The organism is Salinarimonas chemoclinalis (assembly GCF_041514305.1).
Classification (GTDB): Bacteria; Pseudomonadota; Alphaproteobacteria; order Rhizobiales; family Beijerinckiaceae; genus Salinarimonas; species Salinarimonas chemoclinalis.
The window spans coordinates 1-55,942 of sequence record NZ_JBGMWH010000002.1 but is presented as its reverse complement, the minus strand read 5'-3'; the positions used below and the strand labels follow the sequence as shown (position 1 = coordinate 55,942).

The following is a 55,942-nucleotide window of genomic DNA, read 5'->3' as shown; positions in this document are numbered from 1 at the left end:
CTCGCTCGGCTCCTCGCGGGTCCGTGCCATCCCGACCCTGCTCTGGGATGCGCGCTTCTCGCTCACGACCGCGGTCCTCGCCGGCTTCGGGCGGGCGAGCGCCGAGGTCGGCGCGGTGCTGATCGTCGGCGGTAACATCGCCGGGTACACGCGCACGATGACCACCGCGATCGCGCTGGAGACGAGCCGTGGCGACCTGGCGCTGGCGCTGGGGCTCGGGATCATCCTGCTCGCGATCACGCTCGCGCTCAATGCGGGCGCGTACGGAAGCGCCCGTCTCGGCGCCCGGCTGGCGGGGGGCGGCATCCATGCGTGAGACGCCCTCGATCCTGCCCCTGCGCCTGGAGGGCATCGGCTTCGAGGCCGGTGGGCGCCGCCTCCTCGACGGCGTCGATCTCGCCGTGCCGCGCGGCGCACGCATCGCGATCGTCGGCCCCAACGGCGCGGGCAAGAGCCTGACCCTGCGCATCGCCCACGGGCTTCTCGCGCCGACGAGCGGGCGGGTGGCCTGGTCCGGACCGGCGGCGGGCGCGGCGCGGGCGGGACGTGGGCACGCGATGCTGTTCCAGCGCCCCGTCCTGCTGCGCCGCTCGGCGCGCGCCAACCTCACCCACGCGCTGGCGCTCCACGGTTTCGCGCGCGCGGAGCGCCGGCGGCGCGCCGACGACGCCCTCGCCCGCTTCGGCCTCGCCGCGCTCGGCGATTCGCCCGCGCGGGTCCTGTCGGGCGGCGAGCAGCAGCGCCTCGCCATGGCGCGCGCCTGGGCGCTCGGCCCCGAGTTGATCTTCCTCGACGAGCCGACGGCCGCCCTCGACCCCGCCGCGACCCGCGGCGTGGAGGACGTGATCCGCGCCTTCCAGGCGGAAGGCGTCGCCATCGTCATGACCACCCACGATCTCGCACAGGCGAGGCGCCTGGCGGACGAGATCGTGCTGATGCACCGCGGGCGGATCGTCGAGCGCGCCCCCGCGGAGGGCTTCTTCACCCGGCCGCAGACCCCCGAGGGCCGCGCCTTCGTCGCGGGCGAGCTGCTGTGGTGAGGGGAGATCGGTGACGAGCGTCCCACAGAGCGGGCCTGGAGCCCGCCGCCCGAGAGGAGACACCCCATGTATCGTCGTACCCTGCTGAAGGCCGTCGTCGCGTCCGCGGCCCTGCTGCCGCTCGCCGGCGCGAGCGTGGCGCAGGAGCGCTTCATCACCGTGGCATCCACCACGTCGACGGTGAATTCCGCCCTGTTCGAGGCCATCCTCCCGGCCTTCACCGAGGCGAGCGGCATCGAGGTTCGCGTGCTCTCGCAGGGCACCGGCCAGGCGCTCGAGACCGGCCGGCGCGGCGACGCCGACGTCGTCTTCGTCCATTCGCGTCCCGCCGAGGAGCGCTTCGTGGCGGACGGGCACGGCGTCGCGCGCATCCCCGTGATGTACAACGACTTCGTCGTCGTCGGCCCGCAGGCGGACCCGGCCGGGATCGCCGGCGGGAGCGACGCGGTAGCGGCCTTCGCGGCGATCGCGCAGGCGCAGGCCGCCTTCGCCTCGCGCGGCGACGATTCGGGCACGCATCAGGCCGAGACGCGCCTGTGGGAGGCCGCCGGCGTCGCGCCGGAGGGCTCCTGGTACCGCGAGACCGGCTCGGGCATGGGCGCCACGCTCAACATCGCCGCGCAGATGCCGGCCTACGCGCTGACCGACCGCGGCACCTGGCTCGCCTTCGAGAACAAGGCTGATCTCGAGATCGTCGTCGAGGGCGACCGACGGCTGTTCAACCAGTACGGCGTGATCCTCGTCTCGCCGGAGCGTCATGCGCACGTGAAGACGGAGGACGCGCAGACCTTCATCGACTGGCTCGTCTCCCCCGAAGGCCAGGGCGCCATCGCCGACCACACGATCGACGGCGAGCCGCTGTTCTTCCCCAACGCCGACGAGCCGGGCGCCTGATCGTCAGCCGAGCGAGACAGGTATCGGTGTAAGCGCGAATGGCGCGCCCGCGCGCGCGCCGCTAGCCTCGACCTGAACGGACCACCGAAGGTCCGGATCGAGGAGAGGACATGCGTCAGGTCTACCCGTTCTCGGCGATCGTCGGCCAGGACGAGATGAAGCTCGCGCTGGAGATCGCCGCCGTCGACCAGTCGGTCGGCGGCGTGCTCGTCTTCGGCGACCGCGGCACCGGCAAGTCCACCGCCGTTCGTGCGCTCGCGGGCCTGCTCCCGCCGATGAAGGTCGTGGAGCATTGCCCCTACAATTGCGATCCGGCCAAGCCGCGGGGCGAATGCCCGTCCTGCGCGGCGCGGCAGGCGGCGGGCGCCTCCTTCACCGCCGTCGAGGTGCCGGTCCCCGTGGTCGACCTGCCGCTCGGCGCGACCGAGGACCGAGTCGTCGGCGCGCTCGACCTCGAGCGCGCGATCACCAAGGGCGAGAAGGCCTTCGAGGCCGGGTTGCTCGCCCGCGCGCATCGCGGCTTCCTCTACATCGACGAGGTCAACCTGCTCGAGGACCACCTCGTCGACCTCCTCCTCGACGTGGCGGCCTCGGGCGAGAACGTGGTCGAGCGCGAGGGGCTCTCCGTGCGCCATCCGGCGCGCTTCGTGCTCGTCGGCTCGGGCAACCCCGAGGAGGGCGAGCTGCGCCCGCAGCTGCTCGACCGCTTCGGCCTCTCCGTCGACGTGAAGACGCCCGTCGACATCCCGACACGCGTGTCGATCGTGCGCCGCCGCGACGCCTTCGAGCGCGATCCGGCGGGCTTCATCGCGCACTACGCCGACGCCGACACGCGGCTGCGCCAGCGGATCGCCGCCGCCCGCGGCCGGCTGCCGGAGACGATCGTCTCCGAGGCCGCGCTCGAGGCGGCCGCGCGGCTGTGCGTCGCGCTCGGCACGGACGGGCTGCGCGGCGAGATCACGCTGATCCGCGCCGCCCGCGCGCTCGCGGCGCTGGAGGGCGTCGAGGAGGTCGGCCTCGCCACGCTGCGCGCGGTCGCGCCGCTGGCGCTGCGCCACCGCCTGCGCCGCAACCCGCTCGACGACGCGGGGTCGGGGGTGCGGGTGGAGCGGGCGCTCGCCGAGGTGATCCCCGCGGAGGTTCTCGCGTCGTGAACGCGGAAGCGCCGCGGACGCTCTCGGAGACCTGGCGCGCCGCCGCCCGGGCCGCGGCGCTCGTGGCGATCGACCCCGTCGGCCTCGGCGGAGCGTCGCTGCGCGCGGCCGCCGGGCCCGTGCGCGACCGCTGGCTCGCCTGGCTTCGCCATCTCCTGCCCGAGGGCACGCCCTTCCGGCGCGCGCCGGCGGGCATCGACGACGACCGCCTCCTGGGCGGCCTCGACCTCGTCGCCACGCTGCAGGCCGGACGCCCGGTGATCGGGCGCGGCATCCTCGCCGAGGCGGACGGCGGCATCGTCGTCATCGCCATGGCCGAACGCCTGCCCGGCGCCGTCGCCGGCCGGCTCGCCTCCGTGCTCGACGGGCGCGCCGTGCGGCTCGAGCGCGAGGGCCTCGCCGCCACGCTGGAGACGCATCTGGGGATCGTCGCCCTCGACGAGGGCCGCGAGGCCGACGAGCGGCCGCCCGACGCCCTGCTCGACCGGCTCGCCTTCCTGATCGACCTCACCGCGGTCTCCCACCGCGAGACCGGGGACCCCGGCATCGACCCGGCCGCGATCGCGGCGGCGCGGGCGCGGCTGTCGTCGGTGGCGGTCTCGGACGCTCGGCTCGAGGCCCTGTGCGGCTCCGCCGCCGCGGTCGCGATCGCCTCCCTGCGCGCGCCGATCCTCGCCCTGCGCGCCGCGCGCGCGCTCGCGGCGCTCGACGGGCGCGGCGAGGTGACGGACGAGGACGTGGCGGAAGCGTTCCGACTGGTGCTCGCCCCGCGCGCCCGCGCTTTTCCGCCGCCCCCCCCGCAGGAGGGCGAGGACGAGACCGAGGCGCCGCCCGACGAGGCCGACCGCGGGGACCAAACGCCGCCCCCGGACGACCCTCCCGGCGCGGACGAGATGCCGCAGGATCAGGGGCCGGAGGAGACCGAGGAGCGTCCGCTCACGGCCGAGGAACTGCAGAATCTGGTGCTCGAGGCCGCCGAGGCGATCCTTCCGGAGGACCTGCTCGCACAGCTGCGCGCCGGCATGTCCGGCCTGAAGACGACGCGCACGCGCGGCGAGACCGGCGCACGCGCCCGCCCAGGCGTCGGCGGCCGCCCGGCCGGCTCCCGTCCGGGCGAGCCACGGCGCGGCGCGCGGCTCGACCTCGTCTCGACCCTGCGGGCGGCGGCGCCCTGGCAGCCGCTGCGCACCCGCGGTCGCGACCCCGGCGCCGGCGGTCCCCGCGTCGCGGTGCGCCGCGAGGATTTCCGCGTCGGCGTGCGCAAGCCCACGATCCGCCGCACCACGATCTTCGCGGTCGACGCGTCTGGCTCCTCCGCGCTCAATCGGCTCGCGGAGGCGAAGGGCGCCGTCGAGCTGCTGCTGGCGGAATGCTACGTGCGGCGCGACCGCGTCGCCCTCGTCGCCTTCCGCAACCGCGACGCCGAACTCGTGCTCGAGCCGACGCGCTCCCTCGCCCGCGCCAAGAAGGCGCTCGCGGGCCTCGCCGGCGGCGGCGCGACGCCGCTCGCCCGGGGCATCGACGCGGCGCTCGCCTGCGCCGACGGCGTGCGCCGCAAGGGCGAGGATCCCGCGATCGTGCTCCTCACCGACGGCAAGACCAACATCGGCCGCTCCGGCGAGCCCGGCCGCGAGGCGGCCCGTGAGGACGCGCTCGCCGCCGCCGGCGAGGCGCGGGCGGGCGGGATCGTCGCCCTCGTCGTCGACATCTCCCGCGCCGGCCAGCCGCTGGCGCGGGAGATCGCGGCGGCGATGGGCGCGCGCTATCTCGCCCTGCCCTACGCCGACGCCGCGACGCTCTCCTCCGCGGTGGCCGCGGCGCTGCCCGCGCAGCGCGGGTGATCGCGGTGGGCGGGCGGCTCGACTGGGCGCGCGACGGGGCGGACTGGCCCAACCGCGAGGCCTCGCGCTTCGTGCGCGCCGCGGGCGCGACCTGGCACGTCCAGCGCATGGGCCCGCCCGATGCACCGACCCTCCTCCTCGCCCACGGCACCGCCGCCTCCAGCCATTCCTGGCGCGACCCGATGCCGCTCCTCGCGACCGACTTCGACGTGATCGCCTGCGACCTCCCCGGCCACGGGTTCAGCGAGCCCATGGCCCACGGCCGCCCGAGCCTTTCCGGCATGGCGCGCGCGCTCGCCGATCTGCTCGCGGCGCTCGAGGCCCGCCCCGCGCTCCTCGTCGGGCATTCGGCGGGCGCCGCGCTGATGGTCCGCATGGTGCTCGACCGGCTAGCCGCGCCCGCCGGGATCGTCGCGATCAACGGCGCGCTGATGCCGTTCGACGGCATGGCCGGGCGGATCTTCTCGCCGCTCGCGAAGCTGATGGCGCTCAACCCGCTCGTGCCGCGCTTCGTCTCGGCGAGCGCGGCGGAACGCAGCGGCGTCGAGCGGCTGATCCGCAACACCGGCTCGACCCTCGACGCGCGCGGCGTCGAGCTCTACCGGCGGCTCGTCGCCGACCCCGGCCACGTTCACGGCGCGCTCGCGATGATGGCGCACTGGGACCTCGACGCGCTCGTCTCCGACCTGCCGAGGCTCGCGACGCCGCTCCTGCTCGTGGTCGGCGACCGCGACGAGGCCGTTCCGCCCGAGCACGCGCGGCGCGTGCGCCGGCTCGTGCGCCACGCGACGCTCGCCACGATGAAGGGAGCCGGTCACCTCGCCCACGAGGAGCGGCCGGCGGAGGCGACGGCCCTGATCCGGGCGCAGGCGGGCGAGTTCGGCCTCGTCGACCCGCCCCCGGCGTGATCGACCGGACTCGTGGTCGGAGAGAGTACCGCCGGCCGACGACCCTCCCGGCCGGGCCGAGACGTTTCCGACCTCGGATCGCGGTCCCCGCGGCGAGGTCCCCGGGCGTGCGGAACGGTCGCGCGCCGCGGGGCGTTGCCGTCACGCTCGCGTCCCGAGGACCCCGACGGACCGCGGGAGCCGCAATCGAGGAGACGCGCGATGCCAGACGAGACGAAGACCGAGTTCACCCGCCCGATACCCCTGACGTTGGCCATCGTCGCGGCGATCGGCTGGGTCGTCGCGATCTGGGCGCTCGTCTCCGCCGGCTCCACCGAGCAGGACTACGCCACGCGCCTCGCCACCCTCCAGGAGGAGCGCACCGCCGCCGTCGGCGCGCTGGAGGAGCAACGCTCCGCCGCCGGCGACCTCGACGCCATCCTCGTGCGGATCGAGGAGGGCGAGGCCCGGCTCGAGGAAGCGCAGGCCGCCGAGTCCGAGGCGACGTCCCGCGCCGAGACCCTCGCCGCCGACATCGCACAGCGCGAGGAGCGTCTGGCCGGGCTCGAGCAGGAGCTCGCCGCGCAGGAGGAGACCTACGCCACCCGCGAGGAGGAGATAGGCGGCTGGCGCGAGGAGATCGAGGCGGCCCGCGCCGAACTCGCCCAGCTCGAGAACGATCTCGCCGCCCGCTCGCAGGAGGTCGCCGACGTCGGCGCGCGCCTGGAATCGCTGCGTGGAGAGGAGGCACAGGCCCGCGAGAGCCTCTCCGCCCTGACCGAGGAGGCCGCGACGCGCAGCGAGGCGGCCGCGCAGGCGGAGTCGCGCATCCAGGCCGCCCGCGAGGCGGAGGCCTCCGCACGCGAGCAGATCGCCGCCCTCGAGGAGCAGCTCCAGGCGCTGGAGGCCCAGGTCGAGGCCGCGCGCCGCGGCATCACCCCGAGCCTCGGCGGCCAGCGCTCCGGCGACGATGCGGCCGCCGGCGGGACCGATGCGGCCGCCGGCGGGACGCCCACGACCGAAGGCGCGGACACGGACAGCACGCAGTCGATCCCGGCGGTGCGCGACGGCGATCGTCCCGCGGCGGCGAACGGCGGCCCCGAGTGCCGCTTCACCGACGGCGACTGGGTCTGCGCCCCCGCCGAATGACGCCGTCGGGCCGGGCGCGCGCCTGCTTTCCTCGCGCGCCCGGCTCGTCTATCGTCTCGCGACCAGACACGCACCTCGCCGCGAGAGATCATGCACCGCGCCACCTCCGTCGTCCGCCGCGCCGCCGTCAAGCCCGAGAAGGTCGTCGACACCGTCACCCTCGACCACGAGGGTCGCAACCGCCGGCGCATCGCGCTCACCGGCGACGGCGGGCTCGCCTTCCTGCTCGACCTCGACAAGGCCACCGCCCTCAACGACGGAGACGCCGTCAAGCTCGAGGACGGCGGGCTCGTGCGGGTGAATGCGGCCGCGCAGCCGCTCCTCGAGATCACCGCCGAGAACCCGCTCCGCCTCCTGCGGCTCGCCTGGCACATCGGAAACCGGCACACGCCCGCCGAAATCGCGCCCGACGCGATCTACATCGAGCGCGACCACGTGCTCGCCGAGATGGTCCGCGGCCAGGGCGGCCTCGCCCGCGAGGTGGAGCGCCCGTTCCAGCCCGAGCGCGGGGCGTACGATCACGATTGCGGGCACGATCACGGGCATTCGCACGGGCATGCGCATGATCATGGGCATCACCACCACGGCCACGATCATGCGCACGACCATGGCCATGGGCACGGCCACGGCCATCATCATCACGACCATTGATCGGCCGGGGGAAGACGGTGGCAGCCGGTCTCGACGCCCATCGTAGAGCCCGCGGGAACTCCCCTCTCCCGAGAAGAGCCTCTCTCGGAGAGGGGTGGGGGGTGTGGGGCGCCGGGCGATACGCGCCGCGTGACGGACACGCACCTCGCCCGCGCCGGCCTGCATCGCCTGGTCGCGCGATCCTGAACGCCCCACACGCCCGCCCCCTCTCCCTCGGGGCAATCCAGTGCACTGTTCTCGCAGGAGCAGACAACGGCAGCAGTCGTCATGCACGCCTTGGATGCAGCTCGCCGACATCCTCCCCTCCCCCTTGTGGGGAGGGGCCGGGGGTGGGGGTCGTCCAGGACGATCTCGACGCGGATGCAGCGGCGAGCACGGTCGCGACAGCTCGGACGTGGCTCGCGCTGCATCACGACCCCCATCCGCCCCCTTCGGGGGCACCTTCCCCACAAGGGGGAAGGAAAGGACTGCGCCGACGTCGCGCCTGGAACAGGAACCGGCAGCGATGCGTGAAACTCGTAGCCACGGTTGAGAGGGGAGAGCCGGCACCGGCCGTGCGGCGCCCCGTCGACGGGAGAGCGGGCGAATGACTCTCTCGCTCCCCCTCCTGATCTGGACCTCCCCCGCCTTCCCCATCGGCGCGTTCGCCTACTCGCACGGGCTCGAGTGGGCGCAGGAGGCCGGCGACGTGACGGATGCCGAGAGCCTCGAGGCGTGGCTGCGCGACCTCTACGCGCACGGCGCCCCACGAAACGACGCGATCCTGTGCGCCGAGGCCTGGCGCGCCGCGGGCGACCCGCCGCGGCTCGCCGAGCTGGCGGAGCTCGCGGTGGCGCTCTCCCCCTCCGCCGAGCGGCGGCTCGAGACGATCACGCAGGGCAACGCCTTCCTCGCGGTCTGCGCCGCGTCCTGGCCCTGCGCCGCGCTCGCTGCCCACCGCGCGCACATCGGCGAGGCCGACACGCCGCTGCCGATCGCCTTCGGCCTCGTCGCAGGCGGCCACGCGATCCCCCTGCGCGAGACCCTGGAAGCCCTCGGGCTGGGCTTCGCGCAGAACCTCGTCTCGGCGGCGGTGCGGCTCGGCATCGTCGGGCAGACGCGCGCGCAGGCCGTGGTGGCCTCGCTCTTGCCTGCGATCCGCGCGCGAGCCGAGGCCGCCGAGGGCGAGAGCCTCGAGGATCTCGGCGCCGCGGTTTTCCGCGCCGACCTCGGCGCCCTGCTCCACGAGACGCAGTACACCCGCCTGTTCCGCTCCTGAGGAGACCCTCGCGATGGCCCCGATGTCCCCCTCCCCCCACGGCCCGCTGCGCGTCGGGATCGGCGGCCCGGTCGGCACCGGCAAGACGGCGCTGATGGAGGCGCTGTGCAAGCGCTTCGCCGGGCGCTGGGACCTGTGCGCGATCACGAACGACATCTACACAAAGGAGGACGCCCGCCTCCTCACGGTCGCCGGCGCGCTGCCGGAGGAGCGGATCATGGGCGTCGAGACCGGCGGCTGCCCGCACACGGCGATCCGAGAGGACTGCTCGATCAACCTCGCCGCCATCGACACGATGACGAAGCGCTTCCCGAGCCTCGACCTGATCCTGCTCGAATCCGGCGGCGACAACCTCGCCGCCACGTTCTCGCCGGAGCTCGCGGACATCACGGTCTACGTGATCGACGTCTCCGGCGGCGAGAAGATTCCCCGGAAGGGAGGACCGGGCATCACACGCTCCGACCTCCTCGTCATCAACAAGATCGACCTCGCCCCGCACGTCGGCGCGAGCCTCGCGGTGATGGAGGCGGATTCCGCCCGCATGCGCGGCAAGCGGCCCTTCGTCTTCGCCAACATGCGCACGGGCGAGGGGGTGGACGCGATCGCGCGCTTCATCGAGGAGGCGGGCGGGCTCTCGGCGAAGGCGGCGTGACCGGTCCGGTTCTTGCGGGCGACCGCCCGGGGGGCGACTCCAGGACGAAGGAAGTTGGGGCGATGATGAAGATTTCCGCGAAGAGTGGCGCCAAGATCGGCGCTTTCGGCGCCGCGGCGCTGCTCGTTCTGGCGGCGACGCCGGCGCTGGCGCATGTCGGCCACCACCCGACGAACGGCTTCCTCGCCGGCCTGACGCACCCGCCGACGGGGCTCGACCACCTGCTCGCGATGCTGGCGGTCGGCCTCTGGGCCGGCATCGTCGGTGGGCGCGCCGCCTGGGGCTGGCCGGCCGCCTTCGTCGCGGCGATGACGGCGGCGGCGCTCTACGGCATGGTCGGGCCATGGCTGCCCGGCGTCGAGCTCGCCATCGCCGGCTCGGTGCTCGCGCTCGGCCTCGCCGTGGCGCTGCGCCTCTCGGCGCCGCTCGTGGTGGGCGCCGCCGCCTGCGGCGCCTTCGCGCTGGCGCACGGATACGCCCACGGCGCGGAGCTGCCGCTCGGCGCGGGCGCGGCGGGGTACGTCGCGGGCTTCGTGCTGGCGACGGCGGCGCTGCACGCGGTCGGCGTCCTGGCGGGCCGGCTGATGGCGCGGGACCTGCCGCTCTGGGCGACGCGGGGCGCTGGTGGGGTGGTGGCGGCGATGGGGGTGCTGCTGCTGGTGGGGTGAGAAGAGTAAACAGAATGCCAACTCCAGCTCGCTAGGATCGTCTCGAATTCGAACGATCGGGAGCGTCGGTGGAGAAGAGGTGGTGACGCAGGTCGCAGACTTCCTGCGGCACCCCTACGACTGGAGAGCGCCAGCCGCCCCGGCATTCAGCCTCTGACCCCCTACTCCGCCGCCGCCTTCTCCCGCACGTCCGCCGGCTCGTAGAGCCCGCCTTCGCCCAGCACCATGTCGATGCGCCGCTGGTGGAACGCGTTGAGCGTCGAGCGGTGGCCGATGGAGACCACGGTCGTGGCGGGCAGGCGCTCCATCAGGACGGCGTAGATCGCCTCCTCGGTCGGTTCGTCCATCGCCGCCGTCGCCTCGTCGAGCAGGAGCCAGTCGGGCTTGGCCAGCAGCGCGCGTGCCACCGCGAGGCGCTGCTGCTCGCCGAGCGAGAGCGTCTGCGCCCAGATCCGGTCCTCGGAGAGGAGCGGCGCGAGGTGGGCGAGGCGCACCGCCTCGAGCGCCGTGATCATCGCCGCGTCGTCGTAGACGTCCTCCGCCGCCGGGTATGCGACCGCGGCACGCAGCGTGCCGCCGGGAAGGTAGGGGCGCTGCGGCAGGAGCATGATCGCGGCCCCCCGCGGGCGCTTCACCGCGCCCTCGCCGAAGGGCCAGATGCCGGAGATCGCGCGAAACAGCGTCGATTTGCCGGTGCCCGACGGACCCGCGACGAGCACGGACGTCCCCGGCACGAGGGAGACCCCGTCGGCCCGCACGATCGCCTGCCCGTCCGGCAGGCGCACGACGACGCCGTCGAGAGCCAAGTCCGCGCCGTCGTGGTCCAGCAGCGCGATCTCGCCCGTCTTCTTCGCGGCGGTCCGCGCGCGGTCGATCGAGGTCGCGAAGGAGGTGAGGCGGTCGACCACGGCCTTGTACGCCGCGAGGGTCTGGTAGGCGTTGATGAAGAACGACAAGGCGTTCTCCACACGCGAGAAGGCGCCGGCGGTCTGGGTCATGACGCCGAGCTGGATCGTGCCGGCGAAATAGAAGGGCGCGGCGATCACGTAGGGCACGACCGAGTTCGAGTAGTCGTAGAACGAGGTGAAGGCGATGAGCCGTTTCGAGATCGACACCTGACGGAAGAAGTTCTGCATGATGAGGCCGAACTGGCGCCCGAGCGAGGCCCGCTCCGCGGGCTCGCCCCGCAGGAGCGAGACCTGTTCCGCGTACTCGCGCATGCGCGCCAGCGAGAAGCGGAAGTCGGCCTCGTACTTCTCCTGCAGGAAGTTGAGCCGGATCAGCGGCCGGCCGATCAGGTGCGTCACCCAGGTGGCGACGACGGCGTAGACGAGCGCGATCCAGAACAGGAGGCCCGGCACCTCGACGTCGGTGCCCGGGAAGGTGAAGTCCGCCGAGATCGTCCAGAGGATCACGGAGAAGGAGACCAGCGTCGAGACCTGAGCGAGCACGCCCAGCGTCAGCGACAGCGTCATCGAGGTGAACTTGTTGAGATCCTCCTGGATGCGCTGGTCCGGGTTGTCGGTCTGGTTCCCGAAGACCTGCATCCGGTACTGCGTCGCCTCGGAGAGCCAGCGCGCCGTGTAGTGCTCCGTGAGCCAGGCGCGCCAGCGCATGTCCAGCGTCATGCGGATCGCATACTGGTAGATCGCCATCGTCACGGCGACGACGACCCAGAACACCCACACGGTGAGCAGCAGGCGCCAGAAGGTCTCCGCGTCGCGCTCCTGGATGGCGTTGAACCAGTCGCGGTTCCAGTAGGAGAGCCGCACCGAGATCGCGACGAGCGCGAACTGCATGATCACCACGATCGCGAGGAACGTCGTGCCGATGGTGCGTTCCTGCGCCCGCACCATGGGGAACGGCCAGATCCGCACCTCGCCGACATCGCGGGACGTGAAGTAGGGGTCCGTCAGGATCGTGATCTGGCGGATGACGGGCAGCCGCCCCACGCCCGCGACGACCGCCGCGAAGATGCCCGCGGCCGCGGGCATCGAGACCGGGGGCGTGAAGTCCGCCATGAAGGCCGGCATCGCGCCGAGCGCATCGACGAGGTAGAGCGCGGCGAGCAGCGCGTGCGCCCCGGCGATGAGCGCGATCAGGATGCGGATGAAGGCCGAGACCTCGCGGGCGAGGTAGAGCACCGCCGCGAGCGTCAGCGTCGCGATCGGCACCAGCGGCGAGACCGGCAGGTCCGTGAGGAGCGAGAGCCCCATGAGGGCGAGGCCCGCCAGGGCGAAGAGAGCGCTTGTCTTGACCATGCGTTCCTGATCCGCAGCCGCGGTGAGCGATAGACGACGCGGGGGCGTCGCCGGGGGACGCGAACGCGCGGCAAATACGTGCGGAACAAAGGTTAATCCATGACCGCCCATCGCGGAAGCGCGGATCGCCCCCCGCGCGAATCGCCGCAGGGCGCACCCTCGCCGTCAGTGCCCCCGCGCACCGCGGACGTAGTCGGAGTTGGCGCAGAACAGCGGCGGCTCGACGAGCGGCTCCGAGCCGTCGAGGAAGGCGGAGCAGGCGGCCTTCTTCGCGCAGGCCTCGCAGACGGCCTGCGCCTCCCCGTGCGCGGCGCGCGCCGCCTCGTCCCTCGCGTGTGCGGGCGGTACGCCCAGGCGGCGCATCATCTCCATGAGGAGGACGGTCTGCGCCTCCACCCGGGCCCGGAGGGCGCCGGTGCCCTCGCGCTCGCTCTTCGTCATGTCTCGCTCCTCGTCCAGGCCCCGCTGGACCCTGATACGCGCGGGCGGCGGCACACCGCCTTGATCCAGGGCAAGCCCCCTCGTGCGATTTCTGCCGGAGCACGCCGCTCGCGCTGTGGAGAACGGGGATTGCGCGGGGGTGCGGGCGGGATGTGCGCCACGCCGTTCCCCGGCCACGATCGCCGGTCTAGGGTGACCCCGGACAGGAAAACGATTCGGGAACACGGACAGCACCATGGCCCAAGGCGCCCTCCTCGGCTCCGCACTCGTCGCGCGGCTCGACGAGCCCGACCGCGAGTATCGCCTCGCGCCGTCGAACGTCGAGGCGGAGCAGGCGCTCATCGGCGCGATCCTCGTCAACAACGAGGCCTACTACCGCGTCTCGGACTTCCTCGCGCCGGAGCATTTCCACGAGGAGCTGCACCGGCGCATCTACGAGGTGACCGCGAGCCTGATCAAGGCGGGCAAGGTCGCGACCCCGATCACGCTCAAGACCTATCTCGGCGACGCCGACCTCGGCGGGCTCACCGTCTCGCAGTACCTCGCGCGGCTCGCCGCGGAGGCGACGACGATCATCAACGCGCTCGACTACGGCCGCACGATCTACGACCTCGCCACCCGCCGGCAGCTGATCGGCATCGGCGAGGACATGGTCAACACCGCCTTCGACGCGCCGGTGGAATCCTCGCCGCGCGAGCAGATCGAGGAGGCCGAGCGCAAGCTCTTCGCGCTCGCCGAGACCGGGCGCTACGACGGCGGCTTCCAGCGCTTCACGGACGCGCTGACCGCGGCCATCGACATGGCGGCCAAGGCCTACCAGCGCGAGGGCAAGCTGTCGGGCATCTCGACGGGCCTCGTCGACCTCGACCGGATGATGGGCGGGCTCCAGCCCTCAGACCTCGTCATCCTCGCGGGGCGCCCGGCCATGGGTAAGACCTCGCTCGTGACGAACATCGGCTTCAACATCGCCAAGACGTACCGAGGCGAGAAACGCCAGGACGGCACGCTCGAGACCGTCAACGGCGGCATCGTCGGCTTCTTCTCGCTCGAGATGTCGGCCGAGCAGCTCGCCACCCGCATCATCGCCGAGCAGTCGGGCGTGCCCTCCTACAAGATCCGCCGCGGCGACATCGGCGAGGACGAGTTCTACCGGATCACCGACGCCGCCCGAGAGATGCAGCAGATGCCCTTCTACATCGACCAGACGGGCGGCATCTCGATCGCTCAGCTCACCGCGCGGGCGCGCCGGCTCAAGCGCCAGCGCGGGCTCGACATCCTCATCGTCGACTATCTCCAGCTGCTCTCGGGCTCCGGCAAGAAGGGCGAGAACCGCGTTCAGGAGCTCACCGAGATCACGACCGGGCTCAAGGCGCTCGCCAAGGAGCTCGCGGTGCCGATCGTCGCGCTCTCCCAGCTCTCGCGCCAGGTCGAGTCGCGCGACGACAAGCGCCCGCAGCTCTCGGACCTGCGCGAATCCGGCTCGATCGAGCAGGACGCGGACGTCGTCATGTTCGTCTACCGCGACGAGTACTATCTCAAGAACAAGGAGCCGAAGCCCGGCACGGAGGAGCACTTCAAGTGGCAGGCGGAGATGGACGCCGCCCACGGCAAGGCCGAGGTGATCATCGGCAAGCAGCGCCACGGCCCAACCGGTACGGTCCAGCTCTCCTTCCAGGCCGACATCACCCGCTTCGGCAACCTCGCCGACGAGGACAAGCTGCCCGAGCGGATGGGCGATTGAGGACGCGATGACCCTGCCGCACGACGAAGCCGCCGCGCCTTCGAACGACCTTCCAGGCGCAGATGCCGCCACGCTCACGATCGACCTCGACGCGCTCGGCGCGAACTGGCGCCTCCTGCGCGACCGCTCGCGCGACGGCGCCTGCGCCGCCGTGGTCAAGGCGAACGCGTACGGCACCGGGATCGAGCGGGCGGTGCCGGCGCTGGCGAAAGCGGGCTGCCGGACGTTCTTCGTCGCCCAGGTGTCCGAGGGCCGGCGCGTGCGCCGCGTCGATCCCGCGGCCGAGATCTACCTCCTGGACGGCCTCCCGCCCGGCGGCGCCGGGGAGCTCGTCGCGGCGAACCTGCGCCCCGTCCTCGGCTCGGCGGAGGAGGTGCGCGAGTGGATCGCGGCCTGCGGCGGCAGCGCACTGCCGGCGGCGCTGCACGTCGACACCGGCATGAACCGGCTCGGGCTCCCCGTCGAGGAGGCGCTCGCCCTCGCCGGCGAGGGTGCCTTCGCAGGGCTCGGCGACACGCTGCTGATGACGCACCTCGTCGTGGCGGAGGACCCCGGCCACCCGATCAACGCCCGGCAGGCCGAGGCCTTCCGCGCTCTGATGCGGGCCTTCCCCGGGGCGCGGACCTCGTTCGCGAACTCCTCGGGCGGGTTCCTGCCCGACGCGCCGGCCTGCGACCTCGCCCGGCCGGGCTACAGCCTCTACGGCGGCAATCCCACCCCGCATCACGAGAACCCGATGCGGCCGGTGATCCGGCTCGAGGCGACGATCCTGCAGGTGCGCGAGATCCCCGCCGGAGCCGGCGCCGGCTACGGCACGCACTGGACGGCGCCCGGCCCGCGCCGCCTCGCCACGATCGCGCTCGGCTACGCCGACGGCTACCCCCGCGCGGCGGGCGGGACGGACGCCAAGATCGCCGCCGGCACGCCCTATGGTCAGGCGCTCGTCGGCGGCGTGCGCTGCCCCTTCGCCGGCGTGCTCTCGATGGACCTCACCATCCTCGACGTCGGCGACGCGCCGGAGGCTTCCGCCCGGCGGGGGGAGACGGCGGTGCTGATCGGCGACGGGCTCGAGATCGACGAGGTCGGGATGCGCGCGGGCACGATCGGCTACGAGATCCTCACCGGGCTCGGCGATCGCTACCGCCGCGTCTACGTGGGCGACGGAAGCGGGGCGGGCGGCTGACATGGCCAAGCGCAGCGCCGTCTTCATCTGCCAGAACTGCGGGGCGGTCTACAATCGCTGGAAGGGCAAGTGCGAGGCCTGCGGCGAGTGGAACTCCGTCGTCGAGGAGACGACCGAGGCCGCGCCGATGGCGGGCCCCGCCGCGACGCGCCTTTCGCGCAAGGGCCGCGTCTTCCCGCTCGAGGGCCTCGCCGGCTCCTCCAAGGAGCCCCCGCGCACGCCCTCGGGCATGTCCGAGCTCGACCGGGTCACCGGCGGCGGCTTCGTGCGCGGCTCGGTGATCCTCATCGGCGGCGATCCGGGCATCGGCAAGTCGACGGTGCTGATGCAGGCCTCCGCGGCGCTCGCCCGCGCGGGCGAGCGGGTCGCCTACATCTCGGGCGAGGAGGCTGTCGGCCAGGTGCGGCTTCGCGCCGAGCGGCTCGGCCTCGCCGACGCGCCCGTCGAGCTCGCGGCGCAGACCAACGTCGAGGACATCGTCGCCACCCTCTCGCAGGGCCGCACGCCGGCACTCGCCGTGATCGACTCGATCCAGACGATGTGGACGGAGACCGTCGAGTCCGCGCCCGGCACGGTGACGCAGGTGCGCGCCTCGGCCCAGGCGCTGATCCGCTTCGCGAAGACCACCGGCGCGGCGGTGATCCTGGTGGGCCACGTCACCAAGGACGGGCAGATCGCCGGCCCGCGGGTGGTCGAGCACATGGTCGACGCGGTCGTTTCCTTCGAGGGCGATTCGGCGCACCATTTCCGCATCCTGCGCGCGGTCAAGAACCGCTTCGGCCCCACCGACGAGATCGGCGTCTTCGAGATGACCGGCAAGGGCCTCGCCGAGGTCGGCAATCCCTCCGCCCTGTTCCTGGAAGGGCGCGACGTCGCGGCGCCGGGCACCGCCGTCTTCGCCGGGATGGAGGGCACGCGCCCGCTCCTCGTCGAGGTCCAGGCGCTGGTCGCGCCCTCCTCGCTGGGCACCCCGCGGCGCGCCGTCGTCGGCTGGGATCCGGCGCGGCTGTCGATGGTGGTGGCGGTGCTCGAGGCGCACGCGGGCCTCAAGCTCGGCATGCACGACATCTACCTCAACATCGCCGGCGGGCTGAAGATCACCGAGCCGGCGGCGGACCTCGCGGCGGCGGCGGCGCTCGTGTCCTCTCTGTCGGGGGCGGCGCTGCCGGCGGACGCGGTCTTCTTCGGCGAGATCGGCCTCTCCGGCGCCGTGCGCCCGGTGTCGCAGGCGGCGACGCGGATGAAGGAGGCGGCGAAGCTCGGCTTCTCGTCGGCGGTGACCCCGGCCGCCCGCGGCGAGCGCGGCGAGACCGGCGGCCTCGAGGCACGCGAGATGGCGCATATCGGCGACCTCGTCGGCACCGTCGCGGCGCGCGGCGCGCGTTCGCGCGCGCGCTCGGTCGAGCGAGGATGACGGGCATGAAATCGTCGGCTATACGCTTTGCCCGAACGCGAGACGGCGGCGCCGTCGAAACGACTCTCTTCGCCCTCAGGCCCGCGAGATCATGTCCGTACCCATCCTCGACCTGGTCGTCATCGGCGTCGTCCTGATCTCGGCCCTCCTCGCCATGGTGCGCGGCTTCACCCGCGAGGTGCTCGCGATCGTCGCCTGGGTGAGCGCGGCCGCCGCCGCGTGGTTCCTGCACCCGCTCGCGCTGCCGCTCGCGCAGGACTACATCGCCAACGCCACGATCGCGCTCGTCGCGGCCATCGCGGGCATCTTCATCCTCACCCTGATCATCGTCTCGCTGATCACGGTGAAGCTGTCCGACTTCATCCTCGATTCGCGCATCGGGCCGCTCGATCGCACGCTCGGCTTCGTCTTCGGCGCAGCGCGTGGCTTCCTGATCTGCGTCATCGGCTGGGTGTTCTTCGCCTGGCTGGTGCAGGGCCAGATGCCCGAATGGGCGGAGACCGCCCGCACCCGCGCGCTGCTCCAGTCCACCGGCGATTCGCTCATCGCGATGATGCCCGAGGACCCCGAGGGCGTGCTCCAGCAGTTCCGCACGCCGCGGGTCGAGGGCGACCCGAGCGAGCCGGACGACCCGGCCCTGCCCGACCGCAGCTGAGGCCGGGCCTACCCGAAACGCTCCCGCGCTCCCATCTCGGGTCGGCGCGGGCGCTCCCGTTTCCGCTCCGCCGTCCCGCGCCGCGCACCCGACGCCCCCGCACGATCGCCCGAGGATCCGCCATGCTCAGCGAATCTCATCCCGTTTCCCGCGCCGTTCCCCGCGACGACGATCTCGACGGCGACACGCTGCGCGAGGAATGCGGCGTCTTCGGCATCTTCGGCCATCCGGACGCCGCCGCGATCACGGCGCTCGGCCTGCACGCGCTCCAGCATCGCGGCCAGGAGGCGGCGGGCATCGTCACCTTCGACGGCGCGCGCTTCCACGCCGAGCGCAAGCTCGGCCTCGTGGGCGACTCCTTCTCGCAGCGCGACGTCATCGAGCGGCTGACCGGGGGCAACGCCATCGGCCACGTACGCTACTCCACCACCGGCGAGACGGTGATGCGCAACGTCCAGCCGCTCTTCGCCGAGCTCGACGCCGGCGGCTTCGCGGTGGCCCACAACGGCAACCTCACGAACGGCCTGACGCTGCGGCGCGCGCTGATCCGCGAGGGCGCCATCTGCCAGTCGACCACCGACACCGAGGTGATCCTCCAGCTGCTCGCCCGCTCGCGCAAGCCGCGCATCGTCGAGCGCTTCCTCGATGCGCTCCGCGCGCTCGAGGGCGCCTACGCGCTGGTGTGCCTGTCGAACAAGAAGCTCATCGGCGCGCGCGACCCGTTCGGCATCCGCCCGCTCGTCATCGGCGAGCTCGACGGGCGGTTCATCCTCGCCTCCGAAACCTGCGCGCTCGACATCATCGGCGCGCGCTTCGTGCGCGACGTCGAGGCCGGCGAGGTCGTGGTGGTGACCGAGGACGGCATCGAGAGCCTGCGGCCCTTCCCCACCGTGCCCGAGCGCCCCTGCGTGTTCGAGTACATCTATTTCGCGCGCCCCGATTCGATCGTGAACGGCAAGAGCGTCTACGAGGCGCGCAAGAACCTCGGCGCGCAGCTCGCCGCCGAGGCGCCCGCCGACGTCGACGTCGTCGTGCCGGTGCCCGATTCCGGCGTGCCGGCGGCGATCGGCTACGCGCAGGCGTCGGGCGTGCCCTTCGAGATGGGCATCATCCGCAACCACTACGTCGGGCGCACCTTCATCCAGCCGACGCAGTCGGTGCGCGAGCTCGGCGTGCGCATGAAGCACTCCGCCAATCGCGGCGTCATCGCGGGCAAGCGCATCATCCTCGTCGACGACTCGCTCGTGCGCGGCACGACCTCGGTGAAGATCGTGCGGATGATGCGCGAGGCCGGCGCCAGGGAGGTGCATTTCCGCATCGCGAGCCCGCCGATCGAGCACCCCGATTTCTACGGCATCGACACGCCCGAGCGCGACAAGCTGCTCGCGGCGACGCACGATCTCGAGGCGATGCGCGCGTACATCGGCGCCGACAGCCTCGCCTTCCTGTCGATCGACGGGCTCTACCGCGCGCTCGGGTTCGAGGGCCGCGACCCCGACCGGCCGCAATTCACCGACCATTGCTTCACCGGCGAGTACCCGACGGGGCTGACCGATCTCGGCATCGAGTCGCCCAAGCGCCTGGCGCTGCTCGCCGAAGCCGATTGACCGAGACGGGGGAGACATCGATGGACAAGCCGCTCGAGGGCCGCATCGCCGTCGTCACGGGTGCATCGCGCGGCATCGGCCGCGCAGCGGCGCTGGAATTCGCCCGCGCCGGCGCGCACGTCGTGGCGATCGCCCGCACGCAGGGCGCGCTCGAGGAGCTCGACGACGAGATCCGCGCCGCCGGCTCCACGGCCACGCTGGTGCCGCTCGACCTGAAGGACCTCGACGCGCTCGACCGGCTCGGCGCGGCGCTCCACGAGCGCCATGGGAAGGTCGACGTACTGTTCGGCAATGCCGGCCTGCTCGGCCAGCTCGCACCGATCAACCAGGTCGACCAGGGCACCTGGGACGCGGTGATGACGGTGAACCTCACCGCCAACTGGCGGCTGATCCGCTCGCTGGACCCGCTGCTGCGCGCCTCCGACGCCGGCCGGGCGATCTTCGTCACCTCCGGCGCGGCCCACAAGGCCAAGGCCTACTGGGGTCCCTACGGCGTCTCGAAGGCCGGGCTCGAGGTGCTGGCGCGGACCTGGGCGGACGAGATCCGCAACATCACGGCGATCAAGGTCATGCTGGTGAACCCCGGCCCGCTGCGCACCCGCATGCGCGCCTCGGCCATGCCCGGCGAGGACCCGCTGACGCTGCCGACGCCCGAGGATCTCGCGCCGAAGATCCTCGCGCTCGCCCTGCCCTCCTGGCAGGAGACCGGCCGCATCTACGACTTCCCGACCGACCGCGTCATCGACGCGCAGCCGCCCGGGTGAGGGCGAGGGCCGGAGACGGTGCTCGAGAGCAAGTCCGGCCCGTCCCTGATTTGACAGCGCCGCCGCGCTCGCCCACTTAGACCCTTCGCGTCGTCGCCCCGGGGCTGCGGCGGCGCGCGCACCGTCTCCGCCGCGCCCGTCCGGGAATCCCATTCGATGAAAGTCGTCGTCGTCGAGTCGCCCGCCAAGGCCAAGACGATCAACAAGTATCTCGGTCGGGACTACGAGGTCCTGGCGAGCTTCGGCCACATCCGCGACCTGCCGGCCAAGGACGGCTCCGTGGACCCGGAGAACGACTTCCACATGCTCTGGGAGCTCGAGGACCGCGGCGCGAAGCGGCTCTCCGAGATCGCCCGGGCCGTGAAGGGCGCCGACAAGCTCATCCTCGCCACCGACCCGGACCGCGAGGGCGAGGCGATCTCCTGGCACGTGCTGGAGGCGCTCAACGCGAAACGCGTGCTGAAGGGTGTGCCGATCGAGCGCGTCACCTTCAACGCGATCACCAAGGATTCGGTGGCCGCCGCCATGCGGGCGCCGCGGGAGATCGACCAGGCGCTGGTCGACGCCTATCTCGCCCGCCGCGCGCTCGACTATCTCGTCGGCTTCACCCTCTCGCCGGTGCTCTGGCGCAAGCTGCCTGGCTCGCGCTCGGCGGGGCGCGTGCAGTCGGTGGCGCTGCGCCTCGTCTGCGACCGCGAGCGCGAGATCGAGAGCTTCGTCGCGCGCGAGTACTGGTCCCTCGTCGCCACGCTCGCCACGAAGGACGGCGGCGTCTTCGACGCCCGTCTCGTCGGCGCCGACGGCAAGAAGATCACCCGCCTCGACATCGGCAACGGCGAGGACGCCGAGCGCTTCAAGAAGGATCTCGACCTCGCCACCTTCGCGGTCTCGACGATCGAGGCGAAGCCCGCCAAGCGCCACCCGCAGCCGCCCTTCACCACCTCGACGCTCCAGCAGGAAGCGTCGCGCAAGCTCGGCATGGCGCCGGCGCAGACGATGCGCGTCGCCCAGCGCCTCTACGAGGGCGTCGAGATCGGCGGCGAGACAGTGGGCCTCATCACCTACATGCGGACCGACGGCGTCGACATGGCGCCGGAGGCGGTGCGCGCCGCCCGCGCGGTGATCGGCCGCGAGTTCGGCGATCGCTACGTGCCGGACGTGCCGCGCAAGTACACGACCAAGGCCAAGAACGCCCAGGAAGCGCACGAGGCCGTGCGCCCCACCGACATGGGCCGGCTGCCCAAGCAGGTCGCGCGCTATCTCGACGCCGAGCAGGCGCGGCTCTACGAGCTGATCTGGGTGCGCACCATCGCGTCGCAGATGGAATCCGCCCAGCTCGAGCGCACCACCGCGGACATCGCCGCGAAGGTCGGGCCGCGTACGCTGGAGCTGCGCGCCACCGGCCAGGTGGTGAAGTTCGACGGCTTCCTCACCCTCTACCAGGAGGGGCGCGACGACGAGGAGGACGAGGAATCCGGCCGCCTGCCGCCGATGTCGGCCGGCGACCCCTTGAAGCGCGAGCGCATCGCCGCGACGCAGCACTTCACCGAGCCACCGCCGCGCTATTCCGAGGCGAGCCTCGTCAAGCGCATGGAGGAGCTCGGCATCGGTCGGCCGTCGACCTACGCCTCGATCCTGCAGGTGCTCAAGGACCGCGAGTACGTCACGCTCGACAAGAAGCGGCTGCACGCGCACGACAAGGGCCGGATCGTCATCGCCTTCCTCGAGGCCTTCTTCAAGCGCTACGTCGAGTACGACTTCACCGCCGCGCTGGAGGAGCAGCTCGACCGGATCTCGAACCACGAGATCGACTGGAAGCAGGTGCTGCGCGACTTCTGGCGGGACTTCTCGGCCGCGGTGGGCGACACGAAGGACCTGCGCACCACGCAGGTGCTCGACGCGCTCAACGACTACCTCGCCCCCCACATCTTCCCGCCCAAGGCTGACGGCACGAACCCGCGCGCCTGCCCGTCCTGCGCCGACGGCCAGCTGTCGCTCAAGCTCGGCAAGTTCGGCTCGTTCATCGGCTGCTCGAACTATCCCGAGTGCCGCTACACCCGCCAGCTCTCCGCCGCCGCGGCAGATGGGGACGCGGAGGGCGGCCAGCCTGGCACGCGGGCGCTCGGCAAGGACCCGGCGACGGGGCTCGAGGTCACGCTGCGTGACGGGCGCTTCGGCCCCTTCATCCAGCTCGGCGAGGCGGAGGGCGACGTGAAGCCCAAGCGCTCCTCGCTGCCCAAGGGCACGACCCCGGCCGCCGTCGACCTCGAGAAGGCGCTCGCGCTCCTCTCGCTGCCCCGCGAGGTGGCGAAGCACCCCGAGAGCGGCGAGCCGATCAAGGCCGGCATCGGCCGCTTCGGCCCCTACGTCCAGCACGGCAAGACCTACGCCTCGCTCGGGCGCGACGACGACGTGCTCGAGATCGGCGCCAACCGCGCGATCGACCTGATCGTCGCCAAGGAGAGCGGCGCCGGGGGTCGGCGCGGCGGCGGCGATCCCGGGCGGACCCTCGGGGACGATCCCGCGAGCGGCAAGCCGATCGTGGTCAAGGCCGGCCGCTACGGCGCCTACGTCACCGACGGCAAGACCAACGCCACGCTGCCCAAGGAGATGTCGGCCGACGCCGTCACCCTCGCCGAGGCGCTGCCGGTGCTGGAGGCGCGCCGCGCCGCGGGCGGGACGAAGAAGACGTCCGCGCGCAAGGGGGCCGGCGGCAAGGCCGCGGGGAGCAAGGCGGGCGCGGCGAAGACAACGCGCAAGAAGGCGGACGCCGACGGCGAGGCGCCGGCGAAGAAGCCGGCCGCGAAGAAGGCCGCAGCCAAGAAGGCTCCCGCGAAGAAGCCGGCCGCGAAGAAGGCCGCGCCGGCGGACGTCGCCGAGGCTCCGCCGCGGGCGCGCAAGGCGGCCTCGTGAGCCTGCGCGACGGCGCCCGCCGGATCCGCGCCGACGTCGCGACGCTGGTGCGGGCCGTACGCGATCCGCACGCGCCGCGCGCGGCGAAGCTGCTCGCGGTGCTGATCGTGCTCTACGTCGTGAGCCCGTTCGACCTCGTGCCCGACTGGCGGGCGCTCACGGGGCTCGCCGACGACCTCCTCGTGGTCGCGGGCGGTCTCGCGGCCATCGCCCGGCTGATCCCGCCCGAGCAGCTCGCCGATCACCGCGCCCGCGTCGAGGCCGGCGGCCCGCCCCTGCCGCGGGGCCGCGCGCGCCCCCTCGCCGGCGCCGTGATGTGGCTCGTGGCGCTCACCGCGCTCGCCTGGTGGGGCTTCGGCTGGGTCGCGGGGGCGTGAGACGCGGCTCTCGCTGGTGACGCGGATCACGAACGGCGAATGAAGGCCGCCGACCGGCTCCTCCCCGCAGGGGTGGACGAGGGCGCGCGCCGCATGCGCGCCGCGAATCCGCTCGATCCCGTCACCGACCCCGCAGATCCTTGTAGAACAGCTTCGTCGCTCCGAGCCCGCCCTGCGGCCACAGGGCGAAATCGGGGATCACCCCCACCGGCTCCCATCCGCCGCGCGTGTAGAGGCGCTCGGCGGGGGTGCCCGGGGTCGTGTCCAGCACCAGCAGCCAGCGCCCCGCCGCCAGCGCCTCGCGCTCGGCGGCGGCGAGGAGGGCGGCGCCGAGGCCCCTGCCCTGCGCGTCCGGGTGGACGAGCATCTTGGCGAGGTCGCCGCGATGGGGCTGGTTCGGCTTGTCGGCGAAGGAGACCTGCACCGTGCCGCGCGCCCGCCCGTCTCCGTCCTCGGCGACGAGCAGGATGGTGCCGCCCGCGGCGACGCTCTCCGCGACGCCCTGCCAGAACGCGAGCGCCTCCTCGCGGGGCGTGTCCGCCATCAGGGAGACCGAGGCGCCGTCCGCGACGCAGGCGCGGTGGATGTCGGCGAGCGCGTCGCAGGCGGCACGGGCCGCCGCGGCGTCGAGGCGGCGGATGGTGAACGCGGTCATGGCGCAGGCGTCCCTCGGGCGGGCAGGCGCGAGAGCACGACCGCGTAGCGGGCGGGCGTCTCACCGGGATTGAGGAAGGCGATGGGCGCGTCGAGGCGCATGAACAGGCAGTCGCCGGCCTCGAGCCGCGTGGTCTCCTCGCCGACCGTCAGATCGAGCCGGCCCTCGATCAGCCAGACCTGCTGGGCGAGGCCGTGGAAGCCGAGCGCGTTGTCGAGGACGACGCGCCCGCCGGGCGGAAAGGTCACGTCGACGATCTCTGCCGCGCCGCGGGCGGACGGCGGCGAGACGTTGCGGCGGACGTAGCCGCTCTGGGGGTCCGTCCAGGCGGGCTGGTCCCCCGCTCGGGAGAGCGGCGCGCCGCCGGCCTCCCCGTTCTCTCCACCATCCGAGAACAGCGACGCGACGCTGGTGCCGAGCCCCGCGGCGATCCGTGCGAGCAGCGCCGCGGTCGGGCTCGCCTCGCCGCGCTCGATCTTGGACAAGGCCGCGCGGGACACGCCGGAGGCCTCCGCGAGCGCCTCGAGCGTCATGTTGCGCGCGCGCCGGGCGGCGCGGATGCGGTCGGGGAGTGTGGCGGCGATTTCCATGATGAGAGAATATTTCTCTCATCCTAGATGTCAACGGCGTGTTCCGCAGTGCGCAGAACCGGTGGACGGCGTCGGCGTTGGTGCGCTATTGTGCAACGGTGAAAACTGGAGGTCCGTGCGTGGCCGAGCGTAAGCGGGACGAGATGTCGACGAGCGTCACGACGCCGGGCCACTCCGGCGGCGGCGAAGGGGCGGCCGTCGGCTCTGCACCCGGCGCTCCGAAGCGGCCGGCGAGACCGGCCGTGGGCGTAGACCGGGACGCCCTGCGCGACAAGGTCATGGCCAAGTTCCCGAACATCAGGGCTCGCTTGGCGGAGTCACCGGGCGAACCATGGAGCCGAACTGGCTGAACGTCGCAGACGTCGTGGCGATCAACGAAGCCGAGGTGGCGGAGACGGGTGAATTGTTCGCGCTGGCGAGACCGGACATGCTGGAAAGCGGGCTCGACGCTCCGCGGAACAGGCGCCTTTACGAGGGCGAGGAGGACGTGCTCGTCCTCGGCGTGTGCCTTCTCCTCGCGATCGCGCCGAATCATCCGTTCGCACAGGGCAACAAGCGAACCGCCTTCACTGCACTCAACATGTTCCTCGAGCTGAACGGCTATGCAGTGGACATTCCCGACCGCGCGATCTGGGGCGACGAGGTCGTCTCGCTCGTGCTCGGGCGGATGACCGAAATGGAGTTCGTCGCGCGAATCGAGCACTACGTCGTCCCGCTGAAAGACTGAAGGTCCTGGCGAACGTGACGACGCCGGCGGCGGGAGTTTCCTCCCGCCGCGTGTCTTCCCCCTCACGCGGTCTTCTCGAACAGCTCCCGCCCGATCAGCATCCGGCGGATCTCGCTCGTGCCGGCGCCGATCTCGTAGAGCTTGGCGTCGCGCAGGAGGCGGCCGGTGGGGTACTCGTTGATGTAGCCGTTGCCGCCGAGCAGCTGGATCGCGTCGAGCGCGATCTGGGTGGCGAGTTCGGCCGCGTAGAGGATGGCGCCGGCGGCGTCCTCGCGGGTGGTGCGGCCGCGGTCGCAGGCCTTGGCGACCGCGTAGACGTAGGCCTTCGCCGCGTTCATGCGCACGTACATGTCGGCGACCTTGCCCTGGACGAGCTGGAACGTGCCGATCGGCTGGCCGAACTGCTTGCGCTCGTGGACGTAGGGCATGACGATGTCCATCGCCGCCTGCATGATGCCGAGCGGGCCCGCCGCCAGCACGGCGCGCTCGTAATCGAGCCCCGACATCAGCACCCGCACGCCCCGGCCGACCTCGCCGAGCACGTTCTCCTCGGGCACCTCGCAATCCTCGAAGACGAGCTCGCAGGTGTCCGAGCCGCGCATGCCCAGCTTGTCGAGCTTCTGGTGCGTCGAGAAGCCCGTCATCCCCTTCTCGATCAGGAAGGCGGTGATGCCCTTCGGGCCGGCGTCCGGGTCGGTCTTGGCGTAGACGACGAGCGTCTCCGCGATCGGCCCGTTGGTGATCCACATCTTGGTGCCGTTGAGCACGAAGCGGTCGCCCTTGCGGTCCGCGCGGGTGCGCATCGAGACGACGTCCGAGCCCGCCCCGGGCTCCGACATCGCGAGCGCGCCGACGTGCTCGCCGGACATCAGCTTGGGGAGGTACTTCTCCTTCTGCGACTTGGTGCCGTTGCGCCCGATCTGGTTGATGCACAGGTTCGAGTGGGCGCCGTAGGACAGCCCCACCGAGGCGGACGCGCGGGAGATCTCCTCCATCGCCACGACGTGCTCGAGATAGCCGAGCCCTGTGCCGCCGTCCTCCTCCGCGATGGTGATGCCGTGCAGGCCCATCTCGCCCATGGGCACCCACAGATCGCGGGGGAACTGGTTGGTGCGGTCGATCTCGGCGGCGCGCGGGGCGATCGTCTCCTGCGCGAAGGCGGCGACGCTCTCGCGGATGGCGTCGGCGGTCTCGCCGAGGTCGAAGTCGAAAGCGGGTGCGGCGTTGGGGATCATCGGGGGCGCTCCTCGCGCGATTGCTCTCGAGCGGGTTATATCAGGCGGGCGTGGCGTGTCACCGGTCCGGTGGTCGCGCCGGCGCCAGGAGACGCGCGATGAGCCCGGCCGAGAACGACGCCCCCAACCGCTGGCCCTGGCCACCGATCGTCTATCTCGCCGCGATCGTCGCCGGGTTCACGATCGAGCGGAACCTCGCCCCCACCAGCCACGGCGGGGGGATGGCGCTCGGCGTGCTCGGCGTCGCCATGATCCTCGGCGGGCTCGGGCTCGACCTGTGGACGGCGTCGACCTTCTCGCGGGCGCGCACCACCATCCTGCCGCACCGCGGTGCGAAGGCGCTCGTGACGTCGGGACCCTTCCGGTTCTCGCGCAACCCGATCTACCTCGGCAACTCGATGCTCGTGGCGGGGCTCGGCCTCGTCTTCGACAACCTCTGGCTCGTCGGCTTCGCCGTCGTGGCGGCCTTCTCGGTCCAGAAGCTCGCCATCGAGCGCGAGGAGGCGCACCTCGCGCGGCGCTTCGGAGCGCAGTGGCAGGCCTACGCGGCGCGGGTGCGGCGCTGGATCTGACGCCCCCCGTCGCCCGCCCCGTCAAACCCCCTTGTCGCGGCAATAGCCCAGCGCCTCGTAGCGCGGCCGGTCGCGCGGGTCGCAGTCGCTGGCGAGGAACTGCTGCCACTCCCGCTCGCTGCCGTAGAAGGCGTTGCGGTCCACCTCGCCGCGCACGCCCGGCACCGTGCCGGTCTGCGTCCATTGCCAGAAGGTCCAGCGACGGTCGCGGTAGCGCTCGTGCGGCTCGGCGGCCACCGAGCGCAGCCAGAAGGTGGCGTCGAAATGCTCGCCCTGGAGCACGTCGCGGTGGAAGTTGATGTCGGTGTAGATGATCGGCAGGCGGCCGTAGTGCCGGTGGAGCATGGCGAGGATGATGCGCGTCTTCTCCAGCGCCTCCTCGCGCGGCACCCGGCGGGTGCACAGCCGGGAATGGTTGTTCCACTCCATGTCGAGCACGGGGGGCAGCATGTCCGGCTCGTTGGGCACGTTGTCGATGAACCATTGCGCCTGCTCGTGGGCGGGGCGGCACCAGAAGATGAAGTGGTAGGCGCCGCGCGGGACGCCGGCGCGGCGGGCGCCCTCCCAGTTCTCGCGGAACTTCGGGTCGAGGTGGTCGCCGCCCTCCGTCGCCTTGATGAAGGCGAACCGGGTCCCGGCCTGGCGTACGCGGTGCCAGTCGACGTTGCCCTGCCAGCGCGAGACGTCGATGCCGTGCACCGGCAGCGCGTGGACGCGCCGCACCCCGGGATGGGGATCGTTGTCGCCCTTGGCCGGATAGAAGTCCGGCGCGATCGAGCAGCTCGCGACGGCGAGGCCGAGGGCGAGCGCGGCGAGGCGGGCGAAGGCGCGGGCTGACGCGAAGGGCATGGGAACTTCCGGACGGGGACGCACGGCGCCGAGGATTCGTTCGGCGATCCCTACGATCCGGTTAAGACGATAGCGCCACGGCGCGGAAAAGCGAGCCTGCGACGACGCTTCCCGGCGAGCGAACGCCTCAGATCCCGAACCAGACGCTCGCGATCCCCAGGAAGGCGAAGAAGCCGACCACGTCGGTGACCGTCGTCACGAACGGACCCGACGAGACCGCCGGGTCGATCTTGAAGCGGTCGAGCAGGAGCGGGATGACGATTCCGCCGAACGCCGCGGAGACGAGCGTGATCACGAGCGCGAGGCCGATCACGGGCCCCAGGCTCGGCAGGTCGAACCAGACCGCCGCGATGATCCCCATCACCACCGCGAAGGCGGTGCCGTTGAGGAGGCCCACGACCATCTCGCGGCGCACGATGCGCATGGCGTTGGCGCGGCTGAGCTGACGCGTCCCGAGCGCACGCACGGCGACCGTCATGGTCTGCGTCCCGGCGTTGCCTCCCATGGAGGCGACGATCGGCATCAGCACGGCGAGCGCCACCATCTGCTCCAACGCGTCCGCGAACACGCCGATGACGACCGAGGCGAGGATCGCGGTGAGCAGGTTGACGAACAGCCAGGTGAAGCGCGAGCGGGTGATGTACCACACCGAATCCGAGAGCTCCTCATCCGCCTTGACGCCGCCCAGCGCCTTGATGTCGGCGTCCGCCTCCTCCTCCAGCACGTCTACGATGTCGTCGACGGTGATGACGCCGACCATGCGGCCGGCTGCGTCCACCACGGCGGCGGCGACGAGGTTGTAGCGCTGGAAGACGCGCGCCGCCTCCTCCTGCGTGTCCGTGGCGAGGATCGCGTGCTCGGCCGGGTTCATGATCTCGGCGATGCGCTTGGGGCGCTGCGTGCGCAGGATGCGGTCGAGCGAGACCGAGCCCTTGAGCCGCACCGTGGGGTCGACGACGTAGATCTCGTAGAACGTCTCCGGCAGGTCCTGGCTCTCACGCATGAAGTCGATCGTCTGCCCCACCGTCCAGAACGGGGGCACGGCGATGAACTGCGTCTGCATGCGCCGGCCGGCCGCGTTCTCGGGCAGGTCGAGCGAGCGCTGCAGCGCCGCCCGCTCCATCACGGGCAGCTGCTGGAGGATCTCGAACTTCTCCTCGTCGCCGAGGTCCTCGAGGATGTAGACGGCGTCGTCGATGTCGAGCTCGCGCATGCCCTCGACGACGAGCGTGGTGGGCAGCTCGCGCAGCAGCGCGACGCGGATGGTCTCGTCGACCTCGGTGAGCGCCGTGAAGTCGAGGTCCGGCCCGAACAGGACCATGAGGGCGAGGCGCTCCTCCTGGTAGAGCGCCTCGATCAGGTCGCCGAGATCGGATTCGTGCAGGTCGCCGACGAGCGCGCGCAGGCGCTCCGCGTCCTGCGCCTCCAGCGCCTCGCGCACCGCCTCGAGAAAGCCGCGGGAGACGCCGCCGTGCTCCTCGTCGCGGAAGACGGGCGGCGGCGCGGGCTCGGAGGGGCCGAGCGGCGCCGTCTCGGGCGCGAGCGTGTCGTCGGCCTCTGCCATGCGCACTCCTTGAGCGATTCGGGGGATGCGTCCGAGTTCTAGGGTCGCGCGTCGCCGCTGGCAACGCCGCGGACCCGTCCCGACCCCCGCGATCCGCGCTGCGACGGATCTCGTCTCGTTTACGATGTCGTGCTAGCGTCATCGGCAAGCAACAAGATCGATGCCGGGTGGGCGACGCGCGAGGCCACGGGGCGGGACACCGCCGCCGTCGGGTGGAGGAGGTCATGACGACGATCCCGTCGAGCCGCCGCACGAGCGCCGCCGCGCGTTCCCCGCGCGCACCCGATCCCCGCATCGAGACCAAGGCCGTCGCGCTCGACGCGCACGCCTCCCATCTCAAGCGCGCCGCGCAATCCGCGGGCGAGGCCTTCGCCTGGAGCGCCGAGGAGGCCGCCCCCGTGCCGCGGGGCCGGAGCGCGACGACGGCGATCTGGCTCGCGCTCGGCGCCGTGGCCGGGGTGGGGCTCTGGGTCGCGCTCTGAGAGTCCTGCGCGCGGCTTTACGGCGAGGCGGCGCGCACCATCTCCGTGTAGCGGCCCCTCTCGGGCGGTGCCGTCCTGGAGATGCCTCGGGAGGTTCCCCGTGCCGAAACGCTCACTGAGATCGATCGCACTCGCGTCCGCCGTCGCCCTCGCTCCGGCGCTTCTGCTCGCCTTCGCCGCGACCACCCACGCCGCGCGTGCCGCCGACGGGCAGGCCGGGGACGCCGCCCTCGCCTCGCGCCCCACGGCCCACGCCTTCTCCTTCGACGCCATCGACGGCGGCCGCATCGACCTCGCCGCCTTCGCCGGCCGGCCGATCCTCGTCGTCAACACCGCCTCGCGCTGCGGTTTCGTGAACCAGCTCGCGGGCCTGCAGACGCTGCACGAGCGCTACGGGCCGCGTGGGCTCGTCGTCATCGGCGTGCCGTCGAACGACTTCCGCCAGGAGCTCGCCGACGACGCCGCCATCGCCGCCTTCTGCCAGGGCACCTGGGGCGTCGCCTTCCCACTCGCGGCGCGCACGCATGTCGTCGGCGCGGCGGCGCACCCGTTCTACGCCTGGGCCGCGCGCGAGCGCCCCGGCGAGGCGCCGCGGTGGAATTATCACAAGTACCTCGTCGCCCCGGACGGCACGCTGGCCGCCGCGTTCTTCACGCCCACGGCACCGACCGACCCGCGGATCCTGGCTGCGATCGAGCGTGCCTTGCGCTCGGGCGCATGAGCGTCACTGCGGCGGAGCCGGCGGCGCGAAGCTCGGCATCTGCGGCGGGCCGAAACCGGGGCCGAAGCCGCCGCCGGGTCCCCCTCCCCCGTCGCCGAGGCCCGGCATGATCAGACGGTCGAGCCGCTCGCGCACCTGGTCCTCGTCGAGGACCGGCGCGTCCGAGCGGTAGTGCGTCACGAGGCCGGGCGCGAGGTAGACGACGACGATCATCATGACCTGGATCGCCACGAAGGGGATCACGCCGCGGTAGATCTCCAGCGTGTCGACCCCGCGCACCCGCGCGCCCGTCACCGCATCCTCGTATTCGCCGCTGGGGGTCACCGAGCGCAGGTAGAACAGCGAGAATCCGAACGGTGGCGTGAGGAACGAGGTCTGGAAGTTCACCGCGAGCAGCACGCCGAACCATACGAGATCGATGCCGAGCGCCTGCGCCGGCGCGACGAGCAGCGGCACGAGGATGAAGACGATCTCGAAGAAGTCCAGGAAGAAGCCGAGGAAGAAGACGGTCAGGCCGACGAAGAGCAGGAACCCCGCCTCCCCGCCCGGCAGCGCCAAGAGCAGGTCCTTTACCCAGATGTGGCCGCTCACCCCGTAGAAGGTGAGCGAGAACACCCGCGCGCCGATCAGCACGAACATGACGAAGGCCGAGAGCCGCAGCGTCGATTCCGCCGCCTCGCGGGTGAGCCGCAGCGACAGGCGCCCCTTGAGCACCGCGAGCGCGAGCGCGCCGACGGCCCCCATGGCGCCGCCCTCGGTGGGCGTGGCGAGGCCCACGAAGATCGTGCCGAGCACGAGGAAGATCAGAGCGAGCGGCGGCACCAGCACCAGCGTCACCTGCTCTGCGAGCCGGGACAGCACGCCGAGCTTCAGCCGCCGGTTCGCCCAGGCGACCGCGAAGGCGAGGAGCACGCCCGCCGCGGCGCCCCAGACGTAGGGCGCCTGCTCGACGCGGCCTTCGAACCAGAGCGTCGCGCCCCAGCCGACGCCGATCGCCGCGGCGGCGAGGACGAGCAGCGAGGCGATCCCCGTACCCAGGCGTCTCGCCTCCTTCGGCAGCGGCGGCGCCATGGCGGGGCGCAGCAGCGAATTGACGAACACGTAGAGCGCGAAGGCCGCCGTCAGCATCAGCGCCGGCAGCATGGCGCCGGCATACATGTCCCCCACCGAGCGGCCGAGCTGGTCGGCGAGCACGATCAGCACGAGGGAGGGCGGCAGGATCTGCGCGAGCGTGCCGGATGCCACGATCACGCCCGTGGCGAGGCGCCGGTCGTAGCCGTACCGGAGCATGATCGGCAGCGAGATCAGCCCCATCGAGATCACCGCGGCGGCGACCACGCCCGTCGTCGCCGCCAGCAGCGCGCCCACGAAGATCACGGCGTAGGCGAGCCCCCCGCGCACCGAGCCGAACAGCTGACCCATCGTGTCGAGCAGGTCCTCGGCCATGCGCGAGCGCTCGAGCACGATGCCCATGAAGGTGAAGAACGGGATCGCGAGCAGCGTCTCGTTCGCCATCGCGCCGAAGACGCGGTCCGGCAGCGCCTGGAAGAAGCCCGGCGCGAACAGGCCGAGCTCGATCCCCAGGAAGCCGAAGCCGAGCCCGAGCGCCGCCAGCGAGAAGGCGATCGGGTAGCCGAGCAGCATGAACAGGACGAGCGAGCCGAACATGATCGGCGCGAGGTTCTCGACGAGGACGGCGCTCATGACCCGAACCCGGACACGGGCGGCCCGCCCTGGGCCTCGTCGGGCGGCGCCCCGCCCAGGACCGCGATCTTCTTGACGAGTTCGGAGACGCCCTGCGCCAGCAGCATCGAGAAGCCGACGAGCACGAGGATCTTCGCCGGCCACAGCGGCAGCCCGCCCGCGTTCGCCGAGACCTCCCCCGTCCGCCAGGAGAGCAGGAAGAACGGCACGGCCGTGATCACGTGGACGAGCGCGAAGGGGATCAGGAACAGCGTGTGGCCGACGACGTCGATCCAGCCGCGGGCACGCGGCGAGAGCCGCGAGGAGACGACGTCGATTCGCACGTGCTCGTTCCGCTTCAGGGTCCACGAGGCGCCGAGCAGGAACACCGCCCCGAACAGGTACCATTGCGCCTCGAGCCAGGCGTTCGAGGAGAGCGAGAAGGCCTTGCGCGAGATCGCGTTGCCCGCCGAGATCGCCACGGCTGCGACGACGAGCCACGCCGCGAGCCGCGCGATGCGCTCGTTCAGGGCGTCGATGCCGCGCGCGAGGCGCAGGGCGAAGGCCATCGGCGTCACTCCCGGGCCCGCGGGGGCGGCCCCGCTGCGGCTTCTATCCGAACCGCCCGCGAAGGCAAGCTTCGGCGCGCCGCCCGACGTGACGATCCGGGAGCCCGTAGCCGCAGGCTTGTCACGGACCTGTCATCGTCGGAAACTACTCCGGGGCAAGAGCCGCACGGGACGTCGCGCGAGCCGCGCGCGGCGCCGGTGATCGGCCGTAATCGACAGGGGTCACGCCGATGTACTTCCGCACCTTCGCCGCCGCCGCGGCGCTGCTCGTCGCGACGGGCGCCGCCCAGGCCGAGTTCGCGCTCGACTCGCGCTTCACCGACGCCGACGGCGACATGATCGCCGACATCCCGACCGATGCCTCGCAGCTCGTCGATCCCGACACGCTGGTCTTCGCCTACACCCCGGTCGAGGACCCCGCGGTGTACGCCGAGGTCTGGGCCGACTTCCTCACCCATCTCGAGGAGGCCACCGGCAGGCCGGTGCAGTTCTTCCCCGTGCAGTCGAATGCCGCTCAGCTCGAGGCCATGCGCGCCGGGCGCCTGCACATCGCGGGCTTCAACACGGGCTCGAACCCCATCGCCGTGGCCTGCGCGGGCTTCCGTCCCTTCGCCATGATGGCGGCCGAGGACGGCTCCTTCGGCTACGAGATGGAGATCATCACCTATCCGGGCTCGGGCATCGAGAGCGTCGAGGACATCCGCGGCAAGCAGATGGCCTTCACCTCCGAGACGTCGAACTCGGGCTTCAAGGCCCCTTCGGCCCTGCTGGCGAGCGAGTTCGGCATGGTCGCCGGAACGGATTACGAGCCGGTCTTCTCGGGCGCGCACGACAACTCGATCCTCGGCGTCGCCAACAAGGACTATCCGGCCGCCGCGATCGCCAACTCGGTCAAGGCGCGCATGATCGATCGTGACGTCGTCTCCGAGGACCAGCTGTCGGTGATCTACACCTCGCAGACCTTCCCGACGACCGGCTACGGCGTGGTCTACAACCTCACGCCCGAGCTGCAGGAGGCCATCCAGGAGGCCTTCTTCTCCTACGACTGGGAGGGCACGCCGCTGGCCGAGGAGTTCGGCCGCAACGGCGAGGATCAGTTCATCCCGATCACCTTCCAGGAGGATTGGGCGGTGATCCGCCAGATCGACGAGGCGAACGGCGTCGAGTACACCTGCAACTGATTCGCCTATCCGGCGCGCCGGGCCCGGCGGGCCCCGGGGCGCCGTCGTTTTCGCATTACCGGGAGAGCGCCGCATGCTGCGCGTCGAGGGCCTGACCAAGCGCTACAAGACCGGGGACAAGGCCCTGACCGATGTCTCCTTCGAGGTGCCCTCGGGCCAGGTCGTGGGCCTGATCGGCCCGTCCGGCGCCGGCAAGTCGACGCTGATCCGCTGCGTGAACCGCCTGGTCGAGCCCACATCCGGGAAGGTCTTCCTCGGCGATCGCGAGATCACCCGCGCCGGCCGCGGCGACTTGCGGCGGGTGCGCCGACGCATCGGCATGATCTTCCAGGAATACGCGCTCGTGGAACGCCTCACCGTCATGGAGAACGTCCTCTCCGGACGGCTCGGCTACGTGCCGTTCTGGCGCTCCTTCCTGCGCCGCTTTCCCCAAGCCGACGTAGACAAGGCCTTCGGCCTGCTCGAGCGCGTCGGCCTCACCGACCACGTCGACAAGCGCGCGGACGCGCTCTCCGGCGGCCAGCGCCAGCGCGTGGGCATCGCCCGCGCCCTCGAGCAGGACCCCGAGCTGCTGCTCGTGGACGAGCCCACCGCCTCGCTCGACCCGAAGACCTCGCGCCAGATCATGCGGCTCATCTGCGAGATCTGCCGCGAGCGGCAGTTGCCGGCGATCATCAACATCCACGACGTGCTGCTCGCCAAGATGTTCGTCGACCGGATCGTCGGGCTGCGCGCCGGCGAGGTCGTGTTCGACGGCACGCCCGAGGCGCTCGACGAGGCGGCGCTCACCGCCATCTACGGCTCGGAGGACTGGCAGGCGATGCGCAAGGAGGCGGACGACACGGCCAAGGACGCCGCCGACGCCGCCGATTTCGAGGCGCGTGCGAAAGCGGGCGCGGCATGAACGCGCCCTCCCCGCTCGCCGCGGGCGGCTCCGCCCCGCTCGCCGGGCGCCGCTGGAAGCGCCCGCCGATCTTCATCCGGCGTCCCTGGCTCCGGCTCGTCGTCTACGGCGGCTTCGTCGTCTACCTCGCGCTCGCGATCTCCACCGTCGACGTCAACTGGACGCGCGTCGCGGAAGGCATGGAGCGGGGCTGGCGCTTCGTGCAGGCCTTCTTCTCGCCGGACTTCACCTCCCGCTCGCGGGACATCGTCAAGGGCTTCGTCGAAAGCCTGACGATGACGCTCACCTCCACCGTCGCGGGCGTGATCCTCTCCATCCCGATCGGCATCGGTGCGGCGCGCAACATCGCGCCCCTGCCGATCTACGCCGTCTGTCGCGCCATCGTCGCGCTGTCGCGCTCCTTCCAGGAGATCATCATCGCGATCCTGTTCGTGGCCATGTTCGGCTTCGGTCCCTTCGCCGGCTTCCTGACGCTGACCTTCGCCACGATCGGCTTCATGGCGAAGCTGCTCGCCGAGGACATCGAGGACATCGACGAGGCGCAGGCGGAGGCGATGCGCGCCACCGGCGCGAGCTGGTGGCAGGTGCTCAACTGGGGCATCCAGCCCCAGGTCCTGCCGCGCCTCGTCGGGCTCTCGATGTACAGGCTCGACATCAACTTCCGCGAGTCGGCGGTGATCGGCATCGTCGGCGCCGGCGGCATCGGCGCGACGCTCAACGTCGCCATGGACCGCTACGAGTACGACACCGCCGCCGCGGTGCTGCTCCTCATCATCCTCATCGTCATGGCCGCCGAGTATTCCTCGAGCTGGCTGCGCAAGCGGATCCAGTGATGCCGGTCTCCCGCCTCGCCGATCGCCCGGTCTGGACGCGCCGTACCACGCGCCAGCAATTCGCCGCCTATGCCGGCTGGCTCGCCCTCGTGGCGCTCACCGTCTTCGCCTTCCAGGTGATGACGCAGGACACGATCTGGTTCTTCGTCCAGGACGCGCCCCGCCAGGCCGGGGACCTGCTCGGCCGGGCCTGGCCGCCACGCTGGTCCTACCTCGATCGGCTCTGGGCGCCCCTTTGGGACACGCTCAACATCGCGACGCTGGGGACGCTGCTCGGCATCGTCGTCGCCGTCCCGATCGCCTTCCTGGCGGCGCGCAACACCACGCCGAGCCTCGCCTTCGCGCGTCCGATCGCGCTCTTCGTCATCGTCGCCTCGCGCTCGATCAACTCGCTGATCTGGGCGCTGCTGCTCGTCGCGATCATCGGCCCGGGGCTGCTCGCCGGCATCATCGCCATCGGGCTGCGCTCGATCGGCTTCATCGGCAAGCTGCTCTACGAGGCGATCGAGGAGATCGACGAGAGCCAGGTCGAGGCCGTGAAGGCGACCGGAGCGCGCGCGGCGCAGGTGATCGACTACGCCATCGTCCCGCAGATCCTGCCCACCTTCGCCGGCGTGTCCGTGTTCCGCTGGGACATCAACATCCGCGAATCCGCGGTGCTGGGCCTCGTCGGCGCGGGCGGCATCGGCGTGCAGCTCAACTCCTCGCTGGCCCGCCTCGCCTGGTCGGAGGTGACGGTGATCTTCGTCGTGATCCTCGCGACCGTCGTCGTCTCGGAGTGGGTCTCCGCCAAGGTGCGCGCGACGATCATCTGAGGATGGTCGGCGCGGCACCGGAAAATTCCGTCATGCGGCTTACTTCGGTAATTCCGGAAATACGGTTGACACCACTCCCCGTCCGGTCCATCCTTCGACCATGGATACGACGCTCACCATCGCCAAGCGCCTCGAGGCCCTGGGAAATCCCACCCGGCTCTCGCTCTATCGCGTGCTCGTACGGGCCGGCGACGGCGGGCTCCCCGTCGGCGCGCTGCAGGAGCGCATCGGCATCCCCGCATCGACGCTCTCGCACCACCTGCGCGCCCTCGTGGGCGTCGCGCTGGTGACGCAGGAGCGCCAGGGCACGACGCTGATCTGCCGCGCGAACTACCCCGTCATGAACGAGCTCGTCGCCTTCCTCTCCCAGGAATGCTGCGTCGACGCGGGGTGCGGGGCCGCGTCTGCGCGGAGCGCGCGCGAGGAAGCCGTGTAGCGCTTTTTCGCGCTCCTCTATTTCGAAAATTCTGGAACGATCGACATCGTAGGAGCACCGCCATGAGCACCCCAACCGCCTCGCCGGATCTGCCCATCGCGATCATCGGTGCCGGCCCGATCGGCCTCGCCGCCGCGGCCCACTGCGCGGCGCGCGGCCTGCCCTTCGTCGTGATCGAGGCCGGTGCCGCGGTCGGCACGCACGTGCGCGACTGGGGACACGTGCGCCTGTTCTCGCCCTGGCGCTACGATGTCGACGCGGCCGCGCGCCGGCTGCTCGCGCGGACCGGCTGGGCCGAGCCCGATCCGGACGCGCTGCCCACCGGGGCCGAGCTCGCCGAGCGCTATCTCGCGCCCCTCGCCGACGCGCTCGCCGCCCATGGCCGCATCGAGACCGGCGCACGCGTCCTCGCCGTGACCCGCGCCGGGATGGACAAGGTGCGGAGCGCTCGGCGGGAGGAGGCGGCGTTCCACGTCGACGTCGCCCATGCCGACGGACGACGGACGCGGCTCGCCGCACGCGCCGTGATCGACGCGACGGGGACCTGGGGCACGCCGAACCCGCTCGGCGGCTCGGGCGTCCCGGCGCTCGGCGAGGAAGTGGGTGCCGTCGGAGGGACGGCGCGCATCGCCTACCGCATCCCCGACCCGCTCGGCCGCGACCGCGCGCACTACGAGGGCGCCCGCACACTCGTGGTCGGCGCGGGGCATTCGGCGGCGAACGCGGTCATCGAGCTCGCCCGCCTCGCGGCGGAGACCGGCGCCGGCGCGGTCGCGTGGGCGATCCGCGGCGCGCGGCCGATCCGCGCTTTCGGCGGTGGGGCGGGCGACGAGCTCCCCGCCCGCGGCGCGCTCGGCGCCCGGCTCCGGACGCTCGTCTCGGAGGGCCGGGTGCGGCTCGAGGCCGGCTTCCTCGCGGCGTCCGTGCGCGCGGACGCCGACGGCGCGCTCGTCGTGGCGGACGAGGCGGGGCGCACGATCGGTCCCGTCGACCGCATCGTCGCCCTCACCGGCCAGCGTCCCGACCTCGGCTTCCTGCGCGAGCTGCGCGTCGATCTCGACCCGTGGCTCGAATGCGCGCGGGCGCTCGCCGCCGACATCGATCCCAACGTCCACGCCTGCGGCAGCGTCACGCCGCACGGGCACGCGGCCCTCGCCCATCCCGAGCCCGGCCTCTACGTGGTCGGCGCCAAGAGCTACGGCCGCGCGCCGACCTTCCTGATGATGACCGGCTACGAGCAGGTCCGCTCCGTCGTCGCCGCCCTGGCGGGGGCGCTCGAGGAGGCGGACCGGGTCGAGCTGGCGCTGCCGAAGACCGGCGTGTGCTCGACCGATCTCGCCGACGGCACGGACGCCTGCTGCGCGCCCGCGCCGGAGGCTGCACGCGGCTGCTGCGGCGGCGACGCCGCCCACCTCCCGATCGCGGCCTCCAGGCCATCCTCGTCCCCGACCACGTCCCCCGCCCCGGCGACCGCCGGAGGCTGCTGCGGAGCCGCCGCGTGAGCCCTCCCCCCGCGAGTACCGCCGCCGCCGATCCCGAAGCGACCACCGCACCGACGCGGCCGTCGCGCGCGATCGTCATCACCGTGCTCGGCATCACCCAGATCCTGGCCTGGGGTTCGACCTTCTACCTGCTCGCCGTGCTCGCGCCGGTGATCGCCGCGGACACGGGCTGGCCGAAGACCTTCGTCGTCGGCGGGCTGACGCTCGGCCTCGTCGCGGCGAGCCTCGTCTCGCCGCGAGTCGGGCGCGCGGTCGAGGCGACGGGAGGGCGGCCGGTCCTCGTGGGCTCGGCGCTGGTGATGGCGGCGGGGCTCGCGCTGCTCGGTCTCGCGACGAGCCGGACGCTCTACCTCGCGGCCTGGCTGGTGATCGGGCTCGGCATGGGTGCGGGCCTCTACGACGCCGCCTTCGCGACGCTCGGCCGCCTCTACGGATCGACGGCGCGCTCCGCGATCACGGCGCTCACCCTGTTCGGCGGCTTCGCCTCGACGGTGGGTTGGCCGCTCTCGGCCTTCCTGGTCGAGACGCTGGGCTGGCGCGGCGCCTGCTTCGCCTATGCCGCGATGCACGTCCTCGTCATCGCGCCGCTCTACCTCACGCTCCTGCCGCGCCGACCCGCGCCGGCGCCGGTCGCGACGCCGGCGCTGCCGGCGGGAGGCGAGAAGACCGGCAGCGACGAGGCGGCGTCGGCGGCGCGGCCCGCCGGGGACGACCGCCTGCTGCGCCTCACCCTCTCCGCCGCGCTCACAGTCAGCGGGATCGCGACCGCGGTGATCTCCGTCCACCTCATCACCCTGCTGCAGGCGCGCGACCTGACGCTCGCCGCGGCGGTCGGCCTCGCCGCGATGGTCGGGCCCTCCCAGGTGGGCGCACGCGTGCTCGAGGCGTGGATCGGCCGGCGCTACCACCCGATCTGGACGGCGGGCGCCTCCGCCGCCCTCACCTTCACGGGCGTGGCGATCCTCGCCCTCGGCTGGGCGGTTCTTCCCCTCGCCCTCGTCTGCTACGGCGCGGGCATCGGCATCCGCTCGATCGTCAAGGGCACCCTGCCGCTGGCGCTGTTCGGCCCGCACGGCTACGCGGCGCTGATGGGCCGTCTCGCCCTCCCCCAGCTCCTCGTCGCCGCCCTGGCGCCGCTCGCCGCCGCCTGGCTGCTGGAGGCCGCGGGCCCGACGGCGCTGCTCTGGACGCTCGCCGGGGTGACAGCGCTCGATGCGGTGCTGATGGGGTTGATCCAGGTGCAGATGCGGGGGCGTTGAGGCGCGCTTCAGGCGGCCGCCTGCGCCCTCGTCCGCAGGAACTCCGCCACCGCGCCCGCGGGCATCGGGCGGCCGAAGAGCCAGCCCTGGGCCTGGGCGCAGCCGCGCTCGGCGAGGAAGGCGGCCTGCGCCCGCGTCTCCACGCCCTCTGCCGTCACGGCGATCTCCAGGGCGCGGCCGAGTTCGATCACGGCGGACGCGATCGCGGCGTCGTCGGGATCCTCGATCAGGTCGCGCACGAAGCTGCGGTCGATCTTGATGTCGTCCACGGGGAAGCGCTTGAGGTGCGTCAGCGACGCGAAGCCCGTGCCGAAATCGTCGAGCGCGATGCGCATGCCCGCCTCCTGGAAGGCGCGCAGCGTCGCCTCGACCGCCTCGCCGCCCTGGCCCAGGAAGACGCTCTCGGTCACCTCGACGTCGATGCGCGCAGCGGGCACGCCGGCATGGGCGAGCTGGGAGAGGACGCGCGGGGCGAGGTCGGGCCTGCGGAACTCGGCGGGGGCGAAATTGACCGCGATGCGCCCGCACGCGAGGCCCGCGTCGATCCATTCGCGCAGGTCGGCGCAGATGCGTGCCCGCATGCGCTCGCCGATGGCGACGGCGAGCTCGGGGTCGTCGAAGGCGGCGGCGAAGCCGTGGGGCGTGACGACGGTGCCGTCCCCGCGCCGCCAGCGGGCGAGCGCCTCGAAGCCGGTCACGCGGCCGGTCTCCAGGCTCACCTTCGGCTGATAGTGCGGCTCGATCGCGTCGGCCCCGAGTGCGTCGCCGACTTCGCGAAGGAGCGTCACCCGCCGCTGGAAACCCTCGCGCAGCCGCGGCTCGTAGAGGACGAGCCGGTTGCGGCCGCCCTGCTTGGCGGCATAGAGCGCGAGATCGGCGTCCTTGACGAGCTCGCCCGGCGCCGTGTCGTGCTCCGGGCACAGCGCGAGACCGATGCTGATGCGCCCGACGAGGACCCGGTCGCGGAAGAGCACCGGCGCGCGCATCGCGCCGAGCAGACGCGCCGCCGTCCTCTCGGCGTCCGCCCGGCCGGCCGAGGCGAGGACGACCGCGAACTCGTCGCCGCCGAGCCGCGCCACGACGTCGTCCATCCCCACCTCCGCGCGCAGCCGCCGGGCGACCTCGACGAGGAGCGCGTCGCCGGCGTCGTGGCCGAGCGTGTCGTTGACCTCCTTGAGCCCGTCGAGGTCGAGGAGGAGGAGCGCCGCGCCCGGGCGGACGCCTTCGTCCCCACCACCTCCGCAGGACGCGGCCCGCGCCGCGATCACCTCGAGCCGGGCCTGGAAATGCGCGCGGTTCGGCAGGCCTGTGAGCGCATCGTGGTTGGCGGCGCGCCAGACCCGGCCCTCCGCGAGCTTGCGCTCGGTGATGTCGACGACGGCGGCGAGCAGCGCCGCGCGCCCGTCGATATCGATGGCGGAGGCCGCGAGCAGGACGTCGCGCTCCTCCCCATCGGGCCGGCGCAGGCGCGTCTCGAAGCCCTCGACGCGCCCCTGCGCCGCCACCGCGGCGACGAAGCGGTCGCGGTCCGCCGGATCGGCGTAGAAGCCGGGCGTGGCCCAGGTCTCCGGCGCCGTCTCCCCGAGGAAGCCACGCCCGGCGTCGTTGACGGCGAGCACGCGCCCGCCGGCACGCTCGGAGACGACGAGCGGGATCGGCACCGTGCGGAACATCCGCTCGAACATCTCGCGGCTCTGGGCGAGCTCGCCGTTGGCGAGCCGCTCGCGCTGGGTGGCCGCCCATTCGAGCCGGCGCAGCCGGTTCGAGCGGTTGACGACAAGGAGAAGCGCGACGTTGAGCATCAGCATGCCGAGCGAGAGCCCGAGCCCGGTGGTCCTGACTCCCGGAGGCCCCTGGCCCAGCACCGAGAAGCCGACGAGCATGCACAGCGAAGCGAAGGCGCCGGTGGCGAGCGCCGTGCGGAAGTGATTGGGCACGACGAGGTAGAACATCGTCGGCAGGACCACGACCACGAACAGCGCGAGATCGGACCGCGGCGTCACGAGGAGACCGACGGCGATCGAGACGACGATCTGCCACAGCACGATCGCGTGCTCGAGCCGGCCGCTGCTCTGGAGCCGCAGCACCGCCGCGAGGCAGGCGAGCGAGGCGAGGATCACGGCGAGCCGCGCGGGCACCGCGACCCAGAAATGCGGATCGCCGGCGAAGCGCCAGTCCGACACGAGAAAAATCGTGTTGACGACCGCCGACGCGATCAGGAAGAGCCGCGCCTGCCGGGCTGTCTCCGGCAGGCGCTCGGTCCGGAAGGCGGCTTCCGTTCCAGGGTCGCGGAACTCTCCGCTGAAAGGGCTGAGGGCGTAGGCCGGCATGACGGCTACGCTTCGCACGCAACGGTGCAGTGCGCGTTAACAACACCCATGCGCGGATGCGCAACCCGGATGGGTCATGCCTGCAACCGAGCGAGGGCCTCCGCCACCTTCGCCTTGCGCGCGAGCGTCTCCTCGAGCCGCTCGCGCATCTCCTCGACGACCTCCTCCTTCGCGTTGGCGAGGAAGGCGGGGTTGTCGAGCTTGGCGCTGGCCTTGGCCTCGTCCTGCGCGAGCTTGCCGTCCTCCTTGGCGAGGCGGGCGCGCTCGGCGTCGAGGTCGACGATGCCCTCGAGCGGGAGCGCCGCGCTCTCGCCCCGCACGACGAGGAGGATGCTCGCTTTGGGCGCGGCGTCGGCCGTGCCGATCTCGGAGAGGCGCGCGAGGCGCCGGATCATGTCCGACCACGCGTCCGCGCGGGCGCGCACCGCGGCCGAGGGCGCGATCAGGAGGAGCGGCACCTGCGCGCCGCCGGGAACGCCGGTCTCGGAGCGTGCCGAGCGGATCTCGGAGACGAGGTCGACCACCCAGCCGATCTCGGCCTCCGCCGCCTCGTCGCGCAGCGCCGAGAGGTCCGGCCAGGCGGCGAGCGCCAGCACGGGCTCGTCGCGCGCCGGCCCGTCCGCCCCCTTCGCCGCCCACAGCTCCTCGGTGATGAAGGGCATGAACGGGTGGAGCAGCTTGCAGACCTGGTCGACGAGGAACGCCGCGGTGGCGCGCGTCTCGTCCTTGGCGGGCCCGTCCTCGCCCTGGAGCACGGGCTTGGCGAGCTCGAGATACCAGTCGCAGAACACGTTCCAGGTGAAGCGGTAGGCGGCCGCGGCGGCGTCGTTGAAGCGATAGGCCTCGATCGCCGCCGTGACGTCGGCGAAGGCGCGGGCGCATTCGGAGAGCGCCCAGCGGTTGAGGGTCTGCGTCGCCGCCGTCGGATCGAAACCGGCGACGCGGGCGCAGCCGTTCATCTCGGCGAAGCGCGCGGCGTTCCAGATCTTGGTCGAGAAGTTGCGGTAGCCCTCGACGCGCGAGACCGCGAGCTTGATGTCGCGCCCCTGCGCCGCCATGGCGGCGAGCGTGAAGCGCAGGGCGTCCGCGCCGTACCGGTCGATGAGCGAGAGCGGGTCGATGACGTTGCCCTTCGACTTCGACATCTTGGCGCCCTTCTCGTCGCGGACGAGGGCGTGGATGTAGACCGTGTCGAAGGGCACCTCGTCCATGAAGTGCAGACCCGTCATCATCATCCGGGCGACCCAGAAGAAGATGATGTCGAAGCCGGTGACGAGGGTGTTGGTGGGGTAGTAGCGGGCGACCTCCGGCGTGGCGTCCGGCCAGCCGAGCGTGGAGAACGGCCAGAGCGCGGAGGAGAACCAGGTGTCGAGCACGTCCTCGTCGCGGGTGAGCGCGACGTCGTGGCCGTGCTTCTCGTGCGCCTGAGCCTTCGCCTCCGCCTCGTCGTAGGCGACGTAGACGCCACCTTCCTCGTCGTACCAGGCCGGGATCTGGTGACCCCACCAGAGCTGGCGCGAGACGCACCACGGCTCGATGTTCTCGAGCCATTGGAAGTAGGTCTTCTCCCAGGTCTCCGGAACGAATCGGGTGCGCCCGTCCTTCACGGCGCCGAGCGCGCGCTCGGCGAGCGGCTTCACGTTCACGAACCACTGGTCCGTGAGGTACGGCTCGACGACGACGCCGGAGCGGTCCCCGTGAGGGACCGCGTGGACGTTGGGCGTGATCTCGGCGAGGAGCCCGCGCGCCTCCATCAGCGCAACAACCCGCTCGCGCGCCTCGAAGCGGTCCAGGCCGTGGAGCGCCAGCGCCTCGGGAACCGGCGCAGCACCCGCGAGGAAGGCCTCGTTCTCCTCGAGCGACACGCGAGCCGAACGGTCGAAGATGTTGACGACCGAAAGGGAATGCCGCTTGCCTACCTCGAAATCGTTGAAATCGTGCGCCGGCGTGATCTTCACCGCGCCCGTGCCCTTGTCGGGGTCGGAGTACTCGTCGGCGACGATGGGGATGCGCCGGCCCACCAGCGGCAGGATCGCGAACTCGCCGACGAGGTCGGCGTAGCGCTCGTCCTCCGGATGGACCGCCACCGCGGTGTCGCCGAGCATGGTCTCGGGTCGCGTGGTCGCGACGGTGATGAAGCGCCCCTCCTGGCCCTCGATCGGGTAGCGGAAGTGCCAGAGGTGGCCCTTCTGCTCGACCTGCTGCACCTCGAGGTCGGAGATCGCGGTCTGGAACTTCGGGTCCCAGTTGACGAGGCGCTTGTCCTTGTAGAGCAGGCCCTGGCGGTAGAGGTCGACGAAGACCTTCAGCACCGCCTTGGACAGCCCCTCGTCCATGGTGAAGCGCTCGCGCGACCAGTCGCAGGACGCGCCGAGCCGCTTCAGCTGGTTGACGATCGCCCCGCCGCTCTCCTCCTTCCAGGCCCAGACCTGCTCGAGGAAGGCCTCGCGGCCCATCTCGCGGCGCGAGGGCCGGCCCTCCGCGGCGAGCTTGCGCTCGACGACCATCTGCGTCGCGATGCCGGCATGGTCCATGCCCGGCTGCCAGAGCACGTCGCGCCCGCGCATCCGCTCGAAGCGGCAGAGCACGTCCTGGAGCGTGTTGTTGAGCGCGTGGCCCATGTGGAGCGAGCCGGTCACGTTCGGCGGCGGGATCATGATCGTGTACGGCTTGGCGTCCGCGCGCTCCGGGCGCCCGGCGCGGAACGCGTCCGCGTCCTCCCACGTCTTGGAGATGCGCGCCTCGACGGCGGCGTGGTCGAACGTCTTGTCCATCATGAGGTCGGCCGATCGTGTCTCGAAACGAAAACGCGCCCATGGTGCGCGCCCTCGGGCCCCGGCTAGAAACCGGAGGCGGGCGCGCGAGTCAACGGGTGGCGGAGCGTGCGCGCGGGTCAGCGGCCGCGGGATACGCGCTCGATCTCGGCACGTACGAGGCGCTCGACGATGCTCGGCAGGTTATCGTCGAGCCAGTCCTTGAGCATCGGCCGCAGCATCTCCTTGACGAGATCCTCCAGCGTGCGGCCCTGGTTCGAGAGCACCGCGTGGGCGAGCATGTTGAACGAGCCGCCGACGGCGGCGTCCGTCGCCTCGGAGAGGAGCCGCTCCTGGTCGAAGGAGCGGCGCGGCGGGGGCTCCGGCATCGGCGGCGGCACGAAGGGAGCCGGCTCGTCGAAGGCCGGCTCGTCCTCCTCCTCGTCCTCCTCGAAGGCGGCGACCTCGGGCTCCGGCTCCGGCCCGGGGAGCGCGTCGAAATCGGTGTCGGCCTCGAAGGCGGCGGTGCGGAAGTCGATGTCCTCGTGCTCGAGATCGAGCGGCGACGGCTCGGGCGCCGCCTTCGCCACCGGCTCGGCGACCGCGCCGAGGTCGAGGACCTCCTCCTCTTCCTCCTCGGGTTCCGGCTCGGGATCCGGATCGTCCCCGAACATGTCGTCGACGGCGGACTGGGAATTGCCGGCGGACCCGTCGTCCTCCGGCTCGTCCGCCTCGGACTCCTCCTCCGGCTCCGCCGAGGCCGCCTGGTCGTCGGCGATGATCCGGCGGATGGAGGCGAGGATGTCCTCCATCGTCGGCTCTTCGGACTTGGCGCTCTTGGGGCTGGCCGGGCTCATGAAGCACTCACGTATCGCGATTCCACGCGCCGAGCATCGGCCGGCATGGTCAACGAAAGCTTAACGCGAGGGGGTGGCGCCGTGCAAAGCGGGTTTCGACGCCATCCACCGCGGGTCACTGGCCGGACGGGGTGCGGGTCCCGTACCAGAGGCCGTCCACCTGCTCGAAGTGCACCGATGGGTCGTAGATCTCGACGTTCAGCGCGAGCCGCGGCGGCGTCAGCCGTCCCATCGCCTGGACCACCGAATAGCCGGCGACGACACGGTCGCGCTGGGCGGTGATCAGGTTGACGCGGGCGTTGAGCAGCTCCTGCTGGGCGTTGAGCACGTCGAGCGTCGTGCGCTGGCCGACGCGGGCCTCCTCGCGCACGCCGGTGAGCGCGGTCTCGGCGGCGGACACCTGCGCCTGCGCGGCGACGATCTGCGCCGTCGAGGCCTCGTACTGCCCGAAGGCGGCGATCACCGCGGCGCGGACCTGCTCGCGCACCAGTTCAACGTCGAATCGCCGCTGCTGCGCGACCTCCTTGGCCTGGCGCACCCGCGCCGAAACCTCGCCGCCCTGGTAGAGCGGCACGTCGAGCCGCGCGACGATCTGCGCGGAGGTCGCGCTGTCGCCGGCGATGCTCGAGCTGTAGCGATGGCTCACGGAGCCCTGAACGCCCAGGCTGGGCAGCAGCTCCCCCTCGACGAGGCGCACCTGCGCCTGCGCGGCGTCGAGCGCGTGACGCGCGGCGATGATGTTGGGGTTCTCGGCGAGCGCGGTCTGCACCGCGGCGTCGATCGTGCCCGGAATGAGGTTCTGCGGCACGCTGCCCGGCTGGAGCGAGCGCGGGTCGACACCGACGATCCGGCGATAGACGGCGATGCTGGAACGCAGGTTGGCCTCGCCGAGGATCGCCTGCGAGCGCGCGGCCGCGACGCGCGCCTCGGACTGGGCGACGTCGGTGCGCGTCACCTCGCCGACGTCGAACCGGTCCTGCGTCTGGCGCAGCTGCTCGCCCAGAACGTCGAGATTGTTCGTCTGCAGGTTCAGGATCGCCGTGTCGCGCAAGACGTTCATGTAGGCCTGCACGGCCTGGAACAGCACGTCCTGGACGGAGGCCTCGAGGTTCTGGCGCGCGGCGAACACCTGGCTCTCGGCCTGGCGCACGGACGCGGCGGTGCGTCCGCCATTGTAGATCGACTGGTCGATCTGGAGCCCGATCCCCCGCGGCGTCAGTGCCGATTCGGTGCGCACGCCGCGCACGTCCCGCTCGCTCCAGCTACGGCCGATGTCGGCGCTCGCGCTGATGCGCGGGCGGTAGCCCGACAGCGCGCGGGGCACGTTCTCGTCCGTCGCGCGCACGCTCGCCCGCTCGCCGTTGATGATCGGGCTCGCGGTATAGGCCCGCGCGAGCGCGGATGCGAGCGTCTCCGCCTTCACGGTGCCGGAGGGCACGAGCGAGAGCGCGGACGACAGGCCCAGCGCGGCGGCGATCAGCGCTGCGTTCCAACGGGCGGATCTGGCGCGGGGCATCACGGGTTTCCTGAACTGGCCCGGCCCGCGCGACGGTAGGCCGTCCCGCAGGCTTTCGAGCGTCACGCAAGTGCGTCCGAGGCGCGAGCCGATTCACCGATCGTTAACCAATCGGTGAGACGATTCTCGGGGCGCGTGCGCAGAATACGGTCGCCGCCGGGTCGGGCAAGCCGAAGCGCCACGGCTTCGCCATTTCATCGCCACCCGTTGCCCCGAAGCCACGCCCGCGAGACGTCCCCGGGACCACCCTCGCCCACACCCGCCGCGTGCAGCGATCAGAAGACGAATCCCGGCTCCTTGCGGAACGGCCGCAGCAACGGTGCGGCGGCGTCGAAGATCGCGCGCGACCCGAACGTGTCGCCCGAGCGCACGAACAGGCTCGCCCGGCTCGTGCGACTGCCGTCGCCGACGATCACGCCGAGCCGCCCCCCCTCCGCCAGGCAGTCGAGCAGCGCCTGCGGACGCACCTGCGCCGCGCCGTTCACGTAGATCACGTCGAAGGGCGCGGCGCCCGGGCAGCCGCCGTCGAGGGGGCCGACCACGACCTCCACCGCCCCCGCACCGTGCTCGGCGAGGAGCGCCCGGGTGCGCTCCGCGACGGCCTCGTCCGATTCGAGGATCGTCACCTGGGCGCCGAGCCGCCCCATCACCGCCGCCTCGTAGCCGAGCGCGCCCGCGACGACGAGCGCGCGCTCGCCCGCACGCAGGTTCAAATTCTGGAGCAGCCGCCCGAAGATCATCGGCGGCAGCAGGAAGCGCCCGCCGTCCTGCGTCGGCGCCACGGGAAGGCTCTGGTCGGAATAGGCGAGCGCCTTCGCCTCGTCCGGCGCGAAGGTCTCGCGCGGGACCTCGTTCATGGCCGAGAGGATGCCGAGATCGGTGATGTCGTAGGTGCGCAGCTGGTGATCCACCATCGTACGGCGCACGCGGGAGAAGTCGATCATCGGAGCCTCTCGGATCGGGTCGGCGTCTGTCTGCGAACGTCGAGGCTTTTGGTGGATCGGCCTGGAAAAGGCAAGCGGGCGCCCGGCGGGCGCCGGCGTCTGCACGGGGAGCAGAGCCACGCCCTCGACCGGCGCCGGCGATCGGATTCGACCCACAGTACGGGACTCCTCCCTGCGGAACCCGCAGCGACGCGGGCACGACTCGAAGAGGGTGTCGCAGACGTCCGGTAAGGCCCGCAAAGCAAAGCCTAGCCTACGGCGACGAGATCCCAGCCCAGCGCTGAAGGATCGGCGCGAACGTCACGATACCGACACCGATCGTGATCAGGGCCGCAGCGATCATGATCGACCAGCTTTTCGTCGGCAGGTGGCTGACCCGCTCCTCCAGCCGTGTGAGCCGGTCTCGAACATCGCGCATATCCGTGCGCAATTCACCCACGTCGCCGCGGATGTGCTTCACCGTTGCCTCCAGCTTAGTCCCGCAACTTGCTCAATTTCGGAAACTAACCTGCGGAAAATGTAGGAGTTTTCGGGCAAGAACATCGTCCGAACGATGCTTGACTTCGAAAACTGCCACGCACGCTGCGGCGGGCGCTCGTAACAGGTCGAAAGTGTCGCTCCACCGCCTGCGAGCTGCCGAAAAATCGGCGTCCACGCACATCATGGAGCGATCCTCGCGAACATGACAAGAGACAGCCAGCCGATTGCCTTGCCGGCCGCGACAACCACGGAGAACGGACAAGTGGAGGCCTCGCCCGGAATCGAACCGGGGTGCAAGGATTTGCAGTCCTCTGCGTAACCACTCCGCCACGAGGCCCCACCCGCAGCGTCTCCGTCGCGGGCCACGTTCATATCAGCGCGGCGGGCGCGTTTGCAAGGGTCAATTCGCCCCGCTCCCCCGCCCGCGCCACGTCGAGCGTCACACCTTCTCCTTGAGCACCCCGCGGCGGATCTGGTCCTCCTCGATCGACTCGAACAGGGCCTTGAAGTTGCCCTCGCCGAAGCCGTCGTCGCCCTTGCGCTGGATGCACTCGAAGAAGATCGGGCCGATCACGGTCTTGGTGAAGCGCTGCAGCAGCACCTTGGTGAAGCCGCCCTCGAGCACGCCCTCGCCGTCGATGAGGATGCCGTCGCGCTGGAGCCGGGCCACGTCCTCGCCGTGCTTGGGCAGGCGCTTGTCGATGCGGCCGTAGTAGATCTCGTTGGGCGCGGGCATGAATTCGACGCCCTTGTCGATGAGCGTCTCGATCGTCTCGTAGAGATCGAGCGCGCCGAGCGCCACGTGCTGGATGCCCTCGCCCTTGTACTCTTTGAGATATTCTTCGATCTGGCCCGACTCGCCCGCGTCCTCGTTGATCGGGATACGGATCTTGCCGTCCGGCGAGGTCATCGCCCGCGAGTGGAGCCCGGTCATCTTGCCGGAGATGTCGAAGTAGCGGATCTGGCGGAAATTGAAGAGCCGCTCGTAGAAGCCGGCCCACTCGTTCATCCGCCCGCGGTTCACGTTGTGGGTCAGATGGTCGATGTAGTGGAGGCCCGCGCCCTGGGGATGCGGGTCGCGCTCGCCGGTCCAGACGAAGTCGACGTCGTAGATCGAGCCCTTCGCGCCGTAGCGGTCGACGAAGTAGATCTGCAGGCCGCCGATTCCCTCGATCGCCGGGATCGCGAGCTCCATCGGCCCGATCCGCGTGCGGGCCGGCTTGGCGCCGAGTTCGATCGCGCGCTCGTAGGCGTGCTTCGCGTCGACCACGCGGAAGGCCATCGCGGGCGCCGACGGCCCGTGCTCGGCTGCGAACTTCGCCGCGAAGCTCTCCGGCTCCGAGTTGAGCACGAAGTTGATGTCGCCCTGGCGGTAGAGCGTCACGTTCTTCGAGCGGTGCTTCGCCACCGCGGTGAAGCCCATGCGCCTGAACAGCGCGTCGAGCTTCTCGGGCTCGGGATGGGCGTACTCCACGAACTCGAAGCCGTCCGTGCCCATCGGGTTGTCGTCGGTGATCTGCGGCGGCGGGGCGTCGTGCGGAAAGGGACCCATGTGCATCCTCCTCGTCGTCTGGTTGTCGCGCGACGCGGGCGTCAGGCCGCGTCCGGCTGGTTCTCGGGCGCGGCCGCCGCGAAGGCGGGATGCGCGGCGCAGGCTTCGTCCACGGCGCGGATCCTCGGGAAGGCCTCGAGCGGCACCGAGAAGCGTCGTGCGTTGAAAACCTGCGGGACGATGTGGAGATCCGCCATGCCGGGCGTCTCCCCGAAGGCGTAGGGCCCCGGCGCGAGCAGCCGCTCGATCGCCGCGAAGCCCTCCGTGATCCAATGCGCGTACCAGGCGTCGACGGCGGCCTGGTCGGCGCCGAGCCGCTCCTTCAGCCAGCCGAGCGTCGCGAGGTTGTTGAGCGGATGGATGTCGCAGGCGACGATCGCGCATACGGCGCGCACCCGCGCCCGCTCGAGCGCGTCCTCCGGCAGGAGCGGCGGCCGCGGCCAGCGCTCCTCGATCCATTCCAGGATCGCGGGCGACTGGATCAGGAACGCGCCCTCGTCCGTCTCGAGCGCGGGCACCCGCCCCTGCGGATGCCGCGCGCGCCAGGCCTCGGTGCGGTGTTCGCCCTTCAGGAGATGGACCGTCGCGTGCTCGTAGGGAACGCCCTTGAGGTTGAGCGCGATCCGAACGCGGTAGGCGGCGGAGGAGCGGAAATAGCCGTGGAGCTTCATCGCGCGACCTCCGAGGCGTCGGCGGGGTCGAGGTCGGGCGCGAGGCTGCGCATGCGCGCGTCGAGCCGGTCGATGAGCCCGAACAGCGTCTCGCGCTCGGCATCCGTCAGCCCGGTGAACACCGCACGCTCGAAGGCGAGCGCCTCGGGCGCCACCGCCTCGTAGATGCCCCTGCCCTCCCGCGTCAGCGCGAGCAGCTCCTCGCGCATGTCCTCGACGTTCGGCCGCCGCTCGACGATGCCGCGCTCGGCGAGCGCGGCGACCGCGCGGGAGACGGTGGACTTGTGCATCACCGCATGCGCCGCGATGTCGCGCGCCGTGCGCGTCTCGAACTGGCCGAGTGTCGCGACGATGCGCCATTGCGGGATCGTGATGCCGAAGCGCTCGGCATAGATCCGCGCCAGCGCGTTGGACACCGTCGTCGCGATGACGTTGAGGCGATAGGGCAGGAAGCGCTCGAGCGCCAGCGGCGCCGCGTGCGGCGGGGCGTCCGTGGGAGCGTTCGCTGGCATGTCCGCGAGGGTTTCGGGTTGGGGGGATGTCCGCATCGTTGACAGAAATCGGTTGCTGGTGCAACCATTATGACCATCGCGGCCATCTTGGCAAGGGCAGCATCCGAGCGTGGCGGCTCGCGCGTCGCAAATCGCGCCGGGCGCCCGCGCCGCACGGGAGACATCCATGACCGTCCACCAGACCACCGGCTTCACCAGCCCCGACCTCCAGGGGCGCGAGACCGCGATCGTGCCGAACTACATGTCCGGCTTCGGCAACTCCTTCGAGACCGAGGCGCTCGAGGGCGCGCTGCCGGTGGGCATGAACTCGCCGCAGAAGATCAACTACGGCCTCTACGCCGAGCAGCTCTCGGGCTCGCCCTTCACGGCGCCGCAGGCGACGAACCAGCGCTCCTGGCTCTACCGGATCCGTCCCTCGGTGAAGCACTCCCACCGCTACGCGCGGGTCGACCGCGGCTTCATGCGCACCGGGCCGTGCCGCGAGGACACCGACCTCGCCATCGGCCAGATGCGCTGGAACCCGGTGGCGATCCCCGACGAGGCGCTCACCTTCGTCACCGGCCTGCGGACCGTGACCACGGCGGGCGATTCGGACACGCAGGTGGGGATGGCCGCCCACCTCGCCTTCGTGACGCGCTCGATGGGCAACGAGTATTTCTTCAACGCCGACGGGGAGTACCTCGTCGTGGCGCAGGAAGGCAGCCTGCGCTTTCGCACCGAGTTCGGCGTCATCGAGTTCGGCCCGGGCGAAATCTGCGTCGTCCCGCGCGGCGTGATCTTCAAGGTCGAGCTCGTGGACGGACCGGCGCGCGCCTACGTCTGCGAGAACTACGGCGGCCAGTTCACGCTCCCCGACCGCGGGCCGATCGGCGCCAACTGCCTCGCCAACCCGCGCGACTTCCTCACGCCGGTGGCGGCGTGGGAGGACGTCGAGGAGGAGAGCTTCCTCTACGTGAAATGGGGCGGCGACCTGTTCATGACCAAGATCGAGCAGTCCCCGCTCGACGTGGTCGCCTGGCACGGCAACTACGCGCCCTACAAGTACGACCTGCGCCGCTTCGCGCCGGTGGGGGCGCTCCTGTTCGACCACCCGGATCCGTCGATCTTCACGGTTCTCACCGCGCCGACCGAGACGCCCGGCTCGGCCAACATCGACTTCGTCATCTTCCCCGACCGCTGGATGGTGGCGGAGAACACGTTCCGCCCGCCGTGGTACCATCGCAACCTGATGAGCGAGTTCATGGGCCTCGTCTACGGCGTCTACGACGCCAAGCCCGAGGGCTTCGTCCCCGGCGGCTTCTCGCTGCACAACCAGATGCTGCCCCACGGGCCGGACATGCAGGCCTTCGAGCACGCCTCCAACGTCGACCTCGGGCCCACCAAGCTCGCCGGCACCATGGCCTTCATGTTCGAGACCCGCTTTCCGCAGCGGGTGACCGCCTGGGCGGCGGGGCTGCCGGAGCTGCAGGAGAGCTACATCGACTGCTGGCAGGGCCTTAAGAAGCACTTCGACCCGACGCGGCGCGAGCCGAAGTGACTCGAGCGGTACGCATCGCCCGATGTGTCCCACCGCCGCGCCTCGCTCCTGCCGCGACCGCGATGTCGGCTCTCCCCCCTCCCTCGTGGAGAGGGGGGAGTCGGTCGGCGCGTGCCGGGAGCGGATCGCCTCAGCCCCGCCCGCGGGTGCGCGCCATGAAGTTGTCGAAGGCGAGCTCGTTCACGGGCCACCAGAGCAGCGCGTCGTCGCGGTAGGCGCGGTAGCTGTCCCACGAGCGCTTGAACGCCTCGTTGGTGGCCGCCGTCTCGTCGTAATAGGCGTTCGCCGCCGTGAGCGCGGCCTCCATGACGTCCTGCGGGAAGTAGCGCAGCTCGGCGCCCTTCGACACCAGCTCCTTGAGCGCCCCCGGGTTCACGAAGTCGTACTTGGCGAGCATCCAGTTGTTGGCGGCTTCCGAGGCGTGGCGCAGGATCGCCTGGTAGTGCGCCGGCAGCGCGTTCCAGGCCTCGAGGTTGATGGCGGCGTGCAGCATCGCCCCGCCCTCCCAGAAGCCCGGCGCGTAGTAGTACTTCGCCACCTGGTGGAAGCCGAGCTTGAGGTCGTCGTAGGGGCCGACGAACTCCACCGCGTCGATGGTGCCGCGCTCGAGCGCGGAGTAGATGTCGCCCGGCGCGATCTGCTGGGGCACCACGCCGAGGCGCGCCATGACCTGCCCGCCGATCCCGCCGATGCGGAACTTGAGGCCCTCGAGATCGGCGACCGCGTTGATCTCCTTGCGGAAGAAGCCGCCCATCTGCGCGCCCGAGTTGCCGCAGGCGAGGGAGATCGCGTTCATCGACGCGAGCACCTCGTTGATCAGGCTCTCGCCGCCGCCGAAGTGCCACCAGGAATGCTGCTGGCGGGCGTTGAGCCCGAAGGGCACGCCGGTGGCGAAGCCGAGCGCCGGCTCGCGGCCGAAGTAGAAGTACAGCGGCGTGTGCCCGGCCTCGATGGTGCCGTTCGAGACGGCGTCGAGCACCTGCAGGCCGCCGACGATGTCGCCGGGCTTGAAGGTCTGGATGGTGAAATTCCCGTCCGTCGCTTCCGAGACGTAGCGCGCGAACGTCTCCATCGTGCCATAGATGGTGTCGAGCGAGTTCGGGAAGCTCGACTGCATGCGCCAGGTCACCGCCGGCTGGGACAGCGCGATCGCCGGGGCGGCGATCGTGGTCGCGGCGGCGGCGCCGGCGCCGAGCCCGGCGGTCTTGAGGAACGCTCTCCTGTTGGGATCGGTGGTCATGGGCGGGTCCTTCTCCGGTCGTTTCCCCTGATGGTCAGACAAGCACGAAAGGTGCGCGCTACGCCATGAAATTAGCCTCTCTCAAGCACGGCCGCGACGGCCGCCTCGTGGTCGTCTCGCGCGACCTCACGCACGCCACGGACGCCTTCCCGGTGGTCGCGACGCTCCAGGCCGCGCTCGACGACTGGGCGCGCGTGGCGCCGCGGCTCGCGGACCTCGCCGAGAGCCTCGAGCACGGGGCCGTCCCCTCCTTCCGCTTCCACGAGCACGACTGCGCCTCCCCGCTGCCGCGGGCCTATCAATGGGCGGACGGATCGGCCTACGTGAATCACGTGGAGCTGGTGCGCAGGGCGCGCGGGGCCGAGATGCCGGAGAGCTTCTGGACCGACCCGCTGATGTACCAGGGCGGCTCGGACGCCTTCCTCGGCCCGCGCGACCCGATACGCATGGCGGACGAGGCCTTCGGCATCGACTTCGAGGCGGAGATCGCGGTGGTCGTCGGCGACGTGCCCATGGGCGCGACGCCCGAGGTGGCGGCGGGCGCGATCCGGCTGGTGATGCTCGTCAACGACGTCTCCCTGCGCAACCTCATCCCGGGCGAGCTCGCCAAGGGCTTCGGCTTCTTCCAGGCCAAGCCCTCCTCCGCCTTCTCGCCGGTGGCGCTGACGCCCGACGAACTCGGCGCGACCTGGGACGGCGGCAAGGTCTCGCTTCCGCTGCTCAGCTACGTCAACGGCAAGACCTTCGGCCGCCCGAACGCCGGAGTCGACATGACCTTCGACTTCCCCCGCCTGATCGCCCACGCCGCGCGCACGCGACCCCTGTCGGCCGGCACGATCATCGGCTCGGGCACGGTCTCGAACCGGGACGAGGGCGGCGGCCCCGGCCGGCCGGTCCCCGAGGGCGGGCTCGGCTATTCCTGCATCGCCGAGATCCGCATGGTGGAGACCATCGCGTCGGGCGAGGCGCGCACGCCGTTCCTGAAGTTCGGCGACATGGTGCGCATCGAGATGAAGGACGAGGCCGGCCACTCGCTGTTCGGCGCGATCGAGCAGGTGGTCGAGACGGCGTGAGCGCGCCCGCGACCGGCGGCCCTACGCGGGCCGCCGGCGGGACTGGACGCGATAGATCCGGGTCCGGGCCGGCGTGCCCTCCCCCGTGCCGAAGGCGCGGTCGAGACGGGTCGCGGCCACGGCCGCCGGGTCCTCTCCCGCGGCCTCGCCGACCAGGGCGCCGGCCGGGGTCGCGAGCGTCTCCGTGCGCAGGTCGTGCTCCACGGTCCGCCGATCCGTGAGCGCGTCGTCACGCAGGAACAGCGTCGCCGAGACGAGGACACCGTCGGCGACGAGCCGTGCCGCTTCCTCGGCGAGACGACCGAGGACGTGGGCGGCCGGCGGGGCTCCCTCCGGCAGGCGCAGCGCGA

52 protein-coding genes and 1 tRNA gene (1 of these 53 cut by a window edge) are annotated in these 55,942 nt (G+C 71.8%); 32 read left to right on the top strand and 21 right to left on the bottom strand.

From position 1 onward, the window contains the following. From AB9M23_RS04035 to AB9M23_RS03985, 11 genes are all read left to right on the top strand, one after another. Positions 1-316 carry the 3' portion of an ABC transporter permease gene (locus tag AB9M23_RS04035; protein ID WP_372422720.1) on the top strand. 398 nt of this gene lie to the left of the window's left edge, so the window shows 316 of its 714 coding nt (coding positions 399-714); the start codon falls outside the window, past its left edge; its stop codon occupies positions 314-316. After that, the gene (locus tag AB9M23_RS04030; protein WP_372422718.1) at positions 309-1,040 is read left to right on the top strand and encodes an ATP-binding cassette domain-containing protein; all 732 of its coding nucleotides are present in this window, start codon (positions 309-311) and stop codon (positions 1,038-1,040) included. Before AB9M23_RS04035 ends, AB9M23_RS04030 begins: the two co-directional genes overlap by 8 nt. Positions 1,041-1,106: 66 nt before the next feature. Continuing rightward, positions 1,107-1,934 carry an ABC transporter substrate-binding protein gene (locus AB9M23_RS04025; protein WP_372422717.1) on the top strand — a complete coding sequence of 276 codons (828 nt, stop codon included), beginning with the start codon at positions 1,107-1,109 and terminating at the stop codon, positions 1,932-1,934. Between the two features lie 110 nt (positions 1,935-2,044). Next, positions 2,045-3,088 carry a magnesium chelatase ATPase subunit I gene (gene bchI, locus AB9M23_RS04020; protein ID WP_372422715.1) on the top strand — a complete coding sequence of 348 codons (1,044 nt, stop codon included), beginning with the start codon at positions 2,045-2,047 and terminating at the stop codon, positions 3,086-3,088. After that, complete coding sequence (locus tag AB9M23_RS04015) at positions 3,085-4,929, top strand: magnesium chelatase subunit D (RefSeq protein WP_372422714.1); 1,845 nt, start codon at positions 3,085-3,087, stop codon at positions 4,927-4,929. The genes bchI and AB9M23_RS04015 overlap by 4 nt, the downstream gene beginning before the upstream one ends. Then, positions 4,926-5,837, top strand: a complete 912-nt coding sequence (gene bchO / locus AB9M23_RS04010) for an alpha/beta fold hydrolase BchO (protein WP_372422712.1) — start codon at positions 4,926-4,928, stop codon at positions 5,835-5,837. Before AB9M23_RS04015 ends, bchO begins: the two co-directional genes overlap by 4 nt. A 201-nt stretch (positions 5,838-6,038) precedes the next feature. After that, positions 6,039-6,965, top strand: coding sequence for a coiled-coil domain-containing protein (locus AB9M23_RS04005; RefSeq protein WP_372422710.1), 927 nt, complete (start codon positions 6,039-6,041; stop codon positions 6,963-6,965). 90 nt (positions 6,966-7,055) lie between these two features. Continuing rightward, positions 7,056-7,616 carry an urease accessory protein UreE gene (locus AB9M23_RS04000; RefSeq protein ID WP_372422709.1) on the top strand — a complete coding sequence of 187 codons (561 nt, stop codon included), beginning with the start codon at positions 7,056-7,058 and terminating at the stop codon, positions 7,614-7,616. 586 nt (positions 7,617-8,202) lie between these two features. Further along, positions 8,203-8,874, top strand: a complete 672-nt coding sequence (locus tag AB9M23_RS03995) for an urease accessory protein UreF (RefSeq protein WP_372422707.1) — start codon at positions 8,203-8,205, stop codon at positions 8,872-8,874. 22 nt (positions 8,875-8,896) lie between these two features. Continuing rightward, positions 8,897-9,526 (top strand): urease accessory protein UreG, encoded by a 630-nt coding sequence (gene ureG, locus AB9M23_RS03990; RefSeq protein WP_372423749.1) that lies wholly within the window; start codon positions 8,897-8,899, stop codon positions 9,524-9,526. Positions 9,527-9,588: 62 nt separating this feature from the next. Next, entirely contained in the window at positions 9,589-10,194 is a 606-nt protein-coding gene (locus tag AB9M23_RS03985) for a HupE/UreJ family protein (protein ID WP_372422705.1), read from the top strand. Positions 10,195-10,355: 161 nt separating this feature from the next. Here the strand turns inward: AB9M23_RS03985 and AB9M23_RS03980 are convergent, their stop codons facing one another. Together AB9M23_RS03980 and AB9M23_RS03975 are read right to left on the bottom strand one after the other, a co-directional pair. Continuing rightward, a complete protein-coding gene (locus AB9M23_RS03980; protein WP_372422703.1) occupies positions 10,356-12,455 on the bottom strand; it encodes an ABC transporter ATP-binding protein/permease in 2,100 nt (699 codons plus the stop codon). A gap of 165 nt (positions 12,456-12,620) precedes the next feature. Further along, positions 12,621-12,896 carry a DUF6455 family protein gene (locus AB9M23_RS03975; RefSeq protein ID WP_372422702.1) on the bottom strand — a complete coding sequence of 92 codons (276 nt, stop codon included), beginning with the start codon at positions 12,894-12,896 and terminating at the stop codon, positions 12,621-12,623. A gap of 235 nt (positions 12,897-13,131) precedes the next feature. Here AB9M23_RS03975 and AB9M23_RS03970 point away from each other — a divergent pair, with 235 nt between their 5' ends. From AB9M23_RS03970 to AB9M23_RS03935, 8 genes are all read left to right on the top strand, one after another. After that, positions 13,132-14,637, top strand: coding sequence for a replicative DNA helicase (locus tag AB9M23_RS03970; RefSeq protein ID WP_372422700.1), 1,506 nt, complete (start codon positions 13,132-13,134; stop codon positions 14,635-14,637). 7 nt (positions 14,638-14,644) lie between these two features. Beyond that, a complete protein-coding gene (gene alr, locus AB9M23_RS03965; RefSeq protein WP_372422698.1) occupies positions 14,645-15,820 on the top strand; it encodes an alanine racemase in 1,176 nt (391 codons plus the stop codon). A 1-nt stretch (position 15,821) separates the two neighbouring features. After that, positions 15,822-17,234 (top strand): DNA repair protein RadA, encoded by a 1,413-nt coding sequence (radA, locus tag AB9M23_RS03960; RefSeq protein ID WP_372422696.1) that lies wholly within the window; start codon positions 15,822-15,824, stop codon positions 17,232-17,234. A 91-nt stretch (positions 17,235-17,325) separates the two neighbouring features. After that, the gene (locus AB9M23_RS03955) at positions 17,326-17,889 is read left to right on the top strand and encodes a CvpA family protein (RefSeq protein WP_372422695.1); all 564 of its coding nucleotides are present in this window, start codon (positions 17,326-17,328) and stop codon (positions 17,887-17,889) included. 122 nt (positions 17,890-18,011) lie between these two features. Then, positions 18,012-19,496, top strand: a complete 1,485-nt coding sequence (purF, locus tag AB9M23_RS03950; protein WP_372422694.1) for an amidophosphoribosyltransferase — start codon at positions 18,012-18,014, stop codon at positions 19,494-19,496. Between the two features lie 20 nt (positions 19,497-19,516). Continuing rightward, entirely contained in the window at positions 19,517-20,260 is a 744-nt protein-coding gene (locus AB9M23_RS03945) for an SDR family NAD(P)-dependent oxidoreductase (RefSeq protein WP_372422692.1), read from the top strand. 156 nt (positions 20,261-20,416) lie between these two features. Continuing rightward, positions 20,417-23,173: a type I DNA topoisomerase gene (gene topA, locus AB9M23_RS03940; RefSeq protein WP_372422690.1), complete on the top strand. Its 2,757-nt coding sequence runs from the start codon at positions 20,417-20,419 to the stop codon at positions 23,171-23,173. Beyond that, positions 23,170-23,550 (top strand): YkvA family protein, encoded by a 381-nt coding sequence (locus AB9M23_RS03935; protein ID WP_372422688.1) that lies wholly within the window; start codon positions 23,170-23,172, stop codon positions 23,548-23,550. Before topA ends, AB9M23_RS03935 begins: the two co-directional genes overlap by 4 nt. Positions 23,551-23,671: 121 nt before the next feature. Here the strand turns inward: AB9M23_RS03935 and AB9M23_RS03930 are convergent, their stop codons facing one another. Together AB9M23_RS03930 and AB9M23_RS03925 are read right to left on the bottom strand one after the other, a co-directional pair. Next, positions 23,672-24,205 (bottom strand): GNAT family N-acetyltransferase, encoded by a 534-nt coding sequence (locus tag AB9M23_RS03930; protein WP_372422687.1) that lies wholly within the window; start codon positions 24,203-24,205, stop codon positions 23,672-23,674. After that, positions 24,202-24,795 carry a helix-turn-helix domain-containing protein gene (locus AB9M23_RS03925; protein ID WP_372422686.1) on the bottom strand — a complete coding sequence of 198 codons (594 nt, stop codon included), beginning with the start codon at positions 24,793-24,795 and terminating at the stop codon, positions 24,202-24,204. Before AB9M23_RS03925 ends, AB9M23_RS03930 begins: the two co-directional genes overlap by 4 nt. A 331-nt stretch (positions 24,796-25,126) precedes the next feature. On the opposite strand from AB9M23_RS03925, the gene AB9M23_RS03920 reads away from it, so the two are divergent. Beyond that, entirely contained in the window at positions 25,127-25,522 is a 396-nt protein-coding gene (locus AB9M23_RS03920) for a type II toxin-antitoxin system death-on-curing family toxin (protein WP_372422685.1), read from the top strand. A 62-nt stretch (positions 25,523-25,584) separates the two neighbouring features. Here AB9M23_RS03920 and AB9M23_RS03915 read toward each other — a convergent pair whose 3' ends face one another. Continuing rightward, positions 25,585-26,757, bottom strand: a complete 1,173-nt coding sequence (locus AB9M23_RS03915; RefSeq protein WP_372422684.1) for an isovaleryl-CoA dehydrogenase — start codon at positions 26,755-26,757, stop codon at positions 25,585-25,587. A gap of 98 nt (positions 26,758-26,855) precedes the next feature. Here AB9M23_RS03915 and AB9M23_RS03910 point away from each other — a divergent pair, with 98 nt between their 5' ends. Further along, entirely contained in the window at positions 26,856-27,329 is a 474-nt protein-coding gene (locus AB9M23_RS03910; protein WP_372422683.1) for a methyltransferase family protein, read from the top strand. A gap of 21 nt (positions 27,330-27,350) precedes the next feature. Here the strand turns inward: AB9M23_RS03910 and AB9M23_RS03905 are convergent, their stop codons facing one another. Further along, positions 27,351-28,178, bottom strand: coding sequence for a glycoside hydrolase family 25 protein (locus AB9M23_RS03905; RefSeq protein ID WP_372422681.1), 828 nt, complete (start codon positions 28,176-28,178; stop codon positions 27,351-27,353). 127 nt (positions 28,179-28,305) lie between these two features. Next, the gene (gene mgtE, locus AB9M23_RS03900) at positions 28,306-29,742 is read right to left on the bottom strand and encodes a magnesium transporter (protein WP_372422680.1); all 1,437 of its coding nucleotides are present in this window, start codon (positions 29,740-29,742) and stop codon (positions 28,306-28,308) included. Between the two features lie 224 nt (positions 29,743-29,966). Between mgtE and AB9M23_RS03895 the strand changes: the two genes are divergently transcribed. Together AB9M23_RS03895 and AB9M23_RS03890 are read left to right on the top strand one after the other, a co-directional pair. Further along, positions 29,967-30,224, top strand: a complete 258-nt coding sequence (locus AB9M23_RS03895) for a hypothetical protein (RefSeq protein WP_372422679.1) — start codon at positions 29,967-29,969, stop codon at positions 30,222-30,224. A 100-nt stretch (positions 30,225-30,324) separates the two neighbouring features. Beyond that, positions 30,325-30,945 (top strand): glutathione peroxidase, encoded by a 621-nt coding sequence (locus tag AB9M23_RS03890; protein WP_372422678.1) that lies wholly within the window; start codon positions 30,325-30,327, stop codon positions 30,943-30,945. Between the two features lie 3 nt (positions 30,946-30,948). Here AB9M23_RS03890 and AB9M23_RS03885 read toward each other — a convergent pair whose 3' ends face one another. Continuing rightward, positions 30,949-32,649, bottom strand: a complete 1,701-nt coding sequence (locus AB9M23_RS03885) for a TRAP transporter large permease (RefSeq protein WP_372422677.1) — start codon at positions 32,647-32,649, stop codon at positions 30,949-30,951. Next, positions 32,646-33,197: a TRAP transporter small permease subunit gene (locus AB9M23_RS03880; protein ID WP_372422675.1), complete on the bottom strand. Its 552-nt coding sequence runs from the start codon at positions 33,195-33,197 to the stop codon at positions 32,646-32,648. Before AB9M23_RS03880 ends, AB9M23_RS03885 begins: the two co-directional genes overlap by 4 nt. Before the next feature lie 230 nt (positions 33,198-33,427). Here AB9M23_RS03880 and phnD point away from each other — a divergent pair, with 230 nt between their 5' ends. From phnD to AB9M23_RS03845, 7 genes are all read left to right on the top strand, one after another. Beyond that, on the top strand, positions 33,428-34,378 hold the full coding sequence (gene phnD, locus AB9M23_RS03875; protein ID WP_372422673.1) for a phosphate/phosphite/phosphonate ABC transporter substrate-binding protein: 951 nt from the start codon (positions 33,428-33,430) through the stop codon (positions 34,376-34,378). Between the two features lie 73 nt (positions 34,379-34,451). After that, positions 34,452-35,282, top strand: coding sequence for a phosphonate ABC transporter ATP-binding protein (gene phnC, locus AB9M23_RS03870; RefSeq protein WP_372422672.1), 831 nt, complete (start codon positions 34,452-34,454; stop codon positions 35,280-35,282). Continuing rightward, entirely contained in the window at positions 35,279-36,115 is an 837-nt protein-coding gene (gene phnE / locus AB9M23_RS03865; protein ID WP_372422670.1) for a phosphonate ABC transporter, permease protein PhnE, read from the top strand. The genes phnC and phnE (AB9M23_RS03865) overlap by 4 nt, the downstream gene beginning before the upstream one ends. Further along, entirely contained in the window at positions 36,115-36,930 is an 816-nt protein-coding gene (gene phnE / locus AB9M23_RS03860) for a phosphonate ABC transporter, permease protein PhnE (protein WP_372422668.1), read from the top strand. The genes phnE (AB9M23_RS03865) and phnE (AB9M23_RS03860) overlap by 1 nt, the downstream gene beginning before the upstream one ends. A gap of 100 nt (positions 36,931-37,030) precedes the next feature. Beyond that, positions 37,031-37,366 (top strand): ArsR/SmtB family transcription factor, encoded by a 336-nt coding sequence (locus tag AB9M23_RS03855; RefSeq protein ID WP_372422666.1) that lies wholly within the window; start codon positions 37,031-37,033, stop codon positions 37,364-37,366. 62 nt (positions 37,367-37,428) lie between these two features. Continuing rightward, positions 37,429-38,868: an NAD(P)-binding domain-containing protein gene (locus tag AB9M23_RS03850; RefSeq protein ID WP_372422664.1), complete on the top strand. Its 1,440-nt coding sequence runs from the start codon at positions 37,429-37,431 to the stop codon at positions 38,866-38,868. Next, positions 38,865-40,127 carry an MFS transporter gene (locus tag AB9M23_RS03845; protein WP_372422662.1) on the top strand — a complete coding sequence of 421 codons (1,263 nt, stop codon included), beginning with the start codon at positions 38,865-38,867 and terminating at the stop codon, positions 40,125-40,127. The genes AB9M23_RS03850 and AB9M23_RS03845 overlap by 4 nt, the downstream gene beginning before the upstream one ends. An 8-nt stretch (positions 40,128-40,135) precedes the next feature. Here the strand turns inward: AB9M23_RS03845 and AB9M23_RS03840 are convergent, their stop codons facing one another. The 10 genes from AB9M23_RS03840 to AB9M23_RS03795 all read right to left on the bottom strand — a co-directional run bounded on the left by AB9M23_RS03840 (position 40,136) and on the right by AB9M23_RS03795 (position 51,742). Further along, the gene (locus tag AB9M23_RS03840) at positions 40,136-42,457 is read right to left on the bottom strand and encodes a putative bifunctional diguanylate cyclase/phosphodiesterase (protein WP_372422661.1); all 2,322 of its coding nucleotides are present in this window, start codon (positions 42,455-42,457) and stop codon (positions 40,136-40,138) included. Positions 42,458-42,531: 74 nt separating this feature from the next. Continuing rightward, positions 42,532-45,234, bottom strand: a complete 2,703-nt coding sequence (locus AB9M23_RS03835; protein ID WP_372422660.1) for a valine--tRNA ligase — start codon at positions 45,232-45,234, stop codon at positions 42,532-42,534. Between the two features lie 116 nt (positions 45,235-45,350). Next, positions 45,351-46,067, bottom strand: a complete 717-nt coding sequence (locus AB9M23_RS03830; RefSeq protein ID WP_372422659.1) for a PopZ family protein — start codon at positions 46,065-46,067, stop codon at positions 45,351-45,353. 115 nt (positions 46,068-46,182) lie between these two features. Next, complete coding sequence (locus tag AB9M23_RS03825; protein ID WP_372422657.1) at positions 46,183-47,583, bottom strand: TolC family outer membrane protein; 1,401 nt, start codon at positions 47,581-47,583, stop codon at positions 46,183-46,185. A 275-nt stretch (positions 47,584-47,858) separates the two neighbouring features. After that, positions 47,859-48,527 carry a protein-L-isoaspartate O-methyltransferase family protein gene (locus tag AB9M23_RS03820; protein WP_372422656.1) on the bottom strand — a complete coding sequence of 223 codons (669 nt, stop codon included), beginning with the start codon at positions 48,525-48,527 and terminating at the stop codon, positions 47,859-47,861. A 253-nt stretch (positions 48,528-48,780) separates the two neighbouring features. Then, on the bottom strand, positions 48,781-48,987 hold the full coding sequence (locus AB9M23_RS03815; RefSeq protein ID WP_372422654.1) for a hypothetical protein: 207 nt from the start codon (positions 48,985-48,987) through the stop codon (positions 48,781-48,783). Positions 48,988-49,270: 283 nt separating this feature from the next. After that, positions 49,271-49,344, bottom strand: a tRNA-Cys gene (locus AB9M23_RS03810). Between the two features lie 102 nt (positions 49,345-49,446). Then, on the bottom strand, positions 49,447-50,559 hold the full coding sequence (gene hppD, locus AB9M23_RS03805) for a 4-hydroxyphenylpyruvate dioxygenase (RefSeq protein ID WP_372422653.1): 1,113 nt from the start codon (positions 50,557-50,559) through the stop codon (positions 49,447-49,449). Between the two features lie 41 nt (positions 50,560-50,600). Further along, the gene (maiA, locus tag AB9M23_RS03800; RefSeq protein ID WP_372422651.1) at positions 50,601-51,230 is read right to left on the bottom strand and encodes a maleylacetoacetate isomerase; all 630 of its coding nucleotides are present in this window, start codon (positions 51,228-51,230) and stop codon (positions 50,601-50,603) included. Then, the gene (locus tag AB9M23_RS03795; protein ID WP_372422649.1) at positions 51,227-51,742 is read right to left on the bottom strand and encodes a MarR family winged helix-turn-helix transcriptional regulator; all 516 of its coding nucleotides are present in this window, start codon (positions 51,740-51,742) and stop codon (positions 51,227-51,229) included. Before AB9M23_RS03795 ends, maiA begins: the two co-directional genes overlap by 4 nt. A 166-nt stretch (positions 51,743-51,908) precedes the next feature. Here AB9M23_RS03795 and hmgA point away from each other — a divergent pair, with 166 nt between their 5' ends. Beyond that, entirely contained in the window at positions 51,909-53,279 is a 1,371-nt protein-coding gene (gene hmgA / locus AB9M23_RS03790) for a homogentisate 1,2-dioxygenase (protein WP_372422647.1), read from the top strand. A 130-nt stretch (positions 53,280-53,409) separates the two neighbouring features. Here the strand turns inward: hmgA and AB9M23_RS03785 are convergent, their stop codons facing one another. Next, complete coding sequence (locus AB9M23_RS03785; protein WP_372422645.1) at positions 53,410-54,519, bottom strand: TRAP transporter substrate-binding protein; 1,110 nt, start codon at positions 54,517-54,519, stop codon at positions 53,410-53,412. A 65-nt stretch (positions 54,520-54,584) separates the two neighbouring features. Between AB9M23_RS03785 and AB9M23_RS03780 the strand changes: the two genes are divergently transcribed. Continuing rightward, a complete protein-coding gene (locus tag AB9M23_RS03780) occupies positions 54,585-55,592 on the top strand; it encodes a fumarylacetoacetate hydrolase family protein (protein WP_372422643.1) in 1,008 nt (335 codons plus the stop codon). 21 nt (positions 55,593-55,613) lie between these two features. Here the strand turns inward: AB9M23_RS03780 and AB9M23_RS03775 are convergent. Beyond that, positions 55,614-55,942: hypothetical protein (locus AB9M23_RS03775; RefSeq protein WP_372422642.1), on the bottom strand; the 329-nt coding region annotated here is incomplete at its 5' end.

Coding starts and splice junctions, on each gene's coding strand:
- AB9M23_RS03955 (WP_372422695.1), top strand. CDS start 17,326: ATGTCCGTACCCATCCTCGACCTGGTCGTCATCGGCGTCGTCCTGATC.
- purF (WP_372422694.1), top strand. CDS start 18,012: ATGCTCAGCGAATCTCATCCCGTTTCCCGCGCCGTTCCCCGCGACGAC.
- maiA (WP_372422651.1), bottom strand. CDS start 51,230: ATGAAGCTCCACGGCTATTTCCGCTCCTCCGCCGCCTACCGCGTTCGG.
- AB9M23_RS03835 (WP_372422660.1), bottom strand. CDS start 45,234: ATGATGGACAAGACGTTCGACCACGCCGCCGTCGAGGCGCGCATCTCC.
- AB9M23_RS03830 (WP_372422659.1), bottom strand. CDS start 46,067: ATGAGCCCGGCCAGCCCCAAGAGCGCCAAGTCCGAAGAGCCGACGATG.
- AB9M23_RS03880 (WP_372422675.1), bottom strand. CDS start 33,197: ATGGCCTTCGCCCTGCGCCTCGCGCGCGGCATCGACGCCCTGAACGAG.
- AB9M23_RS03915 (WP_372422684.1), bottom strand. CDS start 26,757: ATGATCCCCAACGCCGCACCCGCTTTCGACTTCGACCTCGGCGAGACC.
- AB9M23_RS04025 (WP_372422717.1), top strand. CDS start 1,107: ATGTATCGTCGTACCCTGCTGAAGGCCGTCGTCGCGTCCGCGGCCCTG.
- alr (WP_372422698.1), top strand. CDS start 14,645: ATGACCCTGCCGCACGACGAAGCCGCCGCGCCTTCGAACGACCTTCCA.
- mgtE (WP_372422680.1), bottom strand. CDS start 29,742: ATGGCAGAGGCCGACGACACGCTCGCGCCCGAGACGGCGCCGCTCGGC.
- AB9M23_RS03985 (WP_372422705.1), top strand. CDS start 9,589: ATGATGAAGATTTCCGCGAAGAGTGGCGCCAAGATCGGCGCTTTCGGC.
- AB9M23_RS03975 (WP_372422702.1), bottom strand. CDS start 12,896: ATGACGAAGAGCGAGCGCGAGGGCACCGGCGCCCTCCGGGCCCGGGTG.
- phnE (WP_372422670.1), top strand. CDS start 35,279: ATGAACGCGCCCTCCCCGCTCGCCGCGGGCGGCTCCGCCCCGCTCGCC.
- hppD (WP_372422653.1), bottom strand. CDS start 50,559: ATGGGTCCCTTTCCGCACGACGCCCCGCCGCCGCAGATCACCGACGAC.
- bchI (WP_372422715.1), top strand. CDS start 2,045: ATGCGTCAGGTCTACCCGTTCTCGGCGATCGTCGGCCAGGACGAGATG.
- phnD (WP_372422673.1), top strand. CDS start 33,428: ATGTACTTCCGCACCTTCGCCGCCGCCGCGGCGCTGCTCGTCGCGACG.
- AB9M23_RS03855 (WP_372422666.1), top strand. CDS start 37,031: ATGGATACGACGCTCACCATCGCCAAGCGCCTCGAGGCCCTGGGAAAT.
- AB9M23_RS03885 (WP_372422677.1), bottom strand. CDS start 32,649: ATGAGCGCCGTCCTCGTCGAGAACCTCGCGCCGATCATGTTCGGCTCG.
- ureG (WP_372423749.1), top strand. CDS start 8,897: ATGTCCCCCTCCCCCCACGGCCCGCTGCGCGTCGGGATCGGCGGCCCG.
- AB9M23_RS03825 (WP_372422657.1), bottom strand. CDS start 47,583: ATGCCCCGCGCCAGATCCGCCCGTTGGAACGCAGCGCTGATCGCCGCC.
- AB9M23_RS03980 (WP_372422703.1), bottom strand. CDS start 12,455: ATGGTCAAGACAAGCGCTCTCTTCGCCCTGGCGGGCCTCGCCCTCATG.
- AB9M23_RS03905 (WP_372422681.1), bottom strand. CDS start 28,178: ATGCCCTTCGCGTCAGCCCGCGCCTTCGCCCGCCTCGCCGCGCTCGCC.
- phnE (WP_372422668.1), top strand. CDS start 36,115: ATGCCGGTCTCCCGCCTCGCCGATCGCCCGGTCTGGACGCGCCGTACC.
- AB9M23_RS03945 (WP_372422692.1), top strand. CDS start 19,517: ATGGACAAGCCGCTCGAGGGCCGCATCGCCGTCGTCACGGGTGCATCG.
- radA (WP_372422696.1), top strand. CDS start 15,822: ATGGCCAAGCGCAGCGCCGTCTTCATCTGCCAGAACTGCGGGGCGGTC.
- AB9M23_RS03895 (WP_372422679.1), top strand. CDS start 29,967: ATGACGACGATCCCGTCGAGCCGCCGCACGAGCGCCGCCGCGCGTTCC.
- AB9M23_RS04005 (WP_372422710.1), top strand. CDS start 6,039: ATGCCAGACGAGACGAAGACCGAGTTCACCCGCCCGATACCCCTGACG.
- AB9M23_RS03785 (WP_372422645.1), bottom strand. CDS start 54,519: ATGACCACCGATCCCAACAGGAGAGCGTTCCTCAAGACCGCCGGGCTC.
- AB9M23_RS04030 (WP_372422718.1), top strand. CDS start 309: ATGCGTGAGACGCCCTCGATCCTGCCCCTGCGCCTGGAGGGCATCGGC.
- hmgA (WP_372422647.1), top strand. CDS start 51,909: ATGACCGTCCACCAGACCACCGGCTTCACCAGCCCCGACCTCCAGGGG.
- AB9M23_RS03910 (WP_372422683.1), top strand. CDS start 26,856: ATGAGCCCGGCCGAGAACGACGCCCCCAACCGCTGGCCCTGGCCACCG.
- AB9M23_RS03930 (WP_372422687.1), bottom strand. CDS start 24,205: ATGACCGCGTTCACCATCCGCCGCCTCGACGCCGCGGCGGCCCGTGCC.
- AB9M23_RS03920 (WP_372422685.1), top strand. CDS start 25,127: ATGGAGCCGAACTGGCTGAACGTCGCAGACGTCGTGGCGATCAACGAA.
- topA (WP_372422690.1), top strand. CDS start 20,417: ATGAAAGTCGTCGTCGTCGAGTCGCCCGCCAAGGCCAAGACGATCAAC.
- AB9M23_RS03995 (WP_372422707.1), top strand. CDS start 8,203: ATGACTCTCTCGCTCCCCCTCCTGATCTGGACCTCCCCCGCCTTCCCC.
- AB9M23_RS03970 (WP_372422700.1), top strand. CDS start 13,132: ATGGCCCAAGGCGCCCTCCTCGGCTCCGCACTCGTCGCGCGGCTCGAC.
- AB9M23_RS03850 (WP_372422664.1), top strand. CDS start 37,429: ATGAGCACCCCAACCGCCTCGCCGGATCTGCCCATCGCGATCATCGGT.
- AB9M23_RS03820 (WP_372422656.1), bottom strand. CDS start 48,527: ATGATCGACTTCTCCCGCGTGCGCCGTACGATGGTGGATCACCAGCTG.
- AB9M23_RS03840 (WP_372422661.1), bottom strand. CDS start 42,457: ATGCCGGCCTACGCCCTCAGCCCTTTCAGCGGAGAGTTCCGCGACCCT.
- phnC (WP_372422672.1), top strand. CDS start 34,452: ATGCTGCGCGTCGAGGGCCTGACCAAGCGCTACAAGACCGGGGACAAG.
- AB9M23_RS03925 (WP_372422686.1), bottom strand. CDS start 24,795: ATGGAAATCGCCGCCACACTCCCCGACCGCATCCGCGCCGCCCGGCGC.
- AB9M23_RS04000 (WP_372422709.1), top strand. CDS start 7,056: ATGCACCGCGCCACCTCCGTCGTCCGCCGCGCCGCCGTCAAGCCCGAG.
- AB9M23_RS03795 (WP_372422649.1), bottom strand. CDS start 51,742: ATGCCAGCGAACGCTCCCACGGACGCCCCGCCGCACGCGGCGCCGCTG.
- AB9M23_RS03780 (WP_372422643.1), top strand. CDS start 54,585: ATGAAATTAGCCTCTCTCAAGCACGGCCGCGACGGCCGCCTCGTGGTC.